The 57671-nt window shown below is 47.2% G+C and carries 50 protein-coding genes and 1 tRNA gene (2 of these 51 cut by a window edge); 28 read left to right on the top strand and 23 right to left on the bottom strand.

Annotated elements, in window-relative coordinates; all coding sequences use genetic code 11:
* On the top strand, positions 1–504 hold the 3' portion of the coding sequence (locus EOPP23_RS15690; protein WP_153766936.1) for a pseudouridine synthase. Its footprint begins 402 nt before the window's first position; only the last 504 of its 906 coding nucleotides appear in the window; its start codon lies off the left edge, out of view; its stop codon occupies positions 502–504.
* Here the strand turns inward: EOPP23_RS15690 and EOPP23_RS15685 are convergent.
* The 3 genes from EOPP23_RS15685 to EOPP23_RS15675 all read right to left on the bottom strand — a co-directional run bounded on the left by EOPP23_RS15685 (position 486) and on the right by EOPP23_RS15675 (position 1851).
* Entirely contained in the window at positions 486–791 is a 306-nt protein-coding gene (locus tag EOPP23_RS15685; protein WP_153766935.1) for a hypothetical protein, read from the bottom strand. The two genes, EOPP23_RS15690 and EOPP23_RS15685, sit on opposite strands and share 19 nt — an antisense overlap.
* Positions 792–957: 166 nt before the next feature.
* Entirely contained in the window at positions 958–1257 is a 300-nt protein-coding gene (locus EOPP23_RS15680; RefSeq protein WP_153766934.1) for an RNA-binding protein, read from the bottom strand.
* A 351-nt stretch (positions 1258–1608) separates the two neighbouring features.
* On the bottom strand, positions 1609–1851 hold the full coding sequence (locus EOPP23_RS15675; protein WP_194842630.1) for a YecH family metal-binding protein: 243 nt from the start codon (positions 1849–1851) through the stop codon (positions 1609–1611).
* A gap of 263 nt (positions 1852–2114) precedes the next feature.
* On the opposite strand from EOPP23_RS15675, the gene EOPP23_RS15670 reads away from it, so the two are divergent.
* Positions 2115–3170 carry an ADP-ribosylglycohydrolase family protein gene (locus EOPP23_RS15670; protein ID WP_194842629.1) on the top strand — a complete coding sequence of 352 codons (1056 nt, stop codon included), beginning with the start codon at positions 2115–2117 and terminating at the stop codon, positions 3168–3170.
* A 4-nt stretch (positions 3171–3174) separates the two neighbouring features.
* Here EOPP23_RS15670 and EOPP23_RS15665 read toward each other — a convergent pair whose 3' ends face one another.
* A complete protein-coding gene (locus EOPP23_RS15665) occupies positions 3175–3816 on the bottom strand; it encodes an ion channel (protein ID WP_153766931.1) in 642 nt (213 codons plus the stop codon).
* An 18-nt stretch (positions 3817–3834) separates the two neighbouring features.
* Between EOPP23_RS15665 and EOPP23_RS15660 the strand changes: the two genes are divergently transcribed.
* From EOPP23_RS15660 to EOPP23_RS15645, 4 genes are all read left to right on the top strand, one after another.
* Positions 3835–4845, top strand: coding sequence for a C45 family peptidase (locus EOPP23_RS15660; RefSeq protein WP_153766930.1), 1011 nt, complete (start codon positions 3835–3837; stop codon positions 4843–4845).
* A 111-nt stretch (positions 4846–4956) separates the two neighbouring features.
* Positions 4957–7407: a DNA translocase FtsK gene (locus EOPP23_RS15655; RefSeq protein ID WP_153766929.1), complete on the top strand. Its 2451-nt coding sequence runs from the start codon at positions 4957–4959 to the stop codon at positions 7405–7407.
* A 34-nt stretch (positions 7408–7441) separates the two neighbouring features.
* Positions 7442–8137, top strand: a complete 696-nt coding sequence (gene lolA / locus EOPP23_RS15650) for an outer membrane lipoprotein chaperone LolA (RefSeq protein ID WP_153766928.1) — start codon at positions 7442–7444, stop codon at positions 8135–8137.
* Between the two features lie 15 nt (positions 8138–8152).
* Positions 8153–9502: a replication-associated recombination protein A gene (locus EOPP23_RS15645; RefSeq protein WP_228550745.1), complete on the top strand. Its 1350-nt coding sequence runs from the start codon at positions 8153–8155 to the stop codon at positions 9500–9502.
* 19 nt (positions 9503–9521) lie between these two features.
* Here EOPP23_RS15645 and nhaC read toward each other — a convergent pair whose 3' ends face one another.
* Positions 9522–10964: a Na+/H+ antiporter NhaC gene (gene nhaC / locus EOPP23_RS15640; RefSeq protein ID WP_153766927.1), complete on the bottom strand. Its 1443-nt coding sequence runs from the start codon at positions 10962–10964 to the stop codon at positions 9522–9524.
* Positions 10965–11687: 723 nt separating this feature from the next.
* Here nhaC and EOPP23_RS15635 point away from each other — a divergent pair.
* The 4 genes from EOPP23_RS15635 to EOPP23_RS15620 all read left to right on the top strand — a co-directional run bounded on the left by EOPP23_RS15635 (position 11688) and on the right by EOPP23_RS15620 (position 16489).
* Entirely contained in the window at positions 11688–12929 is a 1242-nt protein-coding gene (locus EOPP23_RS15635; protein ID WP_153766926.1) for an NAD(P)/FAD-dependent oxidoreductase, read from the top strand.
* A 22-nt stretch (positions 12930–12951) separates the two neighbouring features.
* Positions 12952–13422 (top strand): 4Fe-4S dicluster domain-containing protein, encoded by a 471-nt coding sequence (locus tag EOPP23_RS15630; RefSeq protein WP_370514782.1) that lies wholly within the window; start codon positions 12952–12954, stop codon positions 13420–13422.
* Positions 13423–13446: 24 nt separating this feature from the next.
* Positions 13447–15504: a molybdopterin-dependent oxidoreductase gene (locus EOPP23_RS15625; RefSeq protein WP_153766925.1), complete on the top strand. Its 2058-nt coding sequence runs from the start codon at positions 13447–13449 to the stop codon at positions 15502–15504.
* A gap of 82 nt (positions 15505–15586) precedes the next feature.
* On the top strand, positions 15587–16489 hold the full coding sequence (locus tag EOPP23_RS15620) for a DMT family transporter (RefSeq protein WP_153766924.1): 903 nt from the start codon (positions 15587–15589) through the stop codon (positions 16487–16489).
* 208 nt (positions 16490–16697) lie between these two features.
* On the opposite strand, the gene rlmF is transcribed toward EOPP23_RS15620, so the two are convergent.
* Positions 16698–17663 (bottom strand): 23S rRNA (adenine(1618)-N(6))-methyltransferase RlmF, encoded by a 966-nt coding sequence (gene rlmF / locus EOPP23_RS15615; RefSeq protein WP_153766923.1) that lies wholly within the window; start codon positions 17661–17663, stop codon positions 16698–16700.
* A 147-nt stretch (positions 17664–17810) separates the two neighbouring features.
* Here rlmF and crcB point away from each other — a divergent pair, with 147 nt between their 5' ends.
* The gene (gene crcB, locus EOPP23_RS15610; RefSeq protein ID WP_153766922.1) at positions 17811–18197 is read left to right on the top strand and encodes a fluoride efflux transporter CrcB; all 387 of its coding nucleotides are present in this window, start codon (positions 17811–17813) and stop codon (positions 18195–18197) included.
* 144 nt (positions 18198–18341) lie between these two features.
* Here the strand turns inward: crcB and EOPP23_RS15605 are convergent, their stop codons facing one another.
* On the bottom strand, positions 18342–18518 hold the full coding sequence (locus EOPP23_RS15605) for a hypothetical protein (RefSeq protein WP_153766921.1): 177 nt from the start codon (positions 18516–18518) through the stop codon (positions 18342–18344).
* Positions 18519–18537: 19 nt separating this feature from the next.
* On the opposite strand from EOPP23_RS15605, the gene serS reads away from it, so the two are divergent.
* Positions 18538–19818: a serine--tRNA ligase gene (gene serS, locus EOPP23_RS15600; protein ID WP_153766920.1), complete on the top strand. Its 1281-nt coding sequence runs from the start codon at positions 18538–18540 to the stop codon at positions 19816–19818.
* Between the two features lie 219 nt (positions 19819–20037).
* Entirely contained in the window at positions 20038–21426 is a 1389-nt protein-coding gene (gene cysG, locus EOPP23_RS15595) for a siroheme synthase CysG (protein WP_370514781.1), read from the top strand.
* A gap of 647 nt (positions 21427–22073) precedes the next feature.
* Here the strand turns inward: cysG and EOPP23_RS15590 are convergent.
* The 8 genes from EOPP23_RS15590 to EOPP23_RS15555 all read right to left on the bottom strand — a co-directional run bounded on the left by EOPP23_RS15590 (position 22074) and on the right by EOPP23_RS15555 (position 31601).
* Entirely contained in the window at positions 22074–22484 is a 411-nt protein-coding gene (locus EOPP23_RS15590) for an NUDIX hydrolase (protein ID WP_153766919.1), read from the bottom strand.
* 66 nt (positions 22485–22550) lie between these two features.
* Complete coding sequence (locus EOPP23_RS15585; RefSeq protein ID WP_153766918.1) at positions 22551–24149, bottom strand: peptide ABC transporter substrate-binding protein; 1599 nt, start codon at positions 24147–24149, stop codon at positions 22551–22553.
* A 235-nt stretch (positions 24150–24384) separates the two neighbouring features.
* Positions 24385–25533, bottom strand: a complete 1149-nt coding sequence (locus EOPP23_RS15580) for a pyridoxal phosphate-dependent aminotransferase (RefSeq protein WP_153767227.1) — start codon at positions 25531–25533, stop codon at positions 24385–24387.
* Between the two features lie 240 nt (positions 25534–25773).
* Positions 25774–27483, bottom strand: a complete 1710-nt coding sequence (locus EOPP23_RS15575; protein ID WP_153766917.1) for an alkaline phosphatase — start codon at positions 27481–27483, stop codon at positions 25774–25776.
* Positions 27484–27548: 65 nt separating this feature from the next.
* Complete coding sequence (locus EOPP23_RS15570; RefSeq protein ID WP_153766916.1) at positions 27549–28406, bottom strand: ABC transporter permease; 858 nt, start codon at positions 28404–28406, stop codon at positions 27549–27551.
* 13 nt (positions 28407–28419) lie between these two features.
* A complete protein-coding gene (locus tag EOPP23_RS15565; protein ID WP_153766915.1) occupies positions 28420–29286 on the bottom strand; it encodes an ABC transporter permease in 867 nt (288 codons plus the stop codon).
* 3 nt (positions 29287–29289) lie between these two features.
* Positions 29290–30381: an ABC transporter ATP-binding protein gene (locus EOPP23_RS15560; protein ID WP_153766914.1), complete on the bottom strand. Its 1092-nt coding sequence runs from the start codon at positions 30379–30381 to the stop codon at positions 29290–29292.
* Positions 30382–30527: 146 nt separating this feature from the next.
* A complete protein-coding gene (locus tag EOPP23_RS15555; RefSeq protein WP_153766913.1) occupies positions 30528–31601 on the bottom strand; it encodes an extracellular solute-binding protein in 1074 nt (357 codons plus the stop codon).
* Between the two features lie 199 nt (positions 31602–31800).
* Here EOPP23_RS15555 and uvrB point away from each other — a divergent pair, with 199 nt between their 5' ends.
* The 3 genes from uvrB (at position 31801) to EOPP23_RS15540 (ending at position 36090) form a co-directional block, all read left to right on the top strand.
* Entirely contained in the window at positions 31801–33810 is a 2010-nt protein-coding gene (gene uvrB, locus EOPP23_RS15550) for an excinuclease ABC subunit UvrB (protein ID WP_153766912.1), read from the top strand.
* Between the two features lie 66 nt (positions 33811–33876).
* A complete protein-coding gene (locus EOPP23_RS15545; RefSeq protein WP_153766911.1) occupies positions 33877–35955 on the top strand; it encodes a hypothetical protein in 2079 nt (692 codons plus the stop codon).
* Positions 35956–36013: 58 nt separating this feature from the next.
* A tRNA-Val gene (locus EOPP23_RS15540) sits at positions 36014–36090 on the top strand.
* Between the two features lie 84 nt (positions 36091–36174).
* Here the strand turns inward: EOPP23_RS15540 and EOPP23_RS15535 are convergent.
* Together EOPP23_RS15535 and EOPP23_RS15530 are read right to left on the bottom strand one after the other, a co-directional pair.
* Complete coding sequence (locus tag EOPP23_RS15535) at positions 36175–36342, bottom strand: hypothetical protein (RefSeq protein ID WP_153766910.1); 168 nt, start codon at positions 36340–36342, stop codon at positions 36175–36177.
* A 115-nt stretch (positions 36343–36457) separates the two neighbouring features.
* Positions 36458–37048, bottom strand: a complete 591-nt coding sequence (locus tag EOPP23_RS15530; RefSeq protein ID WP_153766909.1) for a TetR/AcrR family transcriptional regulator — start codon at positions 37046–37048, stop codon at positions 36458–36460.
* 162 nt (positions 37049–37210) lie between these two features.
* On the opposite strand from EOPP23_RS15530, the gene EOPP23_RS15525 reads away from it, so the two are divergent.
* The 3 genes from EOPP23_RS15525 to EOPP23_RS15515 are packed head-to-tail and all read left to right on the top strand — an operon-like array spanning position 37211 to position 38770.
* Positions 37211–37555: a hypothetical protein gene (locus tag EOPP23_RS15525; RefSeq protein ID WP_153766908.1), complete on the top strand. Its 345-nt coding sequence runs from the start codon at positions 37211–37213 to the stop codon at positions 37553–37555.
* Entirely contained in the window at positions 37552–38448 is an 897-nt protein-coding gene (locus EOPP23_RS15520; protein WP_153766907.1) for a phytanoyl-CoA dioxygenase family protein, read from the top strand. The genes EOPP23_RS15525 and EOPP23_RS15520 overlap by 4 nt, the downstream gene beginning before the upstream one ends.
* 19 nt (positions 38449–38467) lie before the next feature.
* Positions 38468–38770: a DUF962 domain-containing protein gene (locus EOPP23_RS15515; protein ID WP_153766906.1), complete on the top strand. Its 303-nt coding sequence runs from the start codon at positions 38468–38470 to the stop codon at positions 38768–38770.
* Between the two features lie 129 nt (positions 38771–38899).
* On the opposite strand, the gene glpD is transcribed toward EOPP23_RS15515, so the two are convergent.
* The 3 genes from glpD to EOPP23_RS15500 form a co-directional block, all read right to left on the bottom strand.
* Positions 38900–40453, bottom strand: coding sequence for a glycerol-3-phosphate dehydrogenase (glpD, locus tag EOPP23_RS15510; RefSeq protein WP_153766905.1), 1554 nt, complete (start codon positions 40451–40453; stop codon positions 38900–38902).
* A 351-nt stretch (positions 40454–40804) separates the two neighbouring features.
* Positions 40805–41563 carry a DeoR/GlpR family transcriptional regulator gene (locus tag EOPP23_RS15505; RefSeq protein WP_153766904.1) on the bottom strand — a complete coding sequence of 253 codons (759 nt, stop codon included), beginning with the start codon at positions 41561–41563 and terminating at the stop codon, positions 40805–40807.
* An 81-nt stretch (positions 41564–41644) separates the two neighbouring features.
* Positions 41645–43510: a sigma-54-dependent Fis family transcriptional regulator gene (locus EOPP23_RS15500; RefSeq protein WP_153766903.1), complete on the bottom strand. Its 1866-nt coding sequence runs from the start codon at positions 43508–43510 to the stop codon at positions 41645–41647.
* Positions 43511–43855: 345 nt separating this feature from the next.
* Between EOPP23_RS15500 and EOPP23_RS15495 the strand changes: the two genes are divergently transcribed.
* The 6 genes from EOPP23_RS15495 (at position 43856) to EOPP23_RS15470 (ending at position 49985) form a co-directional block, all read left to right on the top strand.
* A complete protein-coding gene (locus EOPP23_RS15495; RefSeq protein WP_153766902.1) occupies positions 43856–44977 on the top strand; it encodes an ABC transporter ATP-binding protein in 1122 nt (373 codons plus the stop codon).
* Positions 44978–44995: 18 nt separating this feature from the next.
* Positions 44996–46114 (top strand): ABC transporter ATP-binding protein, encoded by a 1119-nt coding sequence (locus EOPP23_RS15490; RefSeq protein WP_153766901.1) that lies wholly within the window; start codon positions 44996–44998, stop codon positions 46112–46114.
* Positions 46111–46977, top strand: a complete 867-nt coding sequence (locus EOPP23_RS15485) for a carbohydrate ABC transporter permease (protein ID WP_153766900.1) — start codon at positions 46111–46113, stop codon at positions 46975–46977. Before EOPP23_RS15490 ends, EOPP23_RS15485 begins: the two co-directional genes overlap by 4 nt.
* Before the next feature lie 16 nt (positions 46978–46993).
* Positions 46994–47794: a carbohydrate ABC transporter permease gene (locus tag EOPP23_RS15480; protein WP_228550744.1), complete on the top strand. Its 801-nt coding sequence runs from the start codon at positions 46994–46996 to the stop codon at positions 47792–47794.
* Positions 47795–47823: 29 nt separating this feature from the next.
* On the top strand, positions 47824–48096 hold the full coding sequence (locus EOPP23_RS15475) for a DUF2160 domain-containing protein (protein WP_153766898.1): 273 nt from the start codon (positions 47824–47826) through the stop codon (positions 48094–48096).
* Positions 48097–48227: 131 nt separating this feature from the next.
* Complete coding sequence (locus tag EOPP23_RS15470; protein ID WP_153766897.1) at positions 48228–49985, top strand: ABC transporter substrate-binding protein; 1758 nt, start codon at positions 48228–48230, stop codon at positions 49983–49985.
* A gap of 13 nt (positions 49986–49998) precedes the next feature.
* Here the strand turns inward: EOPP23_RS15470 and EOPP23_RS15465 are convergent, their stop codons facing one another.
* Complete coding sequence (locus EOPP23_RS15465; protein WP_153766896.1) at positions 49999–53847, bottom strand: hypothetical protein; 3849 nt, start codon at positions 53845–53847, stop codon at positions 49999–50001.
* A 108-nt stretch (positions 53848–53955) separates the two neighbouring features.
* Between EOPP23_RS15465 and EOPP23_RS15460 the strand changes: the two genes are divergently transcribed.
* The 3 genes from EOPP23_RS15460 (at position 53956) to EOPP23_RS15450 (ending at position 56281) form a co-directional block, all read left to right on the top strand.
* Positions 53956–54495 carry a hydrolase gene (locus EOPP23_RS15460; protein ID WP_153766895.1) on the top strand — a complete coding sequence of 180 codons (540 nt, stop codon included), beginning with the start codon at positions 53956–53958 and terminating at the stop codon, positions 54493–54495.
* Between the two features lie 285 nt (positions 54496–54780).
* Entirely contained in the window at positions 54781–55656 is an 876-nt protein-coding gene (locus EOPP23_RS15455; RefSeq protein WP_153766894.1) for a PleD family two-component system response regulator, read from the top strand.
* Between the two features lie 58 nt (positions 55657–55714).
* The gene (locus EOPP23_RS15450) at positions 55715–56281 is read left to right on the top strand and encodes a hypothetical protein (protein ID WP_153766893.1); all 567 of its coding nucleotides are present in this window, start codon (positions 55715–55717) and stop codon (positions 56279–56281) included.
* A gap of 34 nt (positions 56282–56315) precedes the next feature.
* On the opposite strand, the gene gspL is transcribed toward EOPP23_RS15450, so the two are convergent.
* A complete protein-coding gene (gene gspL, locus EOPP23_RS15445) occupies positions 56316–57479 on the bottom strand; it encodes a type II secretion system protein GspL (RefSeq protein ID WP_153766892.1) in 1164 nt (387 codons plus the stop codon).
* 46 nt (positions 57480–57525) lie between these two features.
* Positions 57526–57671, bottom strand: partial view of a type II secretion system ATPase GspE gene (gspE, locus tag EOPP23_RS15440; protein WP_153766891.1) — the 3' portion only. 1342 nt of this gene lie beyond the right edge of the window; 146 of the gene's 1488 nt are visible here — the last part of the coding sequence; its start codon lies off the right edge, out of view; it ends in the stop codon at positions 57526–57528.

Raw genomic sequence — 57671 nt, 5'->3', positions numbered from 1 at the left:
CGTGACACCGCAGGGCTGGTACTGTTTTCGGTGAACCCTGAAACACGCTCTGATTATCATGAGCTGTTTCCTAAACAGCAGATTCATAAACGTTATCATGCAGTTGTCCATACCACCCAGGCAGTGACTGCAGGGCAGGAGTGGCAAGTAAAAAAAAGAATGGTGGTGGCTGAACCGCGATTTCGAATGAAAATTTCCGAGGGAATTGAGAACAGTTACTCACGAATGGTCTGTCTGTCTGAGAGTGGCAATAAAGCCTTGTTTCAACTGGAGCCCGTGACCGGCAAACGTCATCAACTTCGGTTGCATATGAGTGAGCTCGGGATGGCGCTTGTCAATGACCGTTATTATCCGGAGCTCCAGCCTGAAACTGCAGATGATTATCAAAAGCCACTGCAGTTATTGGCTAAGACGTTGGAGTTCAAAGACCCTGTTGCAGGTGTTGTCAGACGGTTTGAATCAGACAGGGTCTTATCTGAGGCGGGTCAGCTGGCTTTGTTATAGGTCTGCAGCGCCTGCCCCAGAATCTCCTTTATTTTATCGAGTTTTCGCAGTTCTTCAGAGGTAGGCTGTTGTTCCGCTTGGGGTTGTTCGTTATTCAGTGTCAGGCGTACATGCCCTGAAGAATCGACCTGAATGTCATGAATGACCAAGGGTTCATCCTCAACCTGATTCTGGTCAAGGCTGGACTGGCAAATAAGCTCCTGATATTTCAGCTCAGCTTCAACAGGGCTCATATCGATAAAAAGATCCAACAGAGAACCCTGCTGATAAAGACGAATGGTGTGCATTGATTACTTCCTGATTGCAGCGGACATTCTACCCAAAGTCTGCCAGCTGTTGAATCATCAGGAATTAAAAGACAATAGAGTAGTCTCCGGCAGTAAGTGGCTGCCAGACGTAATAAAGTGCTGATCGGTTAGATCAGTTTCAGAACAGATTCAAAATCGGGAAGGCTTAATGCTTGTTGTTATTGCCCGGATTTTGATGTCTGCGACGTCCGCCACCGGTACGTTCGGTAGCAAAGTTCACACGCAGGTTACGACCATTCAGTTCCTTGCCATCCAGTGCCAGTGCATCATTAGCGGCATCGCTTTCGGCAAAGGTAACAAAGGCAAAGCCACGGGAGCGTCCGGTTTCACGATCGATGATGACACGAATCTCATCAATCTCACCAAACTGCTCAAAGGCTTCCTGTAGGTCGCCCTCATTACTATCGAAAGGAAGGTTACCTACAAACAGTTTATTCTGCTGCATGGTAATTCAATCTCCAAATAAGGAATGGCTGTTATTAGACAGGTTGTTAGGAAATACCATTTTCAATTGCGGAGTCATTTCCTGATAATTTTTGGCGGTTCCATCAAAGGAGTGCCAGATTTGTCACGCAGGTTTCATTCAAATACTGTTAGCGGTCACTATTACGAATATCAGTGGCTTCAGAGGATGAAACACTCTTCCAGATTATAACCTCCTGATTTCTTGTCAAGCGGTCTTGGCTGATTCGCAGGGTAGAGTTTGTAGCAGGTTCGGGACGTTTGAGGTGGGTACTTGTATTGCAGGTTGATGGAAACAGCCTGCAATACAACAGCTTAGCCGGGCAACTTACTGTCAGTGATGACCGCAACCACAGCCTACAAAATGAATGCCGCTTTCGTCCTGATTCAGCTTACCTTTGGTGATAAACATCTCGATCAGTTCATTAGCCGATGCACCCTTAATGGAACAGGTGTGAAACTTTGCTTCAGTGCCAAACGATTCATTGATAGCTGACATCAGAGTTTCAGTACTGATTGGCTGAGGCATTTCCTGAATCAGGTTCAGGACGTTACGACCGTGGATGGAATCTTGCATGTTACTTCTCCCTGACCGGTAAATATAAAACATGACCTTACAATGCATCTTTAAGTTTGAGTATGCGTGTAAGTGCCTAATAGCACTGCATGGACAAACAAGAACTGGCTACTAGGATGGACGTGAACTGAGAATTATATAAAGGTGAAGTGATGAAGACCTTGCTGTGGCTCAAGTTTCTGTTAGTACTTATTTTTCTGCAGGGTTGTGGTTATGTTTTACAGCCTGGAAGTGAGCGGGCATCTGATTTTAAGGGAAAAGCTATGAGTGAAGAATACCCTCATACCGTCAGCAGGGAAGAACGGGTTGCAGGAGCCTTAATGGGCTTTTTGATAGGTGATGCCATGGGGTTGGGTACTCACTGGTATTACGACAGAAAGGATTTTGAGAAGGACTTTGGTCTCTGGGTTGATGACTATCAGAATCCGGCTGAACAGGGCAACCACAGTTTCAAAACGATCAGCAAATTCCGCTATCAGCAGGGAGTAAGAGCGGGTGATGTTTCCCAGACCGGGCAGATCTTTGCTTTGTTGCTTGAATCAGTGACTGAGAAAAAAAGTTTTGCTCAGGCTGATTTCCATCAGCGACTGGATGGGTTTTTCAAGACGTTAAATGGTGAGTCATACTCTGGACGCTATACCGAATCCATTATCAAAGAGCTCTGGCATAACCAAAAGAAGGGGGTTGCCTGGTCATCTCCTGAAATGGCAACGGCTTCTGATACCTCGGATGGGGCTCAATTCTCGGTTGTGCTTGCTGCATTGTATAAAGACCCGCTGGAACTGGCTGAAGCTGCAGACCGCCTGATGAAACCTTTCTTTAATGATCGTTTTATCCGTCAGAATCAGGTGGTGTACGCTTTGACACTTCAAGCAGTTATTGCCGGAACACCTTTGCGAAAACTGAAAGAGTATATGGTGGGTTTGCTGCAGAACCCTGATTTAAAAGTCTTGATGGGTGGGTATGACAATATCCATACGGTCACTAATGGCGCTGTGGCCTGGAAACCAGAAGTCCGCATTGAGCCGGCTCACTATGTTGGCGAAGTTTATGGTCTGGACTGCCAGCTGACTCATCTTTTGCCTGCAGTTTATTATCTGATTCACAGGTTTCCTGCTGATTACACTCAGGGCATGCTTGCTGCAGTGAACAGTGGTGGGAACAATATGGCTCGTGCTGCGATGACTTCAGCTCTGCTGGGAGCTATGAATGGCCTTGGTGCGATACCGAAAAAGTACATTGATGGTTTAAAAGACCACAATCGTTACCTGCAGTTATCCCGAGAGCTGATCAAGGTCAGACAATCCTCTGGCTCCTAGCAGGTTATTCAGAGAGCGTAGGGCGTATAAATCGGGCAATCATCACTGTCGGGCTGAGTACGCCAATAGTTGCTTCAAGTACCACCAGGCTTTTGGCGATGGGGGCAATGGGTGTGATATCGCCATAGCCCAAAGTCGTCAGGTTGATAAAGCTGAAATAAACAAAAACGGGCCAGTCCAGAGTACTACTGCTGGGCAGACTGAACGCTCCGGGGACTAACAGTCCAACAAGCGTGTAGAGAAAGCCAAAGGTGATTCCGGTCAGAAAGTAAAAGTTGATAGCGGCCAGCAGTTTTTCATTCATGCTGCCTTTTGAGAACAGGTGCACCATCAGCAATACCAGTATCGAGGTGTAAAAAGCGATTACCAGTGACAGACCTGCATAGCCAGCCCAGACAGGAACCTTTCCTTGTCCGACCAGAAAAGTCAGTAAAAACAAGCCGTAGCCACATCCCTGAAGCCAGCGCCTTAATACCACCCTGTTTTTGGTCAGTGGTCGAACAACATAGATAATGGCCGCTATGATCAATAGCGAAAAGAACTGGCCAAACAGGCTATCATCCTGCTTTGAGAAAGGCACAAGAATACTGACCAGCAGAGTGACAAGCAGAATGGATAAGCGCTGATTGTTGCTGATGGGTTTCATGATCAGGACTCTAAAATAATGAAAAAACTGGTATTAAAAGGCACGGCACTGCAGCGTGGGCAGACTCATGGCGAACAGATGCGCAATGAGATCCACGAAGTTCTGGACTACTACCGTTCAAGATTCCTTTCTAACCGGGACAAGCTTCAGAGCCATGTTGACCAGTTGATGGCAAAGGTTGAGCTGCTTGGAAAAGATTATAAAGAAGAAATGGACGGAATTGCATCTTCTGCCAATGTTGATCCGTTCTGGATCTACTGCATCAATGCCCGCAGTGAGTTGATGTCGTCACCTGTCGCTTCTTCGCCAATGGAATGCTCAACCGTCAGCTTTCCAAAAAACGGTTTGCTGGGGCAGAACTGGGACTGGGCTGAAGCTCTGGAAGGTAAACTGGCTCTGGCAGATATTACGCTGGAAAACGGCCATCGTTTCTTCACCATGACCGAACCCGGTATGCTGGCCAAAATTGGTATGAATGATTCCGGTCTGGGTGTCTGTTTGAATATCTTACCTGCCAGGAAAAAATTGACGGGGCTACCGGTTCATATTCTGTTAAGAGCTCTGTTGGAATGCAGGTCTGTGGAAGAAGCTAAAACCCTTATTCAAATTCATGGAGCAGGGAAGGCCAGTCATGTGCTGGTGGCGGATTCAACTCAGACGGTTGCTGTTGAACTGGCTCCGGATCAGCCCTGGTTCCAGAACACACAAGAAGACTGGTATCTGCACACCAATCATTATCTACAACAAGGGCAGGCTCAGCCTACTACCACCAGAGAATGTACAGAAACACGACTGAAAACCCTTCACGAACGACTACTGTATAAGCCTGAATCAAGTCTTAGTAATATTCGGCAACTGCTTGATATAAATGAAAAACCTTTCCCAATACTCAGGCCTTACGCTTGGCATGAACTGACGGGTAACGGCGGTACTCTAGTCACCATGCTTTTGGATCTTAATAAGAAAGAAATGTTGTTGAGAGAAGGATTTGATTCACAGAATGGCTTTGATCGGTACTCCTTCTCATAGCCTCTTTTTATTCGCTCGTGGTACATTGGTAGTAGATAGTTAATTAATAGATACGGCAGTCTGCATCGCAGCACTGCCTTGTTTTTATTCAGGACAGATCAAGAGCGTCGAATGTCGGAGACATCAACCAGAAAACGTGCCAGAGCCGGAAGCAAGGAAGGCAAGGGCAAAACTCCTGATGTTGCAGCCAAGCTTACCCATGACCAGACCGAGCAGGCAGATGCCCTGCATATTCATTTTCGTGAAGCCGGAATGCTGGCCCTTCTGCTGGTGGCCGGAATCATTGCTATTGCCCTGCTAACATACAGTCCCACTGATCCGGGCTGGAGCTACACAGGTTATGAAGGCACGGTTCAGAACAGCATAGGGCGCTTTGGTGCCTGGCTCAGTGACCTCTTTTATTCTCTGTTTGGTATTTTTGCCTGGCTGATACCGGCCATTGCCGTGTTGAAAGCGATTACTGTCTTCCGCTTTCGTTATGAACCCTGGTTATGGCGAACAGGACTTTTTGTTCTCAGGTCTACCGGTTTACTGGTGGCCCTGATTGCTGGAGCAGGCCTGGCCGGACTTCACCTTCATGGTTTTGATGGAACCCTTCCTTCTGGCAGTGGCGGTATTCTCGGTAAAGTGGTCGTTGACTGGTCTCTGCCTGCTTTAAATACCGTTGGCAGCTCCTTGATTTTCGGCACTTTTCTTTTGGCGGGTATCACTATCTATACCCGCATTTCCTGGTTCAAAGTGCTGGATCAAACGGGTCGCTGGCTGGTTACCCTGATTTCGTTAATAGGCACAGGTTGTGTCTGGTGCCTGGAATTTTCTCAGGCCAAAGTGGCTTACTGGCGTGAACAGCGAGAGCTTGATCGTGAAGCGTTTGAAGAGAAAGCGGTGACCAGAAGGGAGCCGGTACTTGAACGTCATGAACCGGTGCTGGAACAAGACGCCATAGTCATCCTGCCTGCTCCTGAAGCTCAGTCAGAAACCACCAAGAGTCAAGCAAAATCTCCGGCGAAAAAAATCATCAATAAAGTGGCTCAGGCGTTATCAGAACCTTCAGAAGATATTGCCCCTGAAGGCGAACGCCCCACAGCCGGATTACTGGATGAAATCAAAGATCAGGGCAAGGGTGTTGACCCCAGTGAACTGGAAGCTATCTCCCGGTTGCTGGAAGCCAAGCTGGCAGACTTTGGTGTAAAGGCTGAAGTGGTGGATGTGCATCCTGGCCCTGTTATTACCCGTTACGAAATTCAACCTGCACCCGGTGTTAAGGCCAGCAAGATTTCCAATCTGGCTCGAGACCTTGCCCGTTCGCTGGCAGTCGTCAGTGTTCGAGTGGTTGAAGTGATTCCCGGTAAGTCGGTCGTCGGCATAGAGATTCCCAACGATGACCGTGAAACGGTTTTCTTCGGCGAGTTGATCAATTCGACCGTGTTTGAGAAGTCAGAGCATGCTCTGAGTCTGGCGCTGGGCCATGATATTGCCGGTGATCCAGTGGTGGTTAATCTGGCCAAAATGCCTCACCTGCTGGTGGCTGGTACTACGGGTTCCGGTAAGTCGGTGGGTGTGAACGCCATGATCCTGTCGATGCTGTTCAAGTCAGGCCCGGAAGATGTTCGTCTGATTATGATCGACCCGAAGATGCTGGAACTGTCTATTTACGACGGTATTCCTCACCTGCTGTCTCCGGTAGTAACCGACATGAAAGAAGCCGCCAATGCCCTGCGCTGGTGTGTGGCCGAGATGGAGCGTCGCTACAAATTGATGGCAGCGTTGGGCGTTCGAAACATTGGCGGTTATAACGACAAGGTTAAAGCTGCGCAGGCTGCCGGTGAGCCATTGCGTGATCCGTTTTATGAAACGCTGACGCTGGGTGATGTTGCTCCCGAGCTGGAAACACTGCCGTTCATTGTTGTGGTCGTAGACGAATTCGCTGACATGATGATGATTGTTGGCAAGAAAGTGGAAGAACTTATCGCCCGTATCGCTCAAAAGGCACGTGCGGCGGGTATTCATTTAATTCTGGCCACCCAGCGACCTTCTGTGGATGTCATTACCGGCTTGATCAAGGCCAACGTACCGACACGAATCAGCTTCCAGGTCTCCAGTAAAATCGATTCCCGAACCATTATTGATCAGGGTGGTGCCGAACAGCTGCTGGGGCATGGTGATATGCTCTATCTGCCGCCGGGCACCAGTGTCCCCATCCGTATTCACGGTGCTTTTGTCAGCGACGATGAAGTGCATAGAGTGGTGGCGGACTGGAAAAAACGTGGCGAACCCAACTATGTGGACGAAGTATTGAATGGTATGGAATCCGGTTCTGAGGGCAGTGCCTTCAGTGGTGGGCTGGATGAAGACAGCGAGAAAGACGCCCTCTACGATGAAGCGGTGGCCTTTGTCACTGAAAGCCGCAGGGCATCAATTTCGTCAGTGCAACGTAAATTGAAGATCGGTTATAACCGTGCTGCGAATATGATAGAAGCAATGGAAGCTGCGGGTGTGATAAGCCCGGCAGGGCATAATGGCAATCGTGAAGTGATTGCGCCGCCACCAGTGAAAGGTTGATGGTATTATTTATCAAGGTTTACGAACAGAATTTATGTTGAAGAAGATATCCCAGGTTGTTGTTATAGCAGCAGTTTTTAGTGTTGCGCTGCCAGTTCTTGCAGCCTCTTCAGAAAAGCCGGTTCAGGAAGTGAAGACGGTTAATCTGATCCAGCCTGCCAATGACCAGAAAGCAGCTGATGCGCTGGTTAAAAAGCTTGAGTCGCTGAAAAGCCTCAGTGCGAAGTTTGAGCAGCAGACGGTGTCCAATAACGGCAGAATCAAGATGGAAGCGGGTGAGATGCAGATGCAGCGGCCGGCTCAGTTTCGCTGGTTGACTAAGTTGCCATTCGAGTTGGAAATTGTTGCCCGGAAAAACAAGGTCTGGATGATCGATCGCGACCTGCAGCAGGTGATTATTCAGAAGCAGGATAACCGTATGGCAAACACACCTGCGCAGTTATTAACGGGCGATGCCCGTAGCTTGTTGAAGCAGTACAATGTCACCCGATATCAAAGTGACAAGTTCCAGCAATACACGCTGGTTCCCGCCAGGTCTTCAGATCTGTTTGAAAAACTGGATATCAATTTCCGTAATGGCCTGCTCAGTGCCATCATCATGAAAGATGCTCTGGGTGGTCGACGCCGTATCGACTTCAGTGATGTGCGTGAAAATCGCACACTCATGTCGGATCTGTTTGAAGTTAAAATTCCAAAAGACTACGATCTGATCGATGAAACCTCTCGTTAAAGACGGCGATAAGTAATGTCGGTGTATTCCAACAGTCTGTTTGATCAACAGGATTCTGATGCAATGAGTCGCTGGCAGCCCCTGGCGGCGAGAATGCGACCCAGAAATCTGGATGAATACCTTGGCCAGGAACATATCCTTGCCCGAGGCAAACCCTTGCGTGAAGCGCTAGAACAGGGTGCTATTCATTCCATGGTGTTTTGGGGCCCTCCCGGTGTCGGCAAGACTACTCTGGCGAGACTGATCGCTGGCCTTTGCGATGCCCACTTTGAAACTCTTTCTGCGGTATTGTCCGGCGTCAAGGATATCCGTGAAGCGGTTTCCAGAGCCCGTGATGAAAAGCTGACCCGCAATCGCAAGACCATTTTGTTTGTTGACGAGGTTCATCGTTTCAATAAATCCCAGCAGGATGCTTTTCTGCCTCATATTGAAGACGGCACCATTACCTTTATTGGTGCAACCACAGAGAACCCTTCTTTCGAACTGAACAATGCCTTGCTGTCCAGAGCCAGAGTCTATGTGCTTAAGCCACTGGGTGAGCCTGCTTTAAAGCAGGTTCTGGATCAGGCTTTGAACGATGAACGTGGTTTTAAGAACAACTCGGTTCAGATTGAGCCTGATGCTGAAAAGGTGCTTTTACGATACGCTGATGGCGATGCCCGTCGTCTGTTGAATATTCTGGAAGTCGCTGCTGATCTTAGCGATTCAGGCATGATTAAAGCGGAATCAGTGACCGAAATACTGGCTGACTCTGGCCGCCGTTTTGATAAAGGCGGTGATGCTTTTTATGATCAGATCTCTGCTTTTCATAAGTCCGTTCGTGGTTCCGAACCCAATGCTGCACTCTACTGGGCAGCCAGAATGGTGGATGGTGGTGCCGACCCGCTCTATATCATTCGCCGCTTAGTGGCTATTGCCAGTGAAGACATTGGTAATGCTGATCCGAGAGCGCTGGAACTGGTGATGAATGCCTGGCAGGCCTATGAAAGGCTGGGCAGTCCGGAAGGTTTGCTGGCTTTGGCTCATGCCACCACCTATTGCGCCTGTGCGCCCAAGAGTAATGCTGTTTATATGGCCTGGGCAGCGGCCATGGAAGATGTAAAGTCGAACCCTTCCCATGAAGTGCCTATGCACTTACGCAATGCGCCAACCAAGTTAATGTCTGATCTCGGTTATAAGGCAGGCTATCGCTACGCCCATGATGAGCCGAATGCCTATGCGGCGGGTGAGTGTTATTTCCCGGATGCCATGGAGCCACGATATTATTACCAGCCCAACGAACGAGGGCTGGAGATCAAGATCAGGGAAAAGCTTCATCGGTTGGAGCAAGTTAATCAGAACAGCCCTCTTAAACGAAGACTGTGACATTAATAGAAGTCTTTGGTCAGACTGCTGTTTTCAATGCACTGTTGAACACAGGATCTGTTGGGTGGCCTGAGCTGGATTTTATTTTAAACAGCGCAATCCCCATATAGGCCATTGCTATGGATACGACAAGGTTAAGCCAGTTAAGCAGTGCCCAAGGAGCGTAGTCAAGAACGGAAACACCGAGAGTTGAAGCAAAAAAAGCACCACCTGTTGTCCAGGGGATAAGGCCACTGGTTAAGGTCGCTCCTTCCTCTAGGGAGCGAGACATAACACGACGGTCGATGCCTTTACTGTCATAGGCCTCACCAAATAGCTGGCCACCAAGAATGATGGTCATATAGGCTTCGCCCATGGCCATGTTACCAACAATGCAGGAGCCGATGGTTGCTGCTACCAGTCCTGCTGTTCTCCTGACTTTTCCAAGAATGAATTCGATCAGGACTTTTAGAATCCTGCAACTCTCCAGAATACCTCCAAGAGCCAAAGCTATAAGTGACAATGAGAGAGTCCACATCATTGAAGTGATACCGCCACGGCTGAATATCTGATCCAGCACATTTTCTCCTGTGTGAATACTGCAACCATGATACAAACTATTAAGAATGGCAGGGAATGACTGCTCCTGAATAATGGCAGCGATAGCTACTGCGATAATCGAGGTAAACATCATAGCAGGCTCTGCAGATACCCGGGCAACACTGAGTACAAACATGGTTGCGAGAGGCAGCAGTGTGATCAGGCTGGTGTTAAAATGCGAGGCAAGTGTAGTTTGCAGTACTTCCAGTTGGTGAGAAGGCAAGGCAGTGCTTCCGTATTCCAGCCCTATTACTGTGAAGGCGATCAGTGTGATGAGGTAAGAAGGCCCTGTCGTATAAAACATGCTGTTAATATGGCTGTACAGGTTTGTCTTTGATGTCATTGCTGAAAGGTTGGTTGTGTCGGACATAGGGGACATTTTGTCGCCGAAACAAGCCCCTGAAATGACCATACCAGCAATGACCGGTTCCGGAATCCCCATTGTCGAGCCTATCCCCATGAGTACTACTCCAATAGTACCTACTGTTCCCCAACTGCTTCCGGTCGCTAGAGACATGAAGCTGCACAGCAGCAGCCCTCCTGGCAGAAAGAAGGCCGGACTGATAAATTCGATTCCATAGTAAATCAGTGTTGCAAGTGTTCCACTGGCAATAAATGCTGCAATCAAAACACCAATCAGTACAAAAATAAATACGGCGGGCAGGGCACTGTTTATGCCCTTACACATAGCTTCTCTTATATTTTTATAGCTGTATCCTAAATGAAAGGCAGAGAATGAAGCAATGAGAATGGATATTAAAAGCAGAGAGTGGAGATTGATTCCAGCGAACAATCCTGAGGTTATTACAGCAATAATTGTGATTAACACAACTAATGCATGGAGAAGTTCAGGGTGAGATTTGTTTTTTGAAGAACTCGACATAGAGAAACCAGGAATGGTTGAACATTAATCTGATAATATAGGTGTTGTTTAATCTCGTCATTTGCAAAGCATGTCAACCATGTGATTTGAGTCAGTATTAAGTGGATTAGTGTTTTATGACAGCTGAATTTAAATAATTATCATAAGTCATTCGATTTATTGCGATGAAGGCAAATGATTAGTGTTGTTGTTGAGTGTTATCGGGCTTTACTAATTCGATAACCACTATCATTTTTGATGGGAATACGTATAACTTTTTAAGTACTTGTTGTCGAATAATTGAGTTAAAGCAAGTTTTTTGTAAAAAATAAGCGTAGACTATTTGTTAATATATTTACTAGATGAGTTTTTTGATTTGATAAATCGATAGTTAGTTTAAGATTGAGTGTTTATCTTTTATGTCTAATGGATAAATAAAATTGCATGCTTGCTGTTAAAAGCTAGCTATCTAGCTGTTTTTGTTTCTTTTACGATTATGATGATGTTAGCAACTGTTTAAAATGTATTAAATACTCTCTCCTTGGTGCACTGATTTCATATGCTTGTTGATATGAAATAGTTTTTTCTGACTCTGAATCTATCGATTGATGGTGATGCCTTGTGTTGCATGTCAAATCAAGTTAATTAAGTCGAGTGCTTAGCTCTTGTAGGTTGTTTTTAGTGTTAGTTAAGTTTTCTGCTAAGTCACTCTATAAGGATTTAAACTGTTTGGAACCAGTCCCAATGCAAACTGATGTATTAATTATCGGCAATAGTGCAGCAGGACTCTCTGCTGCTGAAACTATACGAAAGTATGATTTTGATAAAAAAATAACCATCGTATCTAAAGAATCGGGACCTGCTTACTCTCGTGTTCTATTGCCATATGTTCTGCGAGGTAAACTAGATTATGACAACCTTTTCATTCGCGATGGTAATTACTATATAGAAAATAATTTCTACTATATTGAAGGTTTAATTGTTTCGGTAAATACTGAATCAAAGACAGCTGTTTGTGAATCTAGTGAAATAATTAAATACGACTCGTTATTAATTGCTACCGGTTCAAATCCTGTAAAGCCACCTATCCCAGGTATTGAGTCTGAAGGCGTCTATCATATGTGGACGAAGGATGATCTTGATCACCTGATGCCGCATTTTAATAAAGACAAACGTGTTGTTGTCATTGGTTCCGGTTTTGTCTCCCTTCAGGCTGCCTGGTCAGCCGTATGTAAAGGGCTCAAGGTTACTGTTATTGAACTGGCCGATCGCATTATGCCCAGTGTCATTGATAACAAGGGTGCAGAAATACTGACCGGAAAAATAAAAGAGTGTGGTGTCGATTTAAGAATAGACACGCTCACCCTGGCCATTAAGAAACGGGATGATGGCACTTTTGTTATTGACCTGAAAGATCAGAGCAGTATCGAAGCCGATTTCATTATTGTTGGAACAGGCGTAAAGCCTAATACATCGTTCCTGGAAGAAACCGATATTGATATCGATCGCGGTATCTGCGTGAACCGTTATATGCAAACCAGTGTTGATGATGTCTATGCCGCAGGTGATGTTGCAGGTGGTCCGACAGCTTTTGGCGATCAGCACCAGATACATGCCCTTTGGCCCACAGCGATAGAGATGGGCAAAGTGGCCGGCATGAATATTCTGGGTAAACAGTTTGTTTATGAAGGCAGTCTGAATATGAACGTGACCCAGATGTACGACATGACCGTAGCTTCCATGGGTCAGTTCACTGACAACCTTGATTGTGATGAGCACCTGATGCCCGAGTCTTCTGGTATGGGCTATCTGAAAATTTGCGCTAAAGATGACCAGATTATTGGTGCCTGCCTGATTGGTAAAACCTCGGCGATGAAAATCTTTGGCATGCTACGCCCGGTTATTCGCCTTAACAAGAAACTGAAGGTGGATATAACCCGTCTGGAGAGTGACCTTCAGAAATTAACTTATGGCGTAGCCCACTAAATTCGATTGAGGAACGTAAAACGTGAAAACTGTATCAATTGACAGAAGCAAGTGTGTGGGCTGCAGAAACTGCGAAATGGCCTGTGCTTTTGCCAGAACCGGAACCACCTGTGAGAGTCAGGAATCCAATATCAAGGTCAATCATTATCTTGATGAGCGTGTCCTGATGCCTATGACCTGCCTGCATTGCAGTGAAGCCTGGTGCATGAGTGTCTGCCCTGCCGGCGCTATCAGCCGTAACGCTGACACTAATGCTGTTGTGATCGATGAAGACCGTTGCGCGGGTTGCAAGATGTGCATGCTGGCCTGTCCATTCGGCAACATTCATTTTGATAATGAAAAGCTGGTCAGCCGTAAATGCGATCTTTGTGACGGTGCCCCAAAGTGTGTCGAACACTGTATCGCCGGAGCTCTGAAATACGAAGATATGAATGATAATGCTGCAGCTCTGCGTTGCAAAAACGACCACAAACTCATCGCACAAGCTCTGTAATTTCAGGATCAGGTAGTAAATCAAATGGCGAAGCAAGAAATCAAAAAATCATGCTGCAGAATGTGCGGCATGTTGTGCGGTATCGATGTCAACGTAGAAGATGGTCGTGTTACCGAAATTAATGGCAACAAGGCGTTCCGTGCTAACCGTGGTCGTATTTGTATTAAAGGCAGCTCCGGTGTTACCCAGTTGTACAACCCTGAACGCCTTACCAAACCGCTGAAGCGCACCGAAAATGGCTTTGTAGAAATTGAGATGGAGCAAGCCATGGATGAGATTGCAGAAAAACTGCAATCGCTTCAGGCCGATTATGGCACTGAGTCTGTCGGTGTCTGGAAAGGTGAGGGTATCGGTTTTGCCCAGCAGGAAGGTCTTGCCCGTCGTTTTATACACGGTATCCAGTCCCCTAACTACTTTTCCAATGACACTCAGTGCTTTGCCGGCCGATATATCGCTTACAACATGGTTTTCGGTACCTGGCCATGTGCTGATTTGAGAAATACCAATCTTGCCGTCATGTGGGGCACAAACCCGCCGGCTTCCCACTCGTACTGGACTCAGGATATCAACGACGCACGGGACAAGGGTGCGAAGCTGATCGTTATTGACACCATATACACAGAAATGGCTCGCCTCGCTGATCTGTATATTCAAGTCAAACCGGGCACTGACAGTATTCTTGCCTGGGGACTGATTAAACAGCTGATCGATCAAAAGATGGTCGACAATGAATTCGTCAGCAAGTTCACCAAGGGCTATGACGAGCTGGAAGCTTATGCCCAGACTTATACACCTGAATATGTGCAGGAAAAAACGGGTGTTACTCCTGAACAGATGGCTGCTGTCATTCAGCACTACAGGCAGGCCGGTAAGAAAATTGCCAACTGGTGCGGCACCGGTCTGGAGCATCAGGCCAATGGTGTTAATAACGTTCGCTCCGTGGGCTATATCGACGCTCTGATCGGCGCTGTAGATGTGCCTGGCGGTATGATGACGGTGGAAGGTTTCGGGGCCCGAAGCCTGGAAATCGATATTGAACCTTCCCTGATGAGCAAAGCCATTGGTCGGGAGCAGTTCCCGATTCTGTACGGCATGCGTGGCGAATGCCACACCCTGCTGCTGATGGATCAGATCCTGTCTGGGAAACCTTATCCGTTCAAGGGGCTGGTTATGACTGCCGCCGACCCTGTGCTGACCAATGCCAATACTGGCAAGGTAGAAGAAGCACTCAAGGCACTGGATTTGCTGGTGGTTAAGGACCTGTACCTGACTGAAACCGCAAAGCTGGCTGATTATGTGCTTCCTGCGGCGTCTTATCTTGAACGCTCGGAACTGCAATATAACGGCATTAATCAGACCGTTATGCTCACTGAAAAGGTTGTCGATCTTGGTCATCAGAGTGAGTACGAATTATTCAAAGGTCTGGCAGACCGCATGGGCATTGCAGAACTTTTCCCATGGGAAAATGAAGATGAGCTTAATGCCTGGCTGATTGAGCCAACCGAAATGTCTCTGGCAGAACTGGCAAGCCATCGAGACGGTTATCAGTTCAAGCCATTGACCTATGAAAAAATTCACCGCGCTCTGGAGCGTGGCGAAAAACCGTTTAATACACCTTCCGGTCTGATCGAGTTTACTTCCGGCCACCTGGAAGCAATTGGTATGGAGCCGCTGGCTAAGTTTCAGGATGCACCGGAATACCTGGGAGTTGAACCGGATGAATACCCGCTTGTATTAATGACGGGCGCCCGAAAGGTGATGTATTTCCATGGCCGTTACAGAAACCTGCCACAACTGGAAAAGGTCATGCCGAAAGCTCAGGTTGAAATGCATCCGGCTGATGCTGATCGATTTGGTCTGAACCACGGTGAAAAAGCACGCGTCATTTCCGCTTACGGCGCTATAGATATTCATGTACGTGTTATGAGTGCAAAAGAGATAGTCCCTGGCGCAGTGCAAATCACCCACGGCTTTAAAAATGCCAATGTTAACTACCTGGTAGGCGATGGAATTACCGACCCTATTTCAGGTTTTCCGGCACTCAAGTCTGTTCCCGTTCGTATTGAGAAAATAATCAATTAAGTCAGTCAGGAGAGCCGTTTCAGCGGCTCTCCTGTTACCAGTTCTTTTAACCGTTTCATACAACTACCTGCAGGATAAAATCATGCAAAATCAAAAAGGTCTTGGCATGCTGGCCATGGGTGCTGTAGCAGTCTTCTGGGGACTCTCTTTCTACAGCATCAAGGAGGTTGGCACGACCATCGGGCCATTTACACTGGCTACTGCACGCTTTGCTATTGCGTCACTGGCTTTTCTGATCATCATGTTTTTGACAAAACAGGATACAAAAATCGATCGTGAAGATTACAAGAAAATTGTTATCAATGCGCTCATTGGTATCGCTATCTACTACCCTCTTAGCATGTATGCGATTAACCTGATTCCTGCTGCGGCTGGTTCCGTGTTGTCCGCTATTCAGCCAATCATCATGATTGTGCTTGAGGCCGTGGTTCTTGGTATTGCCATTACACGAAAAAATGCTTTTGCCGTTGCACTGAGTGTTGTCGGTGCCTTGCTCACCGTTGGTGTTATTAATACCGAAGGCGGAGAAGGTATCTTTGGCTATGTACTGATGTTCCTCTGCACCTGCATGTGGTGTGGTTATACGGTACTTCAGCGTCCGTTGAACGAAAAATATTCTCCCATCACCCTGAATGTTTACCAGTTCATCATCGGTACAGTGATTATGTCTCCGAGTTTCTTCCTGGAGAATAACAACTGGTCTACCATGACCGGCGTTCAGTGGTTTAACCTGGTTTATCTGGGCATTGTCTGCTCCGGCTTGTGCTTCGTGCTTTACAACTTCTCATTGCCACGTATTGGCGCTACCACTAGCTCATTGTTCCTGAATGCTGGCCCGATCATCACGGCTATTCTGGGTGTGATTATCTACGGTCAGTTCCCAACCCTGATTAATGGCGTGGGTATTGTCATGACGGTTGTAGGTGTCACCATTGCAACAGTAGATTTCAAGAAAACCGAAGAGCTGGAGCTTCAGACTGCATAAGTGTGCAGACACACGTAATCGAATATTAGATTGTCATTTCCCCGCCGTAGGCAGGGAAATGACATACGAATTCAAATGTCCGAGTACTTAAAAGTCAGAGGTACTGTTAGTCCGAACCATTCGGAATCGTCCCTGCTTTCATGATTGATATGAGGGTGGGGGCTATTTCTGAAAGCTTGTAATAAGCAAGTTCGCAGATAACCAGTGGCTAACACTGGTGTTCAGAAACCCAGATCGATTGTGCCCCATTGTCCATAAAACTCCATGCCAGCATATGACTGATTTTCTGCCCCTGACTCATAGCAATAACCTTCACCTGTTTTGCCTTCATTCGAGTTAACAACTTTTGCAGGGGAAGCAGGTTATCTTTCTTGGAGACAAGGCTGGTAAACCAGCAAATCTGCTGAGAGAAATCCTGACTTTCCCGAATCATCTTCTTTAGAAACAACAGCTCACCACCTTTACACCAGAGTTCAGCTTTCTGGCCGCCAAAGTTCAGCTTTTGATCCGGGTTTTTATTAGCGTCATTAACCTTGATGCCATTTCTTTTCTGCCTTGAACGGTCAAGGTTGCGCCATTTACGTTCCGTACCGGACTGAGCTTCTTCCAGTGAAGAGTGAAAGGGCGGGTTACAGACCGTGATATGAACTCTGTCAGCCTCGGCAACGATATTCCTGAAATAACTCTGCTGATCGGGTTGAAGAACCGCCTTGATCTTACCTTTTAAGACAGAGTTTGCATCGACAATGGTTTTAGCGGTGTTCACGGAAACCGGATCAATATCGCTGGCAATAAACGACCAGCCAAAAGTCTGACTGCCAATGATCGGGTAAATCAGGTTGGCGCCCGTACCAATATCCAGAGCCTGAACCTTTTTCGGATTCAGCGGCTTGAGCAGGTCGGCAGCGTGATGAAGATAATCGGTTCGACCCGGAACCGGTGGGCAGAGATAACCTTCCGGAATATCCCAGTGTTCTATCTGATAAAAGCTTCGTAACAAAGCTCTGTTCAGCTCTTTAACCGATTCAGGTGAGCGAAAATCAATGGTCAGCTGGCCAGTCGGATTTTTAATCAGATGAGGTTTCAGCGCTGGATGCTTACTGGCCAGAGAAAGGAGGTCGTAGCTGCCCTGGTGAGGGTTGTCAGGATGCAGAAGAGCGGTTTTACGGGTCATTACGATAGCTGTAGGCGTTGGGGCTGCGATTTTATCCCAGCAGACAGGTAATAACTACACTTATCCCTTTTGCTATAGCTCTTTAAGATAGTGCTTTAAGATAGTGCTTTAGATAGCATGATTTAAGATCAGCAAAAGGAATAATCGATGTTGGCAACGCACTGGATAGCCGTGGCTGCCGGGGGTGCAACAGGCGCTTTGCTGCGAGCAGCAACCTATGAACTGTTCGCCCTGACCCGTAACCCGAACCTGCACTATATTCCCACTCTGGCGGTGAATGTCGTGGGTTCGTTGATTATGGGCATCTGCTTCTTTCTGTTGATGGAGAAAAGCCAGTTGCCCGATGTCTGGCGCATTTTTATTATGACTGGGTTACTGGGCGCTCTGACCACTTTTTCAACCTTTTCACTGGATCTGCTTCGACTGCTTCAATCAGAACGAATGATGGAAGCTCTTGCCTATGGGGCAGGCAGTGTTGTGATCTGTTTGCTGGGTACTTGCCTTGGCTATTATGGCGCTAAACTGCTGAGCTAAGTTTTTGGGTTCTGCCTGTGATAATACAGGTGGAATCTCGGTAAAGCTTTGTCCTGATAAGTACCCTGGCATATGAATAACAGCTTGATATTCGATCACGTGTGCTTGCACACATGTTATCGAATATCCGCAGGCTATGGTGTATTATCCGCTCTTATTTGTTATTGAATCCAGCAACTGTTTTTCGTTCATACGCTCTTCTGTCCTGATCGCCTCAACCGGCCGTTTCATCATGGTTTCGTCAATCAGGAAAAAGTGGTTCAGCGGTAATGGAAGAAAAATGGTACCGATCTGGATTCTCTTTGGACTAATGCTGGTCATTTTTAAATTAGGATAAGCAATGCTGGATCCCAAATACGTTCGCAGCAACCTTGATGAAGTCGCTGCTCTCCTGCGTAAGAAGCATTTCGAACTGGATGTTGACCGTCTGCGCGAACTGGAAGAGCGTCGTCGTTCCCTGCAGATTCGTACAGAGCAACTGCAGAGCGAACGTAAGTCCGGTTCGAAAGAGTTTGGCAAGATCAAATCCCAGGGCGGAGACATCTCCGAACTGAAAGCCCGTATGGACAAAATCTCTGCCGAGGTTAAAGAATCCGAGCAGGAACTGTCTGCCCTGCAGGTTGAACTGAACGATATCCTGCTGGGTGTGCCAAACCTGCCGGATGCGTCTGTACCGGAAGGCAAGGACGAAGACGACAATGTTGAAGTTCGCACCTGGGGTACACCGCGTCAGTTCGACTTTGATGTAAAAGATCACGTTGATCTGGGTGAACCACTGGGACTGGACTTTGAAACCGGTGCCAAGCTGTCCGGTGCTCGCTTCACCCTGATGCGTGGCCAGATTGCCCGATTGAACCGTGCTATTGCCCAGTTCATGCTGGACGTTCAGACCTCTGAACACGGCTACGAAGAGACCAATACTCCGGCGCTGGTTCATGACACCGCTCTGTTTGGTACGGGCCAGCTGCCGAAGTTCAGTGAAGACCTGTTCAAGACCACCTGCGAAGAAGCGGAAAAGCCTTTCTACCTGATTCCTACTTCTGAAGTGACGCTGACCAACATTGTCAGCGACACTATTCTGGACGAAAAACAGCTGCCACTGAAATTTACTGCGCTGACTTCCTGTTTCCGCAGTGAAGCAGGCAGCCATGGTCGTGATACCCGTGGTTTGATTCGCCAGCACCAGTTCGAAAAAGTGGAAATGGTGCAGATTGTTCATCCGGAAAAATCTTTCGAAGCTCTGGAAGAAATGGCTGGCAATGCTGAAACGATTCTGCAGAAGTTGAATCTGCCTTACCGTGTTGTTGCTCTCTGCGGTGGTGATCTGGGCTTTGGCGCAACCAAAACTTTCGATCTGGAAGTATGGCTGCCGGGTCAGGACAAGTTCCGTGAGATCTCTTCCGTCAGTAACTGTCTGGACTTCCAGTCTCGTCGTATGCTGGCTCGTTTCCGCAGTGCTGGTGGCAAGCCTGAACTGGTACACACTCTGAATGGTTCCGGTCTGGCTGTTGGTCGTACACTGGTAGCCGTACTGGAAAACTACCAGAATGAAGACGGTTCCATCACGGTTCCTGAAGCTCTGGTGCCTTACATGGGCGGCCTGACCAAGATCGGTGGTTAATCATTTAACGGTTGTCCGGTAATAAATGGCTCGCTGAATGCGGGCCATTTTTTTGCGTGAAAAAGATACTCTCGCTCTAGGCTGATTTAGAGAACATTGATCTTTACCTATAAGGAATAAACAAAGATCACAATCGTCTTGCTTAACCCCCGCAAACTGCTGTTAAAATCGCCCGTATAACGCTTTCCTCCTGAATAGCCGTAGTCATGGAACTCGCCTGTGGATTACCTGCCTCTCTTTCTCGACCTGAAACAACAACCTGTCCTGCTCGTCGGTGGTGGGGATATTGCCCTGAGGAAAGCCAGACTTTTGAACAGCGCCGGAGCTTCGATTCATGTCGTGGCTCAACAGATCGGTGAAGATCTGAAAACACTGTTAAGCGACTCTCGGCATTTATTGCTGGAACGTAGCTATCAGGCCAGTGACCTCGAAGAGGTAGTTTTGGTGATAGCGGCTACTGATGATCAGCAAGTGAATCGGGAAGTAGCAAGGCAGGCAAAAGAGAGAAAGCTCTTTGTTAATGTCGTGGACGATGCCAGTGCCGGCAGCGCGATTATGCCTTCGATTGTTGATCGTTCTCCGGTGGTTGCAGCTTTTTCTACTGGTGGCAAAGCACCAGTACTGGCACGAATGCTGCGGCAGCAACTGGAATCCATGTTGCCTGCCGGTTACGGTCAGCTGGCCAGTCTGGCAGGGAGTTTCCGTAAAAAGGTGAATAGCCGGTTCAGTCAGCTGAACGATCGCCGGTATTTCTGGGAAAAAGTGCTGACCAGCAGTGCCGCTGAAAAAGCCATTCAGGGTGACCTTGCAGCAGCGGAATCAATTTTTGAGCAGCAGCTGAACGACGCTGAAGCGACAGATGTCGGTGAAGTCTATCTGGTAGGCGGTGGGCCTGGTGATCCTGACCTGCTCACCTTTAAAGCCTTGCGACTGATGCAGCAGGCCGATGTGGTACTTCATGACCGCCTGGTGTCCGAACAGGTATTGTCGCTGTGCAGAAGAGATGCTGACTTTATTTATGTTGGAAAGAAACGTGATCGTCATGCTCGCCCGCAAGAAGAAATCAATCAGCTGCTGGTGGATCATGCCCGCGAAGGTAAGCGAGTTTTAAGATTAAAAGGCGGCGACCCTTTTATCTTCGGTCGTGGTGGTGAAGAAATTGATACTCTGGCAGAAGAAGGCATTCCATTTCAGGTGGTGCCGGGCATTACTGCTGCGTCCGGTTGTTCAACCTATTCCGGTATTCCTTTGACTCACCGTGACTATGCTCAGTCAGTGCGCTTCGTTACCGGGCATCTGAAGGATGACAGCTATAACCTGAACTGGCATGAGATGGTTGATCCATCACAGACGCTGGTCTTTTACATGGGTTTGATGGGACTGCCAAGAATCTGTGACGAACTGCAGAAGCAGGGAAGACCTTCAGAAACACCAGTGGCCCTGATAGAAAAGGGTACTACTCAGGAGCAGCGTGTTTTCACCGGCACTCTGGCCAATATTACCGAGCAGGTAAGTGCTAACAAGGTGAAAGCACCAACGCTGATTATTGTTGGCGACGTAGTCAGTCTGCACGATAAGCTGAAATGGTTTAAACCTGCGGGCGAATGATTGCCTCAGAAGTGCAGGTTTAACAAGTGCAGAATAGACAGTGACAGACGTTTATTCTGTATAGATTACTTTGTTTTCAAGCACCCGATAAACTGAACTCCACAAGACAAACCAAAAGAACAATACAGGTAATAATAAGGCCGACCGGAAATGGACCATTTCCGTGGTTCTGGCGAGGCTGATTCATTGCAAGTTGACCCTGGGCTATGCGGTGAAGTGTTCAAAGGAAACTTGCCATCGGCGGGATTTTAAGCAGCTATAGGGTCAGAAAATGTTTTTTGTAAAACGTTGAAATGATCGCCAGACATATGCCTGATAACCGCAAGCGATTTCAGCAATCCTTTGCTTGCACGAAGCCTGCAAGGAGTCGACCCCGGCCATCCAATCCTGGACATCGCCTGGCGTTCAGTACTATGACCCGCTACTGGTAGGAAAAGTTTCAGTTGGCTCGTAGTTGGTCAGTGATGCTGACGGATTAGTTAGGAATTGTCCCGAATCAGGTTCCCGAACTACTCCTGCATTCAGAGTATACCAATGCCGTAGGTTGGGTTGAGATACGAAACCCAACTAAAGTTAAGATTAGTGCTGCTCAATTGTTGGGTTTCGTACCTCAACCCAATCTACAAACTGTCGTTAGGTGAAGTGTGTCATGGGCATGGTACAAAACCTGTCTTTTGCAGGTTTTTGATGGGAAGAAAAAGAGGCTCGGGCAACTGCTGCCAGTCAAACCATTGCCATTCAAGGCACTTCTCGGGCTCGAGTACTTCAGGCATTCCGTTTATACCATCAGCCAGCATAAACAGAGTGATATAGTGTTTCCCTTCCTTAGTGAATACATCATTGGTGTATGGACCGGCTGTCAGTGATGATACTGTTAAGCCGGTTTCTTCCATAAGCTCGCGTTCAGCACATTGCTGCGGAGATTCACCGTATTCCAGATGCCCGCCGGGAAATGCCCATTGGCCTGTGCCATGACTGTTGACTCTTCTGCCCAGAAGGACTTTTCCCTGATGGCGGACAATAACGCCAACACCTATACGTGGGACAGGCTTGCTCATAATTAGACTCAGACAGGTTTATTGCTGTTTCAGATCAACAAATTAAACCGTCTGAGCTTGTCTGGGTCAATCAAGAAGATAGAGATGCTTGCTCTGTACCCAGCCTTCTGGATTCGAAGTATAAAAACCGGAAACATCCGGGCTGACGAGAATCATGGAAGATGGATGAAGCACGGGAATGACCGGTAGATCTTTTGCCAGTATTTTTTCGGCTTGAAGGAAATAAGGGAGTCGTTCAACAGCGTTTTTTTGACTGGCGGCACTCTTGAGAATAGTTCGGAAATCCTCAGACTGGTAACCGAAAATAGGGCTGTCGATCAGTGGCAGCAGGAAAGCCGTTGCATCGTTATAACCGGCCAGCCAGCCAAACCAGAGCAGATCATATTTTTTCTCTTTCAACTCTTCAATAAATTCGGGCCATTCTTTAGTGCTGATTGTCACCTTTATCCCCAGAGTTTTCACAAGCTGCTGCTGAACCTTTGGCAGTACTTCTTTCTGATCAAGTCTTTTGGGGCTGATGATATGGATCGATGTTGCCTTTTTATTAGTGCCTGAACGGGTAAGCAGCTGCTGTGCATCCTTCACTCTTTCCGGGTTGTTCAGCAGTGCTTTACAGGTATCAGGGTCCGGACTGAAACCATGAGTCAGTGGTGCTACAAAGCTGCATGCAGGGCGAGTTTCGCTGCCCTGAAAGTCATCGACGATCAGTTCGTTGCGGTTGATGGCCATGGATAAGGCTTGCCTGAACTCATTGTTTTTCAACTTTTCGGATTCCGGGTTTACCAGCAGCCCAAGGGTATTCAGTGACTGGTTTTCAAACACTGATTCAGGGTGCTTTTTTTCCAGCTCAAAAATGTCGAAGGGAGGCAGTGATGCTGTGGCTGTTAATGCCTTTTGTTCAAACAGGTCAACCTGTTGTTGCCATGAAGGAATGATCAGGTAATTGACTTCATCGATATCGGAATCGGACTTTCGGTAGTAGTTCTTGTTCAGGCTGAGCCTGATATTTTCCTCTGCTACTTCCTTAATCTGAAAAGCCCCGTTTGTGATCAGCTTATCCCAGGGCGTGTCTGCCTTGCTGTCCTTATGAACAGGAAGAAATGATGGAAAAGTCATTAGTTCCAGAAAGTAAGGGGTAGGTTGCGACAGATAAACAATCAACTGATTGCCTTTAGCTTTCACTTCGAGTGCATCCGGATTACCGGCCAGCGCTTTCTCGGCACCCAGAATATTGGCCACTTTCAGATACCAGCCGTAAGCGCGGGACGATTCAGGTTTCGCCAGTGCCTTAAAGCTGCGAACAAAGTCAGCCGCGGTCAATGGTGAGCCGTCTGCCCATTTCAGGTTGTCCCTGAGCGTAAAGGTGTAACTCAGACCGTCAGAGGCTCGCTGGTAGTCTTTTGCTAAAGCGGGAACAGGCTGGCCGTTGCGGTTCTGGGACACCAGTCCTTCATAAATATCCTTGATGACCTGTGCGCCGGGTGAACCACCAAAAAAATGTGGGTGTAATGATTTTGGCGTTGCCATCAGGCCTCTGCTGATAGGTTCAGCGTAACTGTCAGTGGTAGCAAACATCATAACGGTGAGCAGAAAAGCAACCGACAGACAGAAAGACAGGGAGTGCAATGAGCGCATTAAATCAGCAATGACATATTTTGCCGCCATGGATATAAACCTCAATCATGAAACAGGTGGCGTCGGTTGGTTTCTAAGAATAGTCGTTACTGAAGAGTTAGGAAGGGATGTTCTGATAACAGGTAGTGATGACTAAGAAAGGTTGAACGAATGTGCCAAGTAAACGAAGAGAGCAGCGTATAAAAAGAAGAGTATAGAAAGCAGCGTGTAGAAAAGAGAGCAGGGACTGATGGCTAAGTCATCAATCCCTGTTAATCAAATCAGATCAAACCAGAGCGGCCTCGATTCGATCCAGAGCTTTTTCAAGCGCTTCATCGCTGGTAGCGAAGGAGATACGCATGCAACCTTCGGAACCGAATGCAGAACCAGGTACCAGGGCTACGCCTTTTTCCAGCAGCATTTCAGCGAAATCGGTGTCTTTCTCAAAGCCCAGCTTGTTCATGGCTTTGGTAAAGTCGGCAAACGAGTAGAAAGTACCGTCAGCTTCAATAGCATCAACACCTTCGATCTTGCTCAGACGGCTGAACACATAGTCGTGACGTTTCTTGAAGGATACCAGCATTTCCTGCACACATTCCTGAGAACCGGCCAGTGCTTCAGTAGCAGCAGCCTGGGCAATGGAACATGGGTTGGAGGTGCTTTGGGACTGGATCTTCTTCATGTTTTTGATCAACCACGCAGGGCCACCGGCATAACCGATACGCCAGCCCGTCATGGAGTAAGCCTTGGAAACACCGTTCAGAACAATGGTTCTGTCGTACAGCTCAGGGCAGGCCATCAGGATGTTGCAGAAAGCTTCATCACTCCAGAGGATATGCTCGTACATATCATCAGTAGCCACCATCACCTCTGGGTGCTTCAGCAGAACAGCACCCAGCGCTTCCAGTTCGGCACGGGTGTAAGCAGTACCGGTCGGGTTGGATGGACTGTTCAGTACCACTAGCTTGGTCTTTTCAGTGATGGACGCTTCCAGTTGCTCAGGTGTCAGCTTGAAACGGGATTCCAGGCCAGCCTTAACAATAACCGGTACGCCTTCAGCGATGGCGACCATGTCCGGGTAGGACACCCAGTAAGGCGCAGGAATAATAACTTCGTCGCCTTTGTTGATCAGAGCCAGACACAGGTTGAAGAAGCTCTGCTTGCCGCCGGAAGAGACCAGAATCTGGTCGGCAGCGTATTCGTGACCATTATCACGTTTGAACTTGGCGATAATAGCCTGCTTCAGTTCAGCAGTACCATCAACAGCCGTGTATTTGGTTTTACCTTCATTAATGGCTTTAATGGCGGCGGCTTTAATGTGATCCGGGGTATCGAAATCAGGTTCGCCAGCACCCAGACCAATAATATCGTGGCCTGCAGCGCGAAGTTCGGCAGCACGGGCAGTCACAGCCAGAGTTGGAGAAGGCTTGACCATTTGAACGCGTTGGGAAGGTTGACCAGTCACGTTATTCCTCGTTCATCGTTATTTAATACGAGACAGTGAATGCTAGGGGTGTCTTCCTGACAAGGGTAGGTACTAGTACGTTGCGATGTCAGGACTGCAACCGACAGCAGTGTGAATCATACACAAGGGCTCGACGGCTTGCTATACGAAAACCGTCGAGAGAAACAATTGTTTCAACTATGAAGGGAAATGAAGTCAGGCAGTGTGAGTTCAGAACTCAACATGTGACGGTTTATCTATATCATCTTCATGGAGCGTATCAGACAGCCTGCCTTTCATGTAGTGAAGCCTACCCTCGTGATCATAGTTCATGTGAATCAGCAGTTTTTCCTGCGGGTCATCCAATCGTTCTTTAGTCGGCACTTCATAGACTTCCCAATCAATCTGGTCTTCAGACAAACTGAGCAGGGAGAAACCATGGGTAGCACTGCTGAAATGCTGTAAGTGGTGATTCTGGTCTTTTATAAAGCCTTGAATAAGGTCCATCAGTAGCTTGCTCTTACCAAAAAAACCTAACTCTTCTTTAAAGTTTGGGGAGGTTACTGACGGGGTCATCAGTTCAACACCCAGATTTTCTGTAGATTCAGGGTCGCCGGATGGTTTCAAATAAGAGATCAGAGAAGTGTGAAGGTCGCCAGTTAAAACAACAAGATTCTTGATGGCAAATTTATCAATCAGAGCTTTAACCGTTTCACGCTCATGTCTGAAGCCATTCCACTGATCCGAGTTGTGTAGCAGGTCGGGTATGATTGAGCTGTGCGCACCGAATTTGACCATGCGACTGAACATCACCTGGTTGCCCCATAAACACCAGCTGGCATCGCAGTCGTGTAGCTGATCGGAAAACCACTGCAGCTGCTTTGTACCGAGCATGGTTTTGCTTTGATCTTCATCGTCGATATTCTTGCCGTCCCGATAACTTCTGGAGTCAGTGACAAAAAAGTCAGCAAGACCACCAAGGCGGAATGACCGGTAGAGTTTGATATATTCCTGAGGGTTTTCCTTACTGAAATCAACTTCAGCACGTATTGGGGTGAAGTCGTATAAGGCTTTACGGGCATTTCTAACGACTCGCTGGCGTTCGAATTCTGAAAACTCACTGTACCTGTTTCCAGGAATATCCATCATCTCTGTGTCTCTGTTCCAGAACTGATTATCAGCCGTTTCATGATCGTCGTGGATCATGATAAAAGGCAGAGACGCGAGCGATTCCTGTAATTGCGGATCGCTGAGGTAGGCCTGGTAGAGGTAGCTGAAATCTTCAGGAGTAAAGGCCGACTTCCTGCCACTGGGTAAAGACAAGTTATCTCTGACTATTCTCGCATGACTGGAATCGTATTGAGCATACTCGTATATGAAATCACCATTGAAGAATACCAGGTCAATATCATCAGACATGCGTGACAGAATTTTATGAGCATTAAAAAAACCGGTTGAATAATCCTGACAGGAGAGCACAGCAATGATCAGCTTTTGTTTACTGTTTTTCGCTGGCAGTGTTTTGGTCTTTCCCAGACGGCTGTAGTCGTTACCTGCATTGAACTGATAGTAATAGCGGGTGTACGGTTGCAGCAGGCCGCTGAGGTCGGCACGAATGGTGTAGTTGTGTCTCGGTGTGGCGGTGAGTGTTTCTTCATAAACCACTTGTTGAAGGTTTTCGTCGAGAGCCACTTTCAGTTTGATATCTACCTTGTCAGAGGCTCTCGTTATATTACTGTCTGGATTATTACGTTGTGCATCAAGAAGCTCTTTTTTCATCAGCCCCTCAAAATACTCTTTATCAAGTTGAGTCCAGAGAATGACGCCGTCACTGCTGGGGTCACCTGAGCGAACACCTCGTTTGAAAGGCTCTGCACAAAATGCAAAGGTGGAGATAATAAAGCATAAAAAAAGAGCAGAAAGCTGCCGGAACTTGAACATAGCGATCACACATTGAGTTAGCAACAGTGAAATAATTTAGTTCAGTTCCGCAAACTTCCCTGATTTTATTGTTCCTTCTTTCGTTGTACAAACAGGCTGAACAGTGCCAGAGCACCAGACCCTAACATTAACAGGGTCGAAACAGCATTCAGAACCGGCGTAGAACCTTCCCGCATACGGTCAAACAGTGTAATGGTCAGCGGCGAGTCACTGCCTGCCAGAATCAATGTGGTGTTAAAGTTCTCGAAGGACATCAGAAAGGCGACGATGGCTGAACCCATAATGGCCGGTTTCAACCAGGGTAGGGTGATGGTTCTGAAGACATCAAAACGGCTGGCGCCCAGATTCAATGCTGCCTCTTCAAGCTGAATATCAAACTTTCGAAGGCGTGCAGAAATTACCAGTGTTGCCATGGTGCTGATAAAGGCAAACTGCCCCAGTACTATCAGCAGAAAGCCCGGTCTTAACAGCTCAAGATCCATACCATAGTTATCTTCCAGATTATTGGCAATGCCACTGCTGAACGATAAAATGGAGATGCCCAGAATAACGCCGGGGATCACCAGTGGTAGTAGCATTAAGCTGTACAGAACTGATTTGCCTCGGAAGTGGTAGCGCTCAAACAGCAGGGCATTGGATACAGCGACCGATATCGACATAACAGCAACGCAAACTGCAATCACCAGGCTGGTGCCAATACTGTCGACGATGGCACGATCATGAAACAGGCCACGACGCTCTTTAGAGTCTTCAAAATACCAGTCCAGAGTAAAACCTTCCCAAGGCAAGGAAGGGAACAGACTGTCGTTCAGTGAAAAGACGGCAACCACAATAAGTGGTGCCAGTAAAAACAGGAAAAAAAGACCAACATAAACGCTGTAGGTTTTCTTAAAGGCCTGACTCTGTGGGATTGAAGGAATCATTGTCGTACTCCCATCAGCTGGCTACGGCTTGTTTAAAGGATTGACCACTGAGTTTCAGTCCGGTCCAGACGAGCAGTGAAGAGAGTGTCAGCAACAGCACGCCAAAGGCCGCTCCCTGTTCCCAGTTAAAGCGGGTTATAAACTGGGTGAAGATCTGTTCAGTAAACCAGAGGCTGTGCTTGCCGCCGAGCAACGTAGGTGTCAGGTAATTTCCGAGCGTCAGCATAAAGACGACAATGCAGCCGGAAATAACGCCGGGCATAGCGTAAGGCAGAATGATTGAGCGAATGACGGTAAAAGTACTGGCACCGAGATCGTAAGCCGCTTCTACCAGACTGTCGTCCATTCCTTCAAGAGTGCTGACCAGAGGTACCACCATAAACAACATGGATGCGTAGATAAGTCCGGTCATCACCGTAATATCGTTATAGAGCAACTCGACAGGGCCAGACGACAAACCACTCCACTGCAGAAAGCCACTGATAATGCCGCTTTCCCGAAGCAGAATCATCCACCCATAGGTTCTGACCAGCTCGCTGACCCAGAAAGGAATCAGGCAGGCAAGAAACAGTAGTTTTTTGTTTTTGCCCTGAGCTACTTTTGCTATGTACCAAGCGATAGGAAAGGCAATAAGCAGTGTCAGCAGCGTCGCCATAATGGACATTACGGCTGTGCGCAGAAAGGTGTTCCAGTACAGTGGCTCGGTAAAGAATTCTGTATAGTGCAGAAAGCTGAATTTATATTCCCCGTAGCTGATTCTTTCCCGAAGTGAAACACCCAGCATATCCAACTGTGGCAGAACAATCAGTAATCCAAGCGTCAGCAGTAATGGCATCAATAACAGATAAAACGACAGGTTCTTGCCAGTAAGTTTCAACATAGTTCAGCCCGCCTTGAACGCAATGCTTTGTTCCGCGTTCCAGCCGAGCTTAATGATCTCGCCCTGTCTTAATTTCTGGTATTTACCGGTTTGTGGAAGTGCCACCGTCATTTGAGTCGGTGATGCCGTGTCCCTGACAAGTAACTGGCTGTTACCGCCATCAAAGAGAATGTTATCAATTCGACCTTTCATCGTATTCTGCCAGGATTTATCCGAATCACGGTCAATATGAATGGCTTCCGGTCGCAGGAACATTTCAACGGCTGTGTTCGTTTCCAGTATTGAAGAAGATGACGTGTGGAATATATGTCCGGACTCAGTACTGACTTGTATAAAATCTTTTGCTGTTTTAATGACCTGACCGCTGAGTCGATTATTATTGCCAACAAAACCCGCCACAAAAGGCGTTTCAGGTTGATAGTAAAGTGTTTGAGGTGAACCGACCTGTTCAAAACGACCATGGTTCATTACTGCAACCTGATCCGACATCACCATGGCTTCAGACTGATCGTGAGTAATATAAACAAAGGTCGTACCGAACGTTTGCTGCAAGGTTTTCAGTTCGATTTTCATCTGCTCACGCAGTTTCAAATCAAGGGCGCCAAGGGGCTCGTCGAGCAGCAGCAGGGCAGGTTCCAGAATCAGGCAGCGGGCAATGGCCACACGTTGTTTCTGGCCACCGGACAGCTGATCGATGGATTTCTTTTCAATTCCCGGCAAACCAATGCGTTCCAGTACGTCGGCAACCCGTCGCTGTTGTTCCTGAGCAGAAACCTTACGGCGTTTCAAACCATAGGCAATATTGTCGCCGACGTTCATCATGGGAAACAGGGCCAGATGCTGAAACACCATATTCACCGGGCGTTTATTGGGCGGAATTCCCTTAACCGATTTGCCTTTGATCAGGATTTCACCGCTATCCGGTTCACTGAACCCGGCCAGCATTCTCAGTAAGGAGGTTTTTCCACAACCGGAAGGGCCAAGAATAGAAAAGAACGAGCCGGCAGGAATGCTGAAAGAGACATCGTTAACGGCCTGAAACTGACCAAAAGATTTGTTGATCCCGCGACATTCAAGATCTGGAGTGACAGACATCAATTACTTCCTGTTGAACTTCTCAACGCACTTATGAATGTACGTTTTCAATGTGCTTCTTATTGTTCTTCTCGAGGCAGACCGCCATCAAAAGCTGGCGGTCTGATGAACGAGAATGAATCTATAGGAAAGTTAAGGAACCCAAATTATTGGGCAGCCTTGATGCGATCCAGTGTCTTACCTTCCAGCTGTTCAAGACCGGCAGGCACGGGTGGGTACCATTTGATGTTGTCGAGACTGGTCTGGTTGTAACTGATCTTGTAGCTGTTGCTGAGCGCCTTGTTAACATAGTTTTCAGCACCTACAGAGGCAGTAAAGTTACCGGCCGAGTCAGTGATCTTGGCGGCGATCTCAGGCTGCATCACAAAGTTGATCCACTTGTAGGCCGCTTCGTCGTTTTTGCCTTTGGCGGGCAGGGCGAAGGTATCAATCCAGCCCAGAGCACCGGACTTGGGTGCAACAAAGTTGATCTTTCCGGTTTCCTTGTGCAGCTTCCAGCCGCCGGCATCCCAACCCATAGCCAGAGTGACTTCGCCACTCCTGAGCAGGTTAATCAGGGCGTCACCACCACTCCAGTAGGCTTTAACATTGCTCTTGCATTGAATCAGTTTCTGTTCAACACGACCGAGGATCTCAGCGTACTTTTTCTGATCGTTATAAGCCGCAAACGGGTCTTCACCCATGGCAAAAGCAAAGCCGATCAGGGTCGGGCGTTTCAAACGGTAGGACACTTTGCCTTTGTAGTCATCGGAACAAAGATCATTGAAGCTCAGATTCTGCTGGTCTGAGTTGGCAATAAGGCCACTGGTGCCCCAGATGTGTGGAACCCCATAGACCTTGCCATTAACACTGGTATTCTTTTTAGTGGCGTCCAGCATGGAAGCAATAAAACGATCTGATTTCAGTTTGCTGAGATCGATAGGCTTATAAATCCGGTACTCTTTCTGGGCCCCGGTAATACGGTCCTGGCTTGGCTGAACCAGGTCGTACCCTGCGCCACGGGTCGCACGCAGTTTGGAGATCATGTCTTCGTTATTGGACTTGGTGACTTTAACTTCGATGCCGGTTTCTTTTTCAAACTGGTCAATCACTTCCTGTGGCGCATAACCACCCCAGGTCAGAAGACGCAGCTCTTCCGCTTGAGCGGAAATAGAAAGTGTCGATGCTGATACGGCCAGTGCCAGTAATGAATGACGAATCTTGATGGCAGAACGGGACATAAATGACCTCAATACGATTTATTGGAATTTTTGTTTGCGTATTTCTATACCGTTACAGGAAAGTTCCACAAAACTGCGTTCAGGTCAATTAAAAGTAGTTCCTTTGATGAATTCAGCAGGCTTTTCAGCTGACCTCCCGCCAGTTAGAACAATCTGGTACGCTTGCTGATTATTCTCAGCTTGATGCCAAAGACTCTCTATGGGAAAAGTATTCAAGGTTTTATCGAAGTTCGAACCGGCTGGCGACCAGCCTGAAGCGATCAAAAAACTGCTGACAGGTATTCAATCCGGCCTCGCCAGCCAGACTCTTTTAGGTGTGACCGGTTCTGGTAAAACCTTCACTATTGCCAATGTCATCGAGAAGGTTCAGCGACCGACTATCATCATGGCGCATAACAAAACGCTGGCGGCGCAGCTTTACGGTGAGTTTAAGGAGTTTTTTCCTGATAATGCTGTTGAGTACTTTGTTTCCTACTACGACTATTATCAGCCGGAAGCTTACGTCCCCAGCTCAGATACCTTTATCGAGAAAGATGCCTCTATAAACGAGCATATTGAACAAATGCGACTGTCGGCAACCAAGGCGCTGATGGAGCGGGAAGACGCCATTATTGTTGCCACGGTTTCGGCTATTTATGGTTTAGGTGATCCCAAGTCTTACCTGAGCATGATGTTGCATATTTCCCGTGGTGAAATGATTGACCAGCGGGAAGTACTGCGACGTTTGGCCGAATTGCAATACACCCGTAATGACACAGAACTTCGCCGTGCCACCTATCGTGTGCGTGGTGATGTGATTGATGTATTTCCGGCGGAATCGGAAAAGAACGCCATACGACTGGAGTTGTTTGATGAAGAAGTAGAGCAGATCAGTGAGTTTGATCCACTGACCGGTGAAGTGCTTCGTAAACTGCCCCGTGTCACTATCTATCCTAAGACACACTATGCGACACCAAGGCAGACTATTATTGATGCCACTGATTTGATCAAGGAAGAGTTAAAAGAACGTCTTGAAGTGTTACGCAGTAATAACAAGCTGGTGGAAGCACAACGAATCGAGCAACGTGTTCGTTACGATATCGAGATGATGGTAGAGCTGGGTTACTGCAACGGCATTGAAAATTATTCCCGATACCTGTCTGGTAATAAACCAGGCGAAGCACCGCCCACGCTGTTTGATTACCTTCCTGACAATGCACTTTGTGTGATTGATGAATCCCATGTGACTGTGCCGCAGATCGGTGCCATGTACAAAGGCGACCGTTCCCGAAAGGAAACACTGGTTGAATACGGGTTTCGTTTGCCATCCGCATTGGATAACCGACCCATGAAGTTTGAAGAGTGGGAAGATCGACGGCCACAGACCATTTTTGTCTCTGCGACCCCCGGTAAATACGAAGCGGAACATCAGGGGCAGGTGGTTGATCAGGTGGTTCGGCCTACGGGTTTGATTGATCCTGAAATTGAAATACGTCCGGCCACCACACAGGTGGACGACCTGTTTACAGAGATCAACAAGACAGTGGCTAAAGGTGACAGAGTTCTGGTCACCACACTGACCAAAAGAATGTCTGAGGACTTAACCGAATACCTGCACGAAAACGGTGTTCGCTGTCGTTACCTGCACTCAGGCATTGATACGGTAGAACGAGTCGAGATTATTCGAGATTTGCGAATCGGTGTCTTTGATGTGCTGGTCGGGATTAACCTGTTGCGGGAAGGTCTGGATATGCCGGAAGTGTCGCTGGTGGCGATTCTGGATGCGGATAAAGAGGGCTTTCTTCGTTCCGATCGATCGTTGATCCAGACCATTGGCCGTGGTGCTCGAAATATTAATGGCCGAGCCATTCTCTATGCCGACAGAATCACCGGTTCCATGCAGAGAGCGATGGACGAAACGGATCGTCGTCGTGAAAAGCAGTTGGCCCACAATAAAGAGCACGGCATTACCCCCAAAAGTGTCCATAAATCCGTTGAAGATATTCTTGAAGGCGCGGTCATTGTTGGCAAGAAGAAAGGCAAGTCCAGCAGGAAAGTGGCTGAGCCTGCTGCTGAGTACAATGTCGAAATGTCGCCTAAGGAGCTGAATCGTCAGATAGCGGCGCTCGAGAAGCAAATGATGGAACACGCCCGCAACCTTGAATTTGAAGAGGCTGCCGCGGTGAGAGACCAGATGGCCAGCCTGAGAGATAGAGTTCTCAAACACTGACAGGGAACTGGGCTTCCTGCTGACATTGCCGATAAATTTTATCGAATACTATCAAGGATCGGTGCAATGGACTCTGAAGGAATCGGAGCAGCAGGTGGGCCATGGCAAAAGCCCATTAAGTCAGAACCTATGGAACCAGAGTCATCATGCTCTCCTTCTCTAATAACGGAACGCTCAGGCATTCATAAGAGCCTTCGCCCACTGTCTGACTTTCAATTGCAACCTGTTACTGCTGGCCTGAAGCTACAGCCTGACCAGGTCTTTCCTAAGCGTTGCCCTGACTGGTTGTTAGATCAGAAAACAATATATAACGATCTCAAGTACTTCTCTAAATACTTCAGTAACGCAAAGTCTAAAAAAGACTTTCTTAATGGTGAAGGAAGGTCCTATAACCGGCTGATTATCTGTTTAAAAAAATTGGATGAGTTTGAGAAAAATGGAACCCTTGGCTCCGATTCAATGATAATGATCAGGAGCTGGCTGGATCAGTGCCTGAGCGAGTGTCCGCTTAAGTGGCGTACGCTGCCTCTGGTTCTCAATCATACGGATGAAAAGTGGAAGATACCCCAAGCGGATCAACATTTTTTTGATGAAGACAGTCTTCATGCAGAGCAGCAACATAAGTTAGGTGATTTCGCTCCACCCTGGATGGAAGATTTTCAAGTAGGAGATATTCCGGCTCATACGCTGACATTCGATTACTGGAATGCCCGAATGGAAGCCGATGGTAAAGTATCATTAACCCGGCTTCGTGAAGATAACTCTCATCTTTGTGCATTACTGTCAGAGTTTCAATTGCGCAGTTCAACGGATGAACTGGTTAACCTTCAGATTCAGGCAATTCGGGATAGGCTGAATTATACGGACAATCATCTAAATGGCCTGAAGAAATTAGCCCCGCGATTCAAGTATCGATGGGAAGCCATTCCGTCGGAGTTAGCTCGAGCAAAGCGGAAAAGGGTGCGAGTTAATCAAGACGCTCCTGATATTTCTGCACCGGACACTAAGAAAAATAATAAAAAAAATGACTCGGAAGTGAAAAAGTATTACAGAAAAAAACATAAGGATGGCTGGGTGGAATTTGACCCCATTCGCAGTGGCTTACCCGAGGTAGGAAGTGATGAAAGAATCCTGAAAACAGAGAAAAAAAGGGTTCTGCCACCTCAGTATTGTATTCATATCACTTCGGAGCTGCTGGGTAAGTTGATGGTGTCAGATCATTTAATGGCTCGAGAAACGATCACAGGGCAGGAAGCTGTCTGGCTAATGACTCAGTGTGCGGCAGAGCTTTGCCAGGTCAAAAACGAAGCTGCAGCAGCGGATAAGAAGGAAGCATTAGGCAAGCTGGTTTCGCTGGTCAAAGAACAGCTTGAGGCGTTGTATGTTCTTGAGGAGGTCAGTGTCGAAGGGTGTTTGTCGGAGCAGAAGCAGGGAGGAGGCGTTGAGGAGAAAGTAGAGCTTAAGTTGGAGAGGCATCGGGGAAGGCTTGCTCTGTTGAGTCTTGCTTTTGAAGAAACGTCTACTTTGACACACAGTGTTAATAATTATACTTGGCACTTTACTAAAGGCCATTCAGGTATTCCAAATAATGATCAAGAATTGAAAGAAGAACTACTTTATAGCCGTGAAACAGATATCAATATGGAAACCGGGCTTCCGCAATGGTTTGAACCCAGTGCTTTTCTGACTTTACCTATCAGTAATATTATTGCTGCTTTAACCCCACCTTCTAAAGGTGTTCGGGACAAAGTTCAGTTACCGGCTTCTTTGATGAATCAGATAACGGGAGTCAGTCAGCATCCATCTGAGTTTCTTCACATACCCGAAAGAAACGCCGGTATATATTTGTGTAACTACCTGAACTGGGTCGTTGATGTTGCAGTTAACCCATCAACAGATAGAACTCAAATTCCTCATCATTTGCAGTCTGCCCATCATTTCCTCAGCATTCTGTTAGTGCATGTGAACCAGAACTTATCTATGGACGATTCTCATTTGGTTCACTACCAACAGCTTCGTAGACTGAAACAAGAGTTCAGCCGTTATACGCTGTTGCCATCTGTAGCGGAATCTACGGCAATGCATGACAGTATGAAAAGGTTTATTGCTGACATGATGCTCTTTTATAACGGAATGCCCAGCTGACCTAAGCGCTTGCCACTCTTGCATTTATCCCGAAGATTGATAATATACGCAGCATTAAAGGCGGTTAGCTCAGTTGGTTAGAGCGCTACGTTGACATCGTAGAGGTCGGCAGTTCGAATCTGCTACTGCCTACCAGATAAGTGATTGATTTCACTAAAAAAGGGTCTCTAAATTAGAAACCCTTTTTCGTTTATAGGGAAAATTTAGGGAAAATCATTCTTAAACTTCCAACCCCTTCAGACTCAATTCTGCCTCAACTTCCTGATATTCGATGGTCATTTTGCCGCTGGAATGCTCCATGACAAAGTGATCGGAGAGTTTATCAGCCGGATGCACTATCAACGTGTCTGAAGCACTACCTATTGCACAGTTCCATTTTTGCGCCACACTCAAGGCTGCTATGAACAACTTAACACTCTCAACTCTAACAACCTGAATATGAAGCGCATGATTTATAGGTCGCTGGAATTTAAATAGCAACCTTCGTCGTTACTTACTTTAGCTAGGCTAATAGGCGCTTGACCAATAAGATGAATGTTTTTTTCGTGTCTGCCATATCTGATTCATGATGTTTATCTGAAACTTGTTTAACAATCAATCGCGTTAAAATACCCAGTATGGCATCGACCAGTTCTTCTGAAGTCAGTTCGTGAGTATTTTGAACTTGCTTCCGGCCAAGGGTAATGATGGCTGCAAAGAGTTGATGTACTTCCCGTTGAACAAACTTATCGTTTGTAATCCAGTTAATGAGTGGGATCTGTAAATAGACAATACGGGCAATAGCTGGGTTCTGCTGATAAAAATCAAAAAAAACATTGGCAAAGGCACTCACTTTTGCATCGATAGAAACAGCCTGTTCTACCCTGTTAACAGCCAGGTCACACATAGCTTTAAGGTCTGGCTGAACACAGGCAAAGAGTAATTCCTCCTTACTGCCAAAATACTTGTAAACAGTCTTATGGCTGACGTTTGACTGCTGACAGATATCCCTGATACCGACATGGTTGAAGTCAACATCAGCAAAGTTGCTGATTATGGTTTGTCGTAATTTCTCCAGTGCCTCTGCACTGATCAGGCGTTTATCGGTTCTCATGGGTAGCTGACTGATTATCCGTCGAGTGTCTTATTGTATAGAAAAAACATACCAGCAACAGGGCTGAGAGAATCTCTGCTATTTAGAAAGTCACATTGACATTGAAAATAAATAGGATAACAATGTTTCCCTATATTAATAACAACAATAAAAGGTACTGTTTTGGACTTGCTCTTCTATTTGGCCTTTATTGCTGCGGTAGCGGTTTTGGTTGGTGAAACTCTAGTTCTGATTAAAACCGATAAATACTGGCCTCTATCGGTGGATGACTATCTGGTCTCTGCAGGATTATTAATCGGAGCTTTTACACTTGGTTCAGCTCTTGGTGCGGTAATCTTACTTGTTAGCTGGAGTTTTATGGCCGGTAATGCTTATGCGATGCTGTTTACTCGTATGGATCCAAAAACAGGTAGCAGGGAGCGACTGGGTTTGCTGGTAATAATGGCGCTGACTGCTGTCATCGGAGTTTTTCTGACGGGCAATCATTTACTGGACGTTGTGTCATGAGTCACTTTTTATCAACTCAGCAGATAGCGCAATACCAGACAGAAGGTTGTCTGTTCCCATTAACTGTTTTCAGTTCCGAGGAGGCGGCCAGTCTTCGCAGTCAGCTGGAGAGTATGGAGTCACGGCAGGGACATGTCATGGATCGTGGTCAGTGTAACAAGACTTACCTGCTTTATGATTGGGCAGATGAGATTGTTCATCACCCAAAAATTCTTGACGCGGTAGAGTCCCTGATTGGTCCGGATATTCTCTGCTACATGAGTAACCTGTTTACCAAGGAGGCAGGTTCAGAGAGTTTTGTATCCATGCACCAGGATGCTGCCTACTGGGGCGTTGAGGCGGATGACGTTGTTACTGCATGGGTGGCGTTGAGTCCTGCAACACCAGAATCAGGCGTTATGAAAGTGGAGCTGGGCAGTCATAAGAGTATTCGTCCACAGACTAATACCTATGAGAAAAATAACCTGTTAACGCGTGGGCAGAAGATTTCAGCCAGTGACATTGATGTCAGTAAAACAGTTTATATGACCCTGGAGCCAGGGCAGATGTCATTGCATCATTTTATGCTGGTACATGGTTCGAATGCCAATACATCGGAGGACAGGCGTATTGGTCTGGCTATTCGTTACGTTGCCGCATCAGCAAGAAAAATAGGCCAACCAGAATCTGCCCTGTTGGTTAGAGGGAATAGCCAAGGCTTTTTCCTACCAGAAAAACGGGCGATTGAGCTAAGTGAATCCGAGCGAAAGAGGCAACATGCACAGGCACTTAGAAGACAGATTAGAAATGTCTTTGAACCGTCTGACGATGCAGGGTTCAGGGAAAGAGCTCGTTTGGCCACCACCAAGCGTCTAGCTATTTTATTGAGTTATTACAAAGAGCTTAGAGCTTAAAAAATCAGGAGCAATAATAATGAAAAAATACAACTCCTTCTTTGAATTTTATCCCTTCTACTTGAGTGAGCATGAAAACGATATCTGCCGCCGTCTGCACTTTATAGGCAGCCTGCTGATCCTTGTATTACTGGCTTGTACTATATACTCACAGGAATGGCTCTATCTTCTGGCTCTACCTGTTGTGGGTTATGGATTTGCCTGGGTTGGGCATTTTGGTTTTGAGAAGAACAAACCGGCTACTTTCCAGTACCCAGTCTATAGCTTCATCGGTGACTGGGTGATGTTCAAGGATATCCTGACAGGGAAAGTAAAGCTCTAGGGTGTTTTGCACGGTCAGTTTGTTGCTGACCGTGCCTTTGGGTTCATCGACAAACGAATTTTACATTAACAGTTCACCGAGTGGTAGGTGGTTCTCTCAGACGAGATAAATAAAGAGTAGAACGTTGTATTACGCCGCTTTACTACGGTGATTCAAAGAATCGATCAAACCATCAAGATTCTGCTTTTCCTGTTCAGTAAACCGCAGGCCAAGCTTGCTTCTGCGCCATAAAATGTCTTCAGCGGTGCAGGCCCATTCCTGTTTCATCAGGTACTCCACTTCTCTGGCATAAAGGTCAGCACCTATTTGCTCACCGAGATCTTCCAGCTTTTCAGCACCGTTAAGAATTTGCTGGCTGAAGGTACCGTAGCTTCTTACCAGACGGATGCAGAGTGATTCAGAAAGCCATGGGTATTGGGCTGACAGCTCTTTTTCAAGGACAGGGCGACTTTCAAAATCACCCCCCGGTAATGGTGACGTTGCGGTCCAGGGGGAATCCATATCAGTAAAGAAAGGCGACAGTCTGTTAACAGCCGCTTCAGCCAGCTTACGATAAGTAGTGATTTTTCCACCATAGACAGACAGTAATGGAGGTGTGCTCTCACTCCCCTCTAGCTCTAATGTATAGTCACGGGTGATGGCTTGCGGGTTGTCAGCTTCGTCATCCAGCAGTGGTCGTACACCTGAGTAACTGTGAATGATATCTGAAGTATCCAGTTTCCGGGTAAAGTAACTGTTGGCGACATCAATCAGGTAACTCTTCTCCTCCTTAGAAATATGAACCTGTTTCAGAGAGTCTTTATGTTCTATATCGGTTGTGCCTACCAGTGAGAAATCCTGTTCAAAAGGAATAACAAAAACAATACGGTTGTCAGTGTTTTGCAGGATATAGGCTTCAGGCTGATAATGGAGTTTTGGCACAATGATATGACTGCCGCGAACCAGACGTATTTTATTGGGCGTGGTCAGCTCCAGTGCCTGATCGAATACTTGATTGACCCAGGGGCCGGAAGCGTTAACCAGAGCCTTGCAGGTAAATGAACTTTGCTGATTACTGAATTGATCCTGAAGCGTCACTTGCCATTGATCATCCATTCTCTCTGCTTTGATACAGCGAGTACGGGTTTTGATGGTTGCGCCATGTTCCCTGGCGTCCATGGCATTCAAAACCACTAAACGGGCATCTTCGACCCAGGCATCAGAGTATTCAAAGCCTTTTGTAATTTCTGAAACCAAGGGTGACTGCTGATCGAACCGTATGCCGTGGGAGCCTTTCAGCGTAGTTCTCTGGGATAGATGATCGTAAAGGAACAAACCGGCTCTCAGCATCCAGGCTGGACGAAGGTGAGGTTGGTGAGGCAGTCGGAAACGAAGCGGTTTAATAATATGTGGCGCTTTGCGAAGTAACACTTCCCGTTCGGCCAGAGCTTCTCTCACCAGCCTGAATTCGTATTGCTCCAGATAGCGCAGGCCTCCGTGAATCAGTTTACTGCTGGCTGAAGAAGTCGCAGAAGCCAGATCATCCTGTTCACAGAGCAGAACCTTAAGGCCACGACCTGCGGCATCGGCTGCGATACCGGTGCCGTTGATACCACCACCAATAACAATGAGGTCATAGCTTTTCTGGTCTGAGCTCTTATGATCAGAGCCCTTTGGGTCATCGTGGTTCAGGTTCTGGCCCATTGCCATGCTCCTCTCTATAAGTGCGTGCTAAAAATACGTGCTAAATCCGCTTCGTATAGCGGCTTGTTCGAGTTGTATTGTTTTTATATCTTTTGAAACTCATGTGCTAACTATAATGTTCGAATGCGAACAATATCAATCATTATAGAAAATAAATTCAAATTCCTCCCAAAATTGATCAATCAAGAGAGAGTAGAAAAGAGCTTCGCAGGAGAAGGTTGGACGTAAGTGAAGATAAGGCCTGACTGGCATTGCTATCAGTCAGGCCGGTATTGCCATCAATAAAAACAGTGGCAGCAGCTCTGGAGCAGAACTATTGAGAGGTTAGGAGACTGGTTGAGCTAATGAGCTCTATACAATGTGCAGTTTGACCTGCTGTTCATCAAGCAGATTACAGATATCACCCGATGGTGTTTGATCCGTAAACAGATCATCGGCCTGGTCAATATTGCCCAGCCTGACCATGGCATTGCGGCCAAATTTGGAATGGTCGGCAGCCAGTAACACCTGACGGGAGTTATTGATAATGCTTTGGGCAACTCTTACTTCGCGATAATCAAAATCAAGCAGGGTGCCATCATCATCTATACCACTGATGCCAATAACACCAAAATCCATTTGAAACTGATCGATAAAGTCCCGGGTCGCTTCACCCACGATACCGCCGTCACGATGTCTGACTTCGCCACTGGCAATAATCACCGTAAAATCTTCCTTGGCACTGAGAATGGACGCAACATGAATGTTGTTTGTGACAATATTCAGATTATTGTGGTTAAGCAGGGCTCTGGCGATGGTTTCAGTAGTAGTACCGATATTGATAAAGACCGAAGCGCCATCGGGTATGGCTTTGGCAACGGCTTCAGCGATACGCTCTTTAGCTTCAAGATTCATGATCTTACGGGTGTTGTAAGACGTATTGACGGTGCTGGATTCAAAACTGGCGCCGCCATGATGACGGCTGATACTGCCATCCGCTGCCAGCTGGTTGAGATCCCGTCGAATGGTTTGCGGCGTGACCTGAAAGTGAGCCACCAGCTCATCAATGGTTACAAAGCCTTTCTGTTGAATCATTTCCAGTATCTGGTTTTGTCGAAGTGGCTGCGCCATGGTTACCAACCGTATCTATACAATGTCGTCAGTATGCCCCATTCAGGGAAAAAATCGAACCACCATTATAAGTCGATCGTTTCAAATCTTTGATTGTTTAATCCCAAGAGACTTTAGTCGCTTATAGAGGGTGTTACGACTAACTCCCAGTATTTTTGCCGTCTGTGAGATATTGCCTTTGTGTTGCTGGAATACCCTGAGAGTTTCTTTGTCGTTATTTTCTGTTGAATCATGACTGTCAGCCTCGACTGAATCGATCTTGCCAAGGTCGTCAAAGAAATCTTCAGGAAGATGCCATTTGCTGATGGGGTCATCATCGGAAAGCGCGAGAGCCACCTGAACAACATTAACCAGTTGGCGAATATTGCCGGGCCAGGGATGTTGCAGAAAAAGCTCAAGAATCTCCTGTGGTAATTGATCAGGCTGTTCAGGATTACGGTGGAGCTGGTGGATTTCCTGAAAGAGCCTGGAACGATCGTTGCGTTCTCTGAGTGATGGCAGGGTAACTGACAGGCCGTTCACTCGATAATACAGGTCCTGCCGGAATTCACCCGGCTCTACAAGCTGCTTCAGGCTGCGGTTGGTAGCAGAGACCAGTTTAATATCCACCGGATAGGCTTGAGTTGAACCGAGAGGTGTAACCTGCCTTTCCTGCAAAACCCTTAACAGTCGTGCCTGGGCTTTTAACGGCATATCACCAATTTCATCGAGAAACAGGGTTCCTTTATGGGCTTTGCGAATCATGCCAATAGAGCCCTGACTGCTGGCACCCGTGAATGCCCCTTTTTCATAACCGAACAGTTCGGATTCAATCAGCTCGGCAGGAATGGCAGCACAGTTAACAGCCACAAGAGGCTTGTCACTGCGAGAGCCTTGCTGATGCAAAGCCTTGATAAAGACCTCTTTGCCTACGCCGGTTTCTCCATAAACCAGAATCGGAATGTCTTTCTCAAAGACCTTCTGTGCCTGCAGCACGGCTCGGCGAACCCGGTGATCACCAAATTCCAGCCTATCGATATTGATGCCTGACCTTGATGATGTGTTGGGTGTTTTGATAGATGTGATAGTAGTAGATGGCTTTTGTCGTACAGAAAGCTGATCCGCGGGTGTACATACTCTTGTATACATCTGGTATTTCTCAAGAGCTGTCCAACTGTTGGGCTTATCCGAAGATGCTTGTTTAAGCTCAGACAGTGACAGATCAAATACTCTACGGATATCTGACAACAGCAGACTCATTTCCAGAATATGTTCGGCTCTGCGATTAGCGGCAAGAATCAGACCTTCACTGTTAAAGGCCAGTAAACCGGCCCAGGGACTGTCGATGGTTTCAGGATGAGTATTAAAGCTGAGCAGGAAATACTGCTTCTGAAATTTATTGATAATCAGTCGGTTCTCAACTGACTGCGTCATCAGCTTGACCATTCCGAGCGTATGCGACTGTGGTAGATAGCTGTCACTGGAAACATCAAGAACACCTATCAACTGTCGTTCGGCATCGAAAACCGGCGCAGCAGACCCGGTCATATAGCGATTGGCTTTCAGGTAGTGTTCATCACGTTTTATCTGAACGGATTTCCCGGTTGCCAGAGCGGTTCCTATTGCGTTGGTTCCTTGCAACTGCTCTGGCCAGTGTATACCCGTCTGGAAGAAGGCTTTGTGATCCTTGTTTAGAAATCGCTTATCCCCCCAGTTTTCCAGTACCTGCCCCTGCTGATCCGTCAGAAGAATCAGACACTGACTGTTCGACAGTATGTGTTCGTAGTAGGGCAATACTTCGTTGCAGGTGGTGTTGATTAATAGCTGGTTGTTATGGAGTAACTCTTTCAAAGTGCCTGTTTCAGGTTGTTGAAAGCAGGGTATGTTGTTTTGCTGCAAACCAAATTGACGACAGCGTTCCCACGAATCGGCAATCAGTTCCTTCTGTATCTGTTGGCTGTCTATCATTGCTGACCATTCACTTCTTATTGTTATTCTGATCGTTACTGCCAGGTTCTGCTGTCATTTCCTTGTGTGAAACTCAAACAGTTGTTCAATTTATATGTTCACATTTGTTCACGGTCAACAAAAAAATGAACAGTTCTTTGAGATTGATCATTTACAGGTATTCATCACGTTAGATCGCTTTTACCCGTTTATCTGCGGTATGCAGGCCTGAAAGTTTCATAATTCATGATTTTGAAACAATTGGCATACTTATCGCTTAGCTTAAAAGGAGAGTATCAATGTTCGTAAACGATGTTTTGTGAATAGTCGTTGCGGTTAAAGAATAATTATAAAAGAGACCCATGTATGTCGCTGACACTGGAAAACGTTCATCGTGTCGTCGATGGGGCTACCCATATCGATCATGTCTCACTGAACCTGGAGCCGGGTTCCTTTAATGTTTTACTGGGCAGAACGCTGGCGGGTAAAACATCGTTAATGCGCCTGATGGCCGGACTGGATAAACCCGACAGTGGCAGAGTACTGGTGGACGGCAATGACGTTACCGGTGTTACGGTGCAGAAACGCAATATCTCCATGGTGTATCAGCAGTTTATCAATTACCCCAATCTCACCGTCTTTGAAAATATCGCTTCACCACTGCGGCTGGCAGGAACCAGTAACAGCGAGATTCAGAAAAGAGTGAAAGAAACGGCTGAACTGCTGCATATCGAACAATTTCTTGACCGTCTTCCTCTGGAGCTTTCAGGTGGTCAACAGCAGCGTACAGCTATGGCGCGAGCACTGGTTAAAGATGCACAGCTTGTTTTGTTCGATGAACCGCTGGTTAACCTTGATTACAAGCTCCGTGAAGAGTTGCGACAAGAGCTGAGAGAACTGTTTCGTATTCGAAAAACCATTGCCGTGTATGCCACCACTGAGCCTAACGAAGCACTGGCTTTAGGTGGCACAACCACTTTATTGCACGAAGGCAAAATGATTCAGACAGGTTCTGCTCCTCATGTTTACCGACGTCCTGAAACCATCCAGGCTGCAGAACTGTTCAGCGAACCGCCCATAAACCTCTTGCCAGGGCAGGTAGATAACAGTGAGGTGACCTTTGACCAGAGTGTTCACTTTCCGCTGGATCGAGATCTGAAGCGTCTTCCTGCAGGACAGTATCAGTTTGGTATTCGTCCGAATCATATCGGCCTTGTTCCCCACAATGATGACGATCTTGAGCTTTCGATGATGGTTGAGCTGGCCGAGATCAGTGGCTCCGAAACCTTTCTGCATGTGAGAAATGACCTGTTCAATCTGGTGTTGCAGCTGTCCGGTGTTCACGAATATCACACAGATACGCCGGTGAAAGTCTATCTGCCTACCCATCGATTGTTCGTATTTGATATGGACGGCAAGCTGGTACAGGCACCCGGTTTTAATCCACTTAGTTTTAATACGCTTGGCTTTAAAGCTGAGAGCCAGTAAGAGGCAGTTAAGAAAAATATGGCTGAAATACAATTGAAGTCGCTGGCTCATTCCTACAGCAATACTCCGAGTGGCCCGGAAGATTACGCAATACGCCGTATGAATCATACCTGGGAGCAGGGTGGTGCCTATGCGCTGCTGGGGCCTTCCGGCTGCGGTAAAAGCACACTGTTGAATATTATCTCCGGCCTTCTATCGCCTTCTGAAGGAGAGGTGCTGTTTGACGGAGTAAAAGTGAACGAAACGGATACTCGAGATCGAAATATCGCCCAGGTGTTTCAGTTCCCTGTGGTGTACGACTCAATGACGGTGTTTGACAATCTGGCGTTTCCACTCAGAAACCAGAAAGTCAGTGAGGACAAAGTAAAAGCAAAAGTCGCTGAAGTGGCAGATATCCTTGATTTACAGGATCTACTGAAGCGAAAAGCCAGCAACCTGACTGCCGATGAGAAACAAAAGGTGTCCATGGGGCGTGGCCTGGTCCGTGATGATGTCTCGGCCATTCTGTTTGATGAACCTTTGACGGTTATCGACCCGCATTTGAAGTGGAAGCTGAGGCGTAAACTCAAGCAGATTCACGAGCAGTTCAATATCACCATGGTCTATGTCACCCATGATCAGCTGGAAGCCTCTACGTTTGCAGACAAAATCGCCGTGATGTACGAAGGGCAGGTCGTACAGTTTGGCACTCCGAGAGAACTGTTTGAACAACCGGCTCACACTTTTGTCGGGTACTTTATTGGCAGTCCAGGTATGAACCTGATCGATGTCCAGCTGACCGAAAAGGGTATTCAGTTTGACGGTATGGAATTGCTGCTCAGTGATGATCTTTTGCAGTCTCTCGCTTCTGCTTCTGCTTCTGGTAGTTCAACCAATATCAAGGCGGGCATTCGCCCCGAGTTTATCTGTCTGCAGGAGCAGCCTATGGATGGTGCATTGCCTTGCAGTGTTAAACATATCGAAGATCTGGGTACTCATAAGGTTCTGACGCTTGAACTTGGAAAGCAATCCCTGAAAGCCATTGTCGATGAAGATTATCAAGCGACTGATGGTCAGGTTTATGCCTGCTTTCCTGAGCAGTGGCTGAAAATTTATGTGGATGAATATCTGGTTGAAGTGCAGGGCAGCGAACAATGAATAAAACAGAAAACAATAAAGCCTGGCTGCTGGTACTACCGGTATTTCTGCTGGTGGCTTTTTCGGCCATTATCCCTTTGATGACGGTGGTCAACTATTCCGTGCAGGATATCTTTGACCAGAACAGCGCCTATTTTGTCGGTGCTGAATGGTACAAAGAGGTCTTGCAGGACCCAAGACTTCATGACTCTTTGCTGCGGCAGTTTATATTTTCCGGCTCAGTACTGCTGATTGAAATTCCGCTGGGGATTCTGGTAGCGCTGATGATGCCGACTCGCGGTGCTATGGCATCCCTGTCACTGATTCTGTTGGCTATTCCTCTGTTGATTCCATGGAATGTGGTTGGAACCATCTGGCAGATCTTTGGCAGGGCGGATATCGGCTTGTTTGGCTGGGGATTAAACAGTCTGGGGATCGATTACAACTATGCCTCTAACCCGATGGATGCCTGGTTTACTGTGCTGCTGATGGATGTCTGGCACTGGACATCACTGGTAGCCTTATTATGCTATTCGGGCTTGAGAGCTATTCCCGAAGCTTTTTATCAGGCCGCTCGTATCGACCGTGCATCCAAGTGGGCCATCTTCCGATTTATTCAACTGCCAAGACTGAAGAACGTATTGATCATAGGTGTGCTGCTGCGGTTTATGGACAGCTTTATGATCTATACCGAGCCTTTTGTTCTGACCGGTGGTGGTCCTGGTAATTCTACGACATTCCTCAGCCAGACCCTGACCCAAATGGCAATAGGTCAGTTTGATCTGGGTCCTGCTGCTGCCTTTTCGCTGATCTATTTCCTGATTGTACTGCTGGTGTCCTGGCTGTTCTTCACCACGATTACCCATCTGGATAAAAGGAAGTAAGGAATACGTTATGCCAATGTCTAAAACCAAAGCTTTCGGTATCACGCTTTACATTCTTTTTGTACTGGTACCGATTTACTGGCTGCTCAATATGTCGTTCAAGACCAATGAGGAGATTACCGGAGAGCTGTCGTTCTGGCCGAAAGAATTCACGCTGGAAAACTACACAGTCATATTTACTGACCCAAGCTGGTATATGGGTTACTTCAACTCCATGACCTATGTCGGCATGAACGTGGTGATTACCCTGCTGGTGGCTTTGCCTGCAGCTTACGCTTTCAGTCGCTATAAGTTTCTGGGCGACAAACAGATGTTCTTCTGGCTGCTGACCAACCGAATGGCGCCACCTGCGGTATTTCTGCTGCCTTTCTTCCAGCTCTACTCTTCAGTGGGTCTGTTTGATACCCATATTGCAGTAGCCCTGGCGCACTGTCTGTTTAACGTGCCGCTGGCGGTCTGGATTCTGGAAGGCTTTATGTCCGGAGTGCCAAGAGAGATTGATGAAACGGCTTATATCGATGGTTACAGCTTTCCACGGTTTTTCGTGCGTATTTTCTTACCGATGATCCGTTCGGGTATTGGAGTAACGGCCTTCTTTGCCTTCATGTTCTCCTGGGTCGAACTGCTGCTGGCTCGAACCCTGACGTCAGTAGAGGCTAAACCTATTGCGGCCATTATGACCCGAACCATAGGCGCAACCGGTGTCGACTGGGGCGTGTTGGCAGCCGCCGGTGTACTGACCATTCTGCCTGGACTGCTGGTGATCTGGTTTGTCCGTAATCATGTGGCCAAGGGTTTTGCGCTCGGGCGTGTCTGAGACATTAGAAAGATAAAAGGAGACATGCCATGAGCTGGATGGCCTGGACACAAACGACTGCCGTCTTTTTCGGTGTTATAGCCTGCATGCTGATTGCCATGACGGTCTGGGAGCTTCGATGCCCCAGCACCGAACGAAGAGGCTTTCTGCCCATTGAAACCAGTCGCGGAGACCGACTGTTTATTGGCCTGCTAAGCAGCGCCTATATTCACCTGATGTTTCTAGGGCTGACGGAGCTCAGTCTCTGGATTGCGCTGGCGGTTTCTGCAGTATGGCTGGCGATTGTATTGCGCTGGGGCTGAAATCAGCTCTGGCAAAAGAGAAATCTGGAAGTTGCTGAACCCCACAGCAATCAAAGATAGCCGGTTTCGGCCGGCACACCTTGGGCACTGCGTGATTTCGCATCGTCCGGAATTCATGTTAGAGGTTGATAATGAAAAATAATAAAAAAACACCCAGGGCGCTCTTACTGAGTGTCGCTATATCGCTGGCAGGGGGAAGCTTGCAGGCGTTCGCCGACCAGTATTCGGATGCTGCGCAGAAATGGCTGAAAAACGAGTTCACCGAGTCCAGCATCAGCAAAGAAGAGCAGATGAAAGAACTGGCCTGGTTTACCGAAGCGGCCAAGCCTTTCCGTGGTATGACAGTTAATGTGGCTTCTGAAACCATTACCACCCATGAATACGAAGCCAAGGTTCTAGCCAAGGCCTTCGAAGAAGTGACTGGTATCAAGGTCAACCATGACCTGATTCAGGAAGGTGACGTGGTTGAGAAGCTGCAGACCCAGATGCAGTCTGGCCGTAACATCTACGATGCCTATATCAATGATTCGGATTTGATCGGTACTCACTTCCGCTACGGTAAGGTTGTGCCAATCTCCGACATGATTGCCGGTGAAGCGAAAGACGTCACTCTGCCAACACTGGATCTGCCTGATTTTATTGGTCTGGATTTCACCACTGGTCCTGACGGCAAGATTTATCAGCTGCCGGATCAACAGTTTGCCAACCTATACTGGTTCCGTGCCGACTGGTTTGCCCGTAAAGACCTGAAGACCAAATTCAAAAATATCTATGGTTATGAGCTCGGCGTACCCAAGAACTGGTCTGCCTATGAGGACATCGCCGAATTCTTCTCGGTGCATGTGAAGAACATTGATGGTGAGCGTGTCTATGGTCACATGGATTACGGCAAGAAAGATCCATCACTGGGCTGGCGCTTTACTGATGCCTGGTTCTCTATGGCTGGTGCAGGCGACAAGAGTCTGCCAAACGGTTTCCCTGTTGATGAATGGGGCATTCGTGTAGAAGGCTGCAGTCCTGTAGGTTCCAGTGTTGAACGAGGTGGTGCCACTAACGGCCCGGCAGCCGTCTATGCCACCACCAAATACGTTGACTGGATGAAGGCTTATGCACCACCGGAAGCTCAGGGTATGACCTTCTCTGAAGCGGGTCCTGTTCCGGCTCAGGGTAATATTGCTCAGCAGATTTTCTGGTATACCGCGTTCACCGCCAATATGACCAAAGAAGGTCTGCCGGTAATGAATGACGACGGCACTCCAAAGTGGCGTATGGCGCCTTCTCCTAAAGGACCTTATTGGCAGGAAGGTATGAAACTGGGCTATCAGGATACCGGTTCCTGGACCTTCCTGAACTCTACCCCTGAAAAACAGCGTCTGGCAGCCTGGCTGTATGCTCAGTTTACTGTTGCCAAGACGGTTTCTCTGAAGAAGACGCTGGTGGGTCTGACACCGATTCGTGAGTCCGATATCAACTCTCAGGCAATGACCGATATCGCTCCGAAACTGGGTGGTCTGGTCGAGTTCTATCGCAGCCCTGCCCGTAAAGAGTGGACTCCGACAGGCACCAACGTACCTGACTATCCAAAGCTGGCTCAGCTCTGGTGGCAGTATGTTGCAGAAGCCGCCAGTGGTGAGAAAACACCTCAGCAGGCACTGAATGGTCTGGCATCAGCACAGGACAAGGTGCTCAAGCGTCTGGAACGTGCCGGTGTTCAGGGCGAATGTGGTCCTAAGCTGAATGCCAAAAAAGACGCCGAGTACTGGTTGAGTCAGCCAGGTGCGCCCAAGGCCAAACTCTCTAATGAGAAGCCTCAGGGTGAAACTGTTAACTATGATGATCTGTTGAAGAGTTGGAAAGCAGCCTCATTAAAGGCTTCCGTAAAAAGCTGATAGTTGACGGATATCAGACTGCAGTTTCCTGCAGTCTGTTGACAACAAGCAGGTGCGTCTCTGCCTGCTTGACGCCTTCTTTTATTGCAAGAAGAAGCAGTCTTTTTGCTTCCTTCTCATTCTGCTTTACGCCTTCAATACCGTATAAATATCGCAAGCCCCAGAAGTAGAGTTTTTTACCAGAAAGCTCGGTTTCCTTTATTGTGCCCAGTTTGGACAGTTCTTCGGCCAAGAGGTCGTCAGAATTTTCTTCTGCATGCAAGAATATTTTGGTCGCATTTCTGGCCCGCCGTTGCAGAGTATCTAAAGCCATTTTCTGAGCTATGGGGTCTTCATTATTTCCAGCGAGAGGTTCAAGCCAGCTCATAGCTTCATAGAAGCTGACAGGGGCTTTGTATTTTGTCAGTAGAAGGCCAGCCAGGCCTATTCGGGCAAGCGGATTTCCCTGTTGAGCACGAATATTGAGTTGTACTACGGCTTCTTTGTGCCCTAGTCTTGCGGCTTGAACAAAACTACGGACGATAGCTTGTTCATATTGATGTACCGTCTCTTTTGTTTTCTCTGCTTTAGGCAAATGGGACAAACAGGCATCTGCTGTTTTTGCTGTTGCATAGGCGTAGCTGGCATCAGATGGGTACTTTTCAGAGGCAGTTCTTACAACATCGTAGGCGGTGTCATAGTCTCCCAGTTTGGCATAAAGTGCTGCTAAAGTGGTTGGGTTTAGCCTGCTTCTGATGGCTTTCTGGGTGAAATAATCAATATCACCCTGACTCACCGGAATGGCAGGGTGAAGGCTCATGGCTAAAGCCTTGCCGGCCATTTCCGGGTATTGACGAAAATAGGGGTTAAGCTGCACCAAAGCTTCAATTTTGTCTGCAGCATTTTCACTTTTATCATTCAACCATGGGTTGATATCTAATCGTTTCAGTATCAGGCAGCTTTTTTCAGAGTCAACGCTGTCGCAGTAGTTAAGCATTTCATAAACTGCCTCAAGATCACCTGTTTCTGCGTTTCTGATCAAGCGATTCTCTATGTCAGTCAACTGAGCCATATGAGCGCCGGACAGACCATGGAGCAGCTCTGGCAGGTGAATGGTATTGTCATCCTTGGCGTTGTAACCAGGTACTTTTAGAGTAGGTAGCCAGACGGGGTAACCGGCAATATCAATCTCTACCCAGGCTCTGCCATTGTTGACAGTAATTTTTTGCAGGGAGCAATGGTCACCGGCTTTGTCCAGTAAAAATTTTGTTCCTGCTCCTGTCCAGCTGTTGTTATTGGCTCCCTGATGATCAAACTGGAATCCCTTGATCTGAGCCTGAGACATATCAATTTTTCCCTCTTTGACAGGGAGTTTAAGTGATAATCTGAGACTTCGATTCATAAGTAGGAATTCAGGAATTTTGTCACGTACTTTCTTGGGGATAGGAGAGCTTTCGCTGAGTAGTTGGCTGCCATTAAATTCGAGCCCCGTCAGAACCAGCTCTCCGGTCAACTTATCGTCAAGATCCAGCTTACCTTCTTCTATGCGTAATTGATCAAGACAGATATTCTTGAATCGTGTCGTACCCGGTTTGATCATCAGTTCCTGAGTTGTCTGACCATGTTCTCCTTCAGCTTTTTTGTGCCATTCGATGGATGTACCGGTCGTTGTAACTTCACCATCAACAGGAATAATAAAATTCCGGGTCTCGCTTTTGACAGCCAGCCGTTCGTCAGACTTCAGCGTTGTCGTACCCACTACCAGTTTTGCCTGCGCTGAGTTTTTTTCGGATCGGGTGACCAGCTTAAGGCTTTCCACTTCAGCAGACATTACGGAGGGCAGGGTTACCTCGGTTTTGCCAATAGCGATTTGCGAGGCGCGATCGTCTGTTTTTACGGTTAAGCCCCGTGTACTGACTTCAATATCCTTTTCATCGCCATCGACTAATCTGCTGAGGTGAAACTCTTCCGCTGTGATATCTCCTTTCAGGTCAACATGGCCGGCTTGCTTCGGTAAAGCCTGCTTAATATTGCCAGATGCTTCGCACTGCTTCGCTGTCAGTGAAAAGCTGCTTCTAACATCCTTTCTGCCTGCAACCAGTGTCACGGAATCACCCGTGACTGAAAAATGTGCCTTACCTTCGTTATAGACAACAAAAGGGCCTGTATGAACTTCAAGAGTGTCTTTACCAGTCAGCTCAAGTTTCTGACCATTGTGTTTTACTTCCCGCCCCAGAGTAAGGTTGAAGTCGCTTACATGGCCTTCCAGATGCGTGGATTTGTCAGCCAGAGCCGCCAGTGGACTGCCTTCCGGATGAGCAGTGCCTGGCAGAATCAGCATGTTTTCGGTAGCAAGCAGTTTTGCGGTATCTATAAGTTGCTCTGAGAGACCGTCGGTTCGAACTTCAATGCGGTCCGCGTGAATAGAAAGTTCTCGCCCGTGGGGCGTATCTTTATCTCGGGTTCCGGTTTTTGGCGGTACATAGTCACTTTTTAACCGGCGCACTTTGAGTAAACTGCTTGCAGGTTGAGAGTCGTGCTCAACGTTGACTTGCAGATCAGCTACTTCAATGTTTAACGGTAATCCCAAAGAGACGAATAACCGGTCAATCGCTCTACCCCGAGTAGACCCAAGTCGCTTTCTGAAGGCTGACAGTGTCTCTGGTTGTGGGTCCAGCAAAGTGGCATGGATTGCTCCTGCCTTGACGCCTATGTGCCTGAGGTTAAACAAGCCTCCTGAATCACCACGAATTTTTTGAAGTTGTGACAGAGTGTCTTTCAGTCCATAACTGCCAATCCAGGCATTGGCAGCAGGTACCAGTCGCCCTTCAAGACTGATCTGGACGTCCTTCATATTCAGACGAACTTTAAGGGGGGCCTGTCCCGGCAGAGGAATTTCCAGTATGCCATTGATATCTGCGGTAATTTGAGGCCGTATTTTTCCATCATCAGTTGGTATCAGTTTTACCTGGGTAACCCCCAGATCAACATTGGATAGGTTATATTGGCCATTAGCCAGTGACAGACTTTCCAGGTGCATGTCGTGACGCTGGGCTGTTCCTGCATGGATTTTTTTAAATGCCTTAAGCATTTTCAGATAACTGACCGCTTCACTCTTACTGGATTTTTTAGCGGCTTTTTTCTGGGCTTTAAGGGTTCTTAACTCTTCTTTACTCTGGATCCTTTTAGTACGACCTGAATGTTTTGTCAGTGATTTAACCTGGTCCTTAATGGTTTGCACAGCTCTGGTAGACTGAGTTGAAATTTTTGCCCGTATCTTGCCGCGGTTAAGCCCCCAGGCAAGAAGAGCCGCAAAGGCGCGTTCTGTTTTACTGCCTTTCTCACTGCCTGCAGATTGAGCTCTGGCCAACGTCTTCCCGGCAGGAGCAGGTTGACCGGTTGATGGATCGATACGCTTTTTACTACTTGCTTCTTTACTGCCACTTGCCTGTGGAGTTGATTCGGGAGCGTAGTCGTCAGACGAGAGTTCTGTCAGTGCATCGACAAAATCAGGGTCTTCCTCAAACTCTGGAGTTTGTGTAGTTCGTGCATCGTAGAATATATCTTCATCAATATTGTTGTGATCGCCTAATGAGCGTTTGCTTTCATGGTCAGAGCCCTGAAGCTCTTCCTGACCAGTATCACTCTGAGTGCGAACACGGAATGTAGGCGGTTTGTGTTTTATGTCGCGCTTATGCAGGTTGGTTAATTCGGATTCTGGCGCAGGATTCAGCTCACCCTCCGGCCCCGCTAGCAAAGGCGAATGATCACAGGCTTCCACATCTCTGGCGCCTGTTTTTCCCTTTGCTCTCGAGTTTGGCTTACCAGTGGGAGTAGTATGAGTACTCCTGCCAGAAGAGGGTGGTCTGATCGATTCGGTCATAAGCCTGCCGGAATAAACGGATTAGTTTCCATGTTGCGATTGTCGGCGGTATAAAAGAGAAGTGAAGGCTGCTGGTCCAGTAGTAGGTGCGTTAAAAGGAGATTCAGGATGCTCGAAGTCAATAATACGGTTCTGACGGTTGTTGATGTACAGGGAAAACTGGCCACACTGATGGCCGAACGTGAGGCTTTGTATAAAAATCTTGTGGCCATGACGGCGGGAGCAAAAACGCTTGGCGTGCCTGTTATCTGGGTAGAGCAGATACCAGAGAAGCTGGGTGCTACGATTCCGGAAATTGCTGAACTGCTGATGGAACAGCAACCTGTAGCCAAATCAAGCTTCAGTTGTTGTGGTTCAAGTGATTTTAATAAAGCTCTGGCTGACACAGGAAGAAAGCAGGTGCTGGTAGTGGGTATCGAAGCGCATATCTGTGTTTATCAGACGGCTATGGAACTGGCTGAGAATGGCTATGATGTTCAGGTGGTAGCGGATGCCGTTGCTTCAAGGCTTACGGCCAATCGAGATCTGGCACTGAACAAAATGACACGAAATAATATCGAGTTGACCTGCACTGAAATGGCATTGTTTGAGTTAATGAAAACAGCTGAGGTGGATGAATTCAGAACGGTGTCAAAGCTCATTCGTTGATATTACAGCTTAGTTTTATAGCTTTGACCAAGAAAGGTCAGGTTAAATTATACTGCCTGACTCTACCAGAGTCAGGCACGTCAAAATGTGATGAGTTTACTCTGATGCTAGGAGGATTCATCGTATACTATCAAAAAAATCCTATTGAATAAGTTTACTGCTTAAGTTGTTCTGCTTTTCTTCGTTTCTAACGGAATGCACTGGGAAAAGTCGGAACTGTCTTAAACGACACACTCTGTATGCTAACCCTTATAAAATTATGGACGCCGAAACCGGAGCGTTTTGATGCCTCACAAAGCACTGCCTCGTAAAGCCCTGATCGTTGATGACTCGAAGGTTGCCTGTAAAGTACTGGCTAACTTGCTGGACAGTTTTGACCTGGAAGCCGACTCTGTTTACTCGGCAGAGGAGGCTATTGAATTTCTAAAGGATAATAAGCCCGATATTATCTTTATGGATCATCATATGCCTGATATGAATGGTTTCGAGGCGGTAAAAGTGGTTAAGGATAACCCCATGACGGCCACTATTCCTGTCATGATGTACACCTCGCAGGAAGGTAATATGTATGTCAGTCAGGCTCGTGCGCTGGGTGCTGTTGATGTTGTGCCTAAAGGTGTTGAGAAAAGGCAGCTGAGAGAGTCACTCTTTAAACTGGGTCTGGTTGCTGATAACGCCAAACAGGCCAATGTTAAGTCAACAAGTGATCAGGCGGGTGAAGAAAAGCGAATTGATGCCAAAAGACTTGAACCTCCTGTGCAGGTTCGTGTAGAAACAGAGCGATTGAAAGTAGATGGTAGTGACATGGTCAGTCTGTGGCTGAACCATATTAAGCCTTTTTTAAGTATGAGTGCTGTTCAGCAGACAGAACAGCTGCACACAAAAAATGCAGACCAGACTGGCAAGATTGTCAAAGAAACCCAGAAAATGCTTGAACATTTTGAGCATGTAATGACGACCGAACTGAACTCCCAGCGTCGCTCAATTGTTGGGGGGCTACTGAAAACCATTAGGGAAGGTCAGTCAAAGGTTCGTATGGCTATTGTCACTTTGGTGGTCGTTCAGGCTGCTGTTATCTGGCAATTGTGGGGTTTGAATTCAACGAATTCTGATCTGTTGAAAAATCAGCAACAGATTATTGAGCAGCTTCAGAAAAGATAACAGTCCGTTTTCGATTGTCTAAACTTGGCCTGAATTACGTATTGTTCGGGCTTGATTTATGATTCGAAGAAAAATTATTTTATTTATTACATTGCAGTTGATGATCTCAAATGCTTTTGCCTGGCGTCCGAATGGTGAAGTCTACAAAGGTAAGAACGAAACAGAAAATGCTAATTTTTCTGATCAATTTCCATTTGGTGATCAAGCCAGAGTGACGTCACTTAGGTCACTCGTCATTATTTATTTTTCTTCTCCTTCTCCGTCGGAGGGAGCTGAAATAGCCGTTAGCTTTTCATCTGAACAACCTTCTCAAGTCAGAAGTGCAGATGCTACACCAATGAGGCAGGTTCCTGCACTTGGTCTTGGTGGTGCTGGAATATCTGAAGGCTGTTCCGGAGGGTCACTGGATAGTATACCTAGTGGTATCAATTTGGATTTCTTTCCTAAAGATTCAGGTTGTCCTGATCAGAGCGATCAGGGTGGTCAGAGCGAATATCATCTGACAGGTCGGCAAAACTACCGAGGAGTGGACTTTACATTTAAGGCTGTTGTGAGCAGTCAGCGACTACAGGTCACAATAACCAGCGGTGACATTAAGTATTCCTTTACCATGAACAATACTTAATTCTGTATTAAGAAATGGCATTACTTGCGGTCGCTCAATTTATAACAAGTATTCCTTTAGCTTTATTGTCATTCGACTCAAGAGACCTGAGTTGTGTCTGATGGATGTTACTCAAGGCATCTCTTAAGTCAGTCAGTGAACTTATGGAATCAGCAGTTACTGTCAAGGTCAGCTTGCTCTGTGCATGGCTATAGTGGCTGGACTGAATTTTGATTTGGTTAGTGCTACTTATGATGGGTGCGACATTATTGAGTGTTACTAAAAAGGTTTCAGATTGGTGTTGGCTGCTCTTCAGGTTTATGAGTTTTTGTTTTAACTGGAAAACTGGTCTGATCAATCTTTCGCCTGGGTAGAGCTGGTTGTACAGCTCTTTTGTTTGTAGCTGAATGGCTTTTGCTTCGCTTTCGGTCTGACTGATCAGACTGTACTGGTAACCTGCAAAACTGGCCAGCAGGCTGGCAGCAAGAGCTATAGGCCGGAAAGAATTAAGAGGTTTTTGATCCTGTCGGGCAGAGGAGTGATAGGTTCCCTGAAGCAGACTGACATGTTCAGGAATACAATCCGGTTCGAGCAGACTCAAAGGATGACTGTTTTGTCCGGCCGGGCTGTAATCAATGACCTTTAACTGATCGGCCTGTTCCAGGCTGTCCAGATAGGTTCTAACCCAGCTGTCATCGCAAACAGATCCTGAGAATTCCCCATAGCGTATAAGCCACTGAGACTTGATTTGGCACAGTGAACAAACGCCTTGAGTGTAGGGCAGGGCAAGATAGTCCGGCAACATCTGCTGGCAATTCAACTCGGCCATTTGCAGCCACTCAAACCAGCGATTCATCCAGTCTTTGCTGACAACTGCAACGGTTGCCTGCTGTTTATTGTGACTGAGTACTGAAAAATGAAGCTCTTCAACATCATCACTGAGTTCATTCTCAAGGCGGTAGGGCAGGGACTTCTCGATGGTCTTGTTTAACTTGAGACCGATCTCCAGTGTCCGCAATGTGACCAGCTCACCAGGCACAAGTACAATGATACGGGCACCGGGAGACTGACTGCCAAGTGCTTTCAGCTCTTCAGTAGAATCAACATGACCGGCTTCCAGAAGTTGTACTGGATCAGCTTGTGAGCCGCCGTACAGTCGCCAGTAAAAAGGCTGGCTTTCCGAGATCGGCAGACGAATGAACAGAGTGGAAAATTTCATGGTTAGGCTGCCTGCTCTGGTTTCTGACTCATCATTCTATGGCTGTTCAATCTTTGGTTACTCTCAGGATTTCTGAAAGACTGGTGTCGCCTGAAATGACTTTATTAAAGCCATCCACCTGAATACTTCCGGACTGCTGCAATAGCACTGCTTCGAGTTCGGCTTCTCCGGCCTGATCATGAATAAGCTGTC

The organism is Endozoicomonas sp. OPT23 (genome assembly GCF_009653635.1).
Taxonomy (GTDB): domain Bacteria; phylum Pseudomonadota; class Gammaproteobacteria; order Pseudomonadales; family Endozoicomonadaceae; genus Endozoicomonas_A.
This window is presented reverse-complemented; position numbering and strand designations above follow the sequence as displayed.

What these genes read in the sequence shown, in the direction of transcription:
- EOPP23_RS15685 (WP_153766935.1), bottom strand. Translation starts at nt 791, where the DNA reads ATGCACACCATTCGTCTTTATCAGCAGGGTTCTCTGTTGGATCTTTTT.
- EOPP23_RS15680 (WP_153766934.1), bottom strand. Translation starts at nt 1,257, where the DNA reads ATGCAGCAGAATAAACTGTTTGTAGGTAACCTTCCTTTCGATAGTAAT.
- EOPP23_RS15675 (WP_194842630.1), bottom strand. Translation starts at nt 1,851, where the DNA reads ATGCAAGATTCCATCCACGGTCGTAACGTCCTGAACCTGATTCAGGAA.
- EOPP23_RS15670 (WP_194842629.1), top strand. Translation starts at nt 2,115, where the DNA reads ATGAGTGAAGAATACCCTCATACCGTCAGCAGGGAAGAACGGGTTGCA.
- EOPP23_RS15665 (WP_153766931.1), bottom strand. Translation starts at nt 3,816, where the DNA reads ATGAAACCCATCAGCAACAATCAGCGCTTATCCATTCTGCTTGTCACT.
- EOPP23_RS15660 (WP_153766930.1), top strand. Translation starts at nt 3,835, where the DNA reads ATGAAAAAACTGGTATTAAAAGGCACGGCACTGCAGCGTGGGCAGACT.
- EOPP23_RS15655 (WP_153766929.1), top strand. Translation starts at nt 4,957, where the DNA reads ATGTCGGAGACATCAACCAGAAAACGTGCCAGAGCCGGAAGCAAGGAA.
- lolA (WP_153766928.1), top strand. Translation starts at nt 7,442, where the DNA reads ATGTTGAAGAAGATATCCCAGGTTGTTGTTATAGCAGCAGTTTTTAGT.
- EOPP23_RS15645 (WP_228550745.1), top strand. Translation starts at nt 8,153, where the DNA reads ATGTCGGTGTATTCCAACAGTCTGTTTGATCAACAGGATTCTGATGCA.
- nhaC (WP_153766927.1), bottom strand. Translation starts at nt 10,964, where the DNA reads ATGTCGAGTTCTTCAAAAAACAAATCTCACCCTGAACTTCTCCATGCA.
- EOPP23_RS15635 (WP_153766926.1), top strand. Translation starts at nt 11,688, where the DNA reads ATGCAAACTGATGTATTAATTATCGGCAATAGTGCAGCAGGACTCTCT.
- EOPP23_RS15625 (WP_153766925.1), top strand. Translation starts at nt 13,447, where the DNA reads ATGGCGAAGCAAGAAATCAAAAAATCATGCTGCAGAATGTGCGGCATG.
- EOPP23_RS15620 (WP_153766924.1), top strand. Translation starts at nt 15,587, where the DNA reads ATGCAAAATCAAAAAGGTCTTGGCATGCTGGCCATGGGTGCTGTAGCA.
- rlmF (WP_153766923.1), bottom strand. Translation starts at nt 17,663, where the DNA reads ATGACCCGTAAAACCGCTCTTCTGCATCCTGACAACCCTCACCAGGGC.
- crcB (WP_153766922.1), top strand. Translation starts at nt 17,811, where the DNA reads ATGTTGGCAACGCACTGGATAGCCGTGGCTGCCGGGGGTGCAACAGGC.
- EOPP23_RS15605 (WP_153766921.1), bottom strand. Translation starts at nt 18,518, where the DNA reads ATGACCAGCATTAGTCCAAAGAGAATCCAGATCGGTACCATTTTTCTT.
- serS (WP_153766920.1), top strand. Translation starts at nt 18,538, where the DNA reads ATGCTGGATCCCAAATACGTTCGCAGCAACCTTGATGAAGTCGCTGCT.
- EOPP23_RS15590 (WP_153766919.1), bottom strand. Translation starts at nt 22,484, where the DNA reads ATGAGCAAGCCTGTCCCACGTATAGGTGTTGGCGTTATTGTCCGCCAT.
- EOPP23_RS15585 (WP_153766918.1), bottom strand. Translation starts at nt 24,149, where the DNA reads ATGGCGGCAAAATATGTCATTGCTGATTTAATGCGCTCATTGCACTCC.
- EOPP23_RS15580 (WP_153767227.1), bottom strand. Translation starts at nt 25,533, where the DNA reads ATGGTCAAGCCTTCTCCAACTCTGGCTGTGACTGCCCGTGCTGCCGAA.
- EOPP23_RS15575 (WP_153766917.1), bottom strand. Translation starts at nt 27,483, where the DNA reads ATGTTCAAGTTCCGGCAGCTTTCTGCTCTTTTTTTATGCTTTATTATC.
- EOPP23_RS15570 (WP_153766916.1), bottom strand. Translation starts at nt 28,406, where the DNA reads ATGATTCCTTCAATCCCACAGAGTCAGGCCTTTAAGAAAACCTACAGC.
- EOPP23_RS15565 (WP_153766915.1), bottom strand. Translation starts at nt 29,286, where the DNA reads ATGTTGAAACTTACTGGCAAGAACCTGTCGTTTTATCTGTTATTGATG.
- EOPP23_RS15560 (WP_153766914.1), bottom strand. Translation starts at nt 30,381, where the DNA reads ATGTCTGTCACTCCAGATCTTGAATGTCGCGGGATCAACAAATCTTTT.
- EOPP23_RS15555 (WP_153766913.1), bottom strand. Translation starts at nt 31,601, where the DNA reads ATGTCCCGTTCTGCCATCAAGATTCGTCATTCATTACTGGCACTGGCC.
- uvrB (WP_153766912.1), top strand. Translation starts at nt 31,801, where the DNA reads ATGGGAAAAGTATTCAAGGTTTTATCGAAGTTCGAACCGGCTGGCGAC.
- EOPP23_RS15545 (WP_153766911.1), top strand. Translation starts at nt 33,877, where the DNA reads ATGGACTCTGAAGGAATCGGAGCAGCAGGTGGGCCATGGCAAAAGCCC.
- EOPP23_RS15530 (WP_153766909.1), bottom strand. Translation starts at nt 37,048, where the DNA reads ATGAGAACCGATAAACGCCTGATCAGTGCAGAGGCACTGGAGAAATTA.
- EOPP23_RS15520 (WP_153766907.1), top strand. Translation starts at nt 37,552, where the DNA reads ATGAGTCACTTTTTATCAACTCAGCAGATAGCGCAATACCAGACAGAA.
- EOPP23_RS15515 (WP_153766906.1), top strand. Translation starts at nt 38,468, where the DNA reads ATGAAAAAATACAACTCCTTCTTTGAATTTTATCCCTTCTACTTGAGT.
- glpD (WP_153766905.1), bottom strand. Translation starts at nt 40,453, where the DNA reads ATGGGCCAGAACCTGAACCACGATGACCCAAAGGGCTCTGATCATAAG.
- EOPP23_RS15505 (WP_153766904.1), bottom strand. Translation starts at nt 41,563, where the DNA reads ATGGCGCAGCCACTTCGACAAAACCAGATACTGGAAATGATTCAACAG.
- EOPP23_RS15500 (WP_153766903.1), bottom strand. Translation starts at nt 43,510, where the DNA reads ATGATAGACAGCCAACAGATACAGAAGGAACTGATTGCCGATTCGTGG.
- EOPP23_RS15495 (WP_153766902.1), top strand. Translation starts at nt 43,856, where the DNA reads ATGTCGCTGACACTGGAAAACGTTCATCGTGTCGTCGATGGGGCTACC.
- EOPP23_RS15490 (WP_153766901.1), top strand. Translation starts at nt 44,996, where the DNA reads ATGGCTGAAATACAATTGAAGTCGCTGGCTCATTCCTACAGCAATACT.
- EOPP23_RS15485 (WP_153766900.1), top strand. Translation starts at nt 46,111, where the DNA reads ATGAATAAAACAGAAAACAATAAAGCCTGGCTGCTGGTACTACCGGTA.
- EOPP23_RS15480 (WP_228550744.1), top strand. Translation starts at nt 46,994, where the DNA reads ATGTCTAAAACCAAAGCTTTCGGTATCACGCTTTACATTCTTTTTGTA.
- EOPP23_RS15475 (WP_153766898.1), top strand. Translation starts at nt 47,824, where the DNA reads ATGAGCTGGATGGCCTGGACACAAACGACTGCCGTCTTTTTCGGTGTT.
- EOPP23_RS15470 (WP_153766897.1), top strand. Translation starts at nt 48,228, where the DNA reads ATGAAAAATAATAAAAAAACACCCAGGGCGCTCTTACTGAGTGTCGCT.
- EOPP23_RS15465 (WP_153766896.1), bottom strand. Translation starts at nt 53,847, where the DNA reads ATGACCGAATCGATCAGACCACCCTCTTCTGGCAGGAGTACTCATACT.
- EOPP23_RS15460 (WP_153766895.1), top strand. Translation starts at nt 53,956, where the DNA reads ATGCTCGAAGTCAATAATACGGTTCTGACGGTTGTTGATGTACAGGGA.
- EOPP23_RS15455 (WP_153766894.1), top strand. Translation starts at nt 54,781, where the DNA reads ATGCCTCACAAAGCACTGCCTCGTAAAGCCCTGATCGTTGATGACTCG.
- EOPP23_RS15450 (WP_153766893.1), top strand. Translation starts at nt 55,715, where the DNA reads ATGATTCGAAGAAAAATTATTTTATTTATTACATTGCAGTTGATGATC.
- gspL (WP_153766892.1), bottom strand. Translation starts at nt 57,479, where the DNA reads ATGAAATTTTCCACTCTGTTCATTCGTCTGCCGATCTCGGAAAGCCAG.